This window comes from Streptomyces sp. NPDC048623, from assembly GCF_040650755.1.
Classification (GTDB): Bacteria; Actinomycetota; Actinomycetes; order Streptomycetales; family Streptomycetaceae; genus Streptomyces.
In genome coordinates this window covers 1-56,638 of the sequence record NZ_JBEZHV010000034.1, presented here as the reverse complement: position 1 = coordinate 56,638, position 56,638 = coordinate 1, and the positions used below count along the sequence as shown (strand labels likewise).

Annotated in this window: 47 protein-coding genes, 2 pseudogenes and 1 riboswitch; of the genes and pseudogenes, 15 read left to right on the top strand and 34 right to left on the bottom strand. The window is 71.8% G+C overall.

All coding sequences use genetic code 11. The annotated features are described in order from the left end of the window. Nucleotides 1-26 precede the first annotated feature (26 nt). From ispG to AB0C73_RS32985, 10 genes are all read right to left on the bottom strand, one after another. Complete coding sequence (gene ispG, locus AB0C73_RS33030) at nt 27-1,184, bottom strand: flavodoxin-dependent (E)-4-hydroxy-3-methylbut-2-enyl-diphosphate synthase (protein WP_362537092.1); 1,158 nt, start codon at nt 1,182-1,184, stop codon at nt 27-29. Nucleotides 1,185-1,326: 142 nt separating this feature from the next. After that, nucleotides 1,327-2,631, bottom strand: coding sequence for a site-2 protease family protein (locus AB0C73_RS33025; RefSeq protein WP_362537091.1), 1,305 nt, complete (start codon nt 2,629-2,631; stop codon nt 1,327-1,329). Further along, the gene (dxr, locus tag AB0C73_RS33020) at nt 2,628-3,878 is read right to left on the bottom strand and encodes a 1-deoxy-D-xylulose-5-phosphate reductoisomerase (RefSeq protein ID WP_362537090.1); all 1,251 of its coding nucleotides are present in this window, start codon (nt 3,876-3,878) and stop codon (nt 2,628-2,630) included. Before dxr ends, AB0C73_RS33025 begins: the two co-directional genes overlap by 4 nt. 46 nt (nt 3,879-3,924) lie before the next feature. Next, a complete protein-coding gene (aroA, locus tag AB0C73_RS33015; protein WP_362537089.1) occupies nt 3,925-5,172 on the bottom strand; it encodes a 3-phosphoshikimate 1-carboxyvinyltransferase in 1,248 nt (415 codons plus the stop codon). Nucleotides 5,173-5,334: 162 nt separating this feature from the next. Continuing rightward, nucleotides 5,335-7,272: an acyl-CoA dehydrogenase family protein gene (locus AB0C73_RS33010; RefSeq protein WP_362537088.1), complete on the bottom strand. Its 1,938-nt coding sequence runs from the start codon at nt 7,270-7,272 to the stop codon at nt 5,335-5,337. 155 nt (nt 7,273-7,427) lie between these two features. Beyond that, the gene (locus AB0C73_RS33005) at nt 7,428-8,873 is read right to left on the bottom strand and encodes an aldehyde dehydrogenase family protein (protein WP_362537087.1); all 1,446 of its coding nucleotides are present in this window, start codon (nt 8,871-8,873) and stop codon (nt 7,428-7,430) included. Between the two features lie 182 nt (nt 8,874-9,055). Next, entirely contained in the window at nt 9,056-10,369 is a 1,314-nt protein-coding gene (locus tag AB0C73_RS33000; protein WP_362537086.1) for a PQQ-binding-like beta-propeller repeat protein, read from the bottom strand. Nucleotides 10,370-10,429: 60 nt separating this feature from the next. Beyond that, nucleotides 10,430-11,401, bottom strand: coding sequence for an EamA family transporter (locus AB0C73_RS32995; RefSeq protein ID WP_362537085.1), 972 nt, complete (start codon nt 11,399-11,401; stop codon nt 10,430-10,432). Nucleotides 11,402-11,529: 128 nt separating this feature from the next. After that, entirely contained in the window at nt 11,530-13,140 is a 1,611-nt protein-coding gene (locus tag AB0C73_RS32990; protein WP_362537084.1) for a PucR family transcriptional regulator, read from the bottom strand. A 118-nt stretch (nt 13,141-13,258) separates the two neighbouring features. Further along, the gene (locus AB0C73_RS32985; protein WP_362537083.1) at nt 13,259-15,574 is read right to left on the bottom strand and encodes an ATP/GTP-binding protein; all 2,316 of its coding nucleotides are present in this window, start codon (nt 15,572-15,574) and stop codon (nt 13,259-13,261) included. A gap of 581 nt (nt 15,575-16,155) precedes the next feature. Between AB0C73_RS32985 and gabT the strand changes: the two genes are divergently transcribed. Both gabT and AB0C73_RS32975 read left to right on the top strand, forming a co-directional pair. Then, nucleotides 16,156-17,490 (top strand): 4-aminobutyrate--2-oxoglutarate transaminase, encoded by a 1,335-nt coding sequence (gene gabT / locus AB0C73_RS32980; protein WP_362537082.1) that lies wholly within the window; start codon nt 16,156-16,158, stop codon nt 17,488-17,490. A 169-nt stretch (nt 17,491-17,659) separates the two neighbouring features. Next, nucleotides 17,660-18,394, top strand: a complete 735-nt coding sequence (locus AB0C73_RS32975; RefSeq protein WP_362537081.1) for a phosphatase PAP2 family protein — start codon at nt 17,660-17,662, stop codon at nt 18,392-18,394. Here AB0C73_RS32975 and AB0C73_RS32970 read toward each other — a convergent pair. The 8 genes from AB0C73_RS32970 to AB0C73_RS32935 form a co-directional block, all read right to left on the bottom strand. After that, complete coding sequence (locus AB0C73_RS32970; RefSeq protein ID WP_362537080.1) at nt 18,360-20,174, bottom strand: glycoside hydrolase family 18 protein; 1,815 nt, start codon at nt 20,172-20,174, stop codon at nt 18,360-18,362. The two genes, AB0C73_RS32975 and AB0C73_RS32970, sit on opposite strands and share 35 nt — an antisense overlap. A gap of 122 nt (nt 20,175-20,296) precedes the next feature. Continuing rightward, nucleotides 20,297-20,725, bottom strand: coding sequence for a hypothetical protein (locus AB0C73_RS32965; protein ID WP_362537079.1), 429 nt, complete (start codon nt 20,723-20,725; stop codon nt 20,297-20,299). Nucleotides 20,726-20,985: 260 nt separating this feature from the next. Beyond that, a complete protein-coding gene (locus AB0C73_RS32960) occupies nt 20,986-22,404 on the bottom strand; it encodes an FAD-dependent oxidoreductase (RefSeq protein ID WP_362537078.1) in 1,419 nt (472 codons plus the stop codon). 84 nt (nt 22,405-22,488) lie between these two features. Beyond that, nucleotides 22,489-23,283 (bottom strand): ABC transporter permease, encoded by a 795-nt coding sequence (locus tag AB0C73_RS32955; RefSeq protein ID WP_362537077.1) that lies wholly within the window; start codon nt 23,281-23,283, stop codon nt 22,489-22,491. Next, the gene (locus AB0C73_RS32950) at nt 23,283-24,218 is read right to left on the bottom strand and encodes an ABC transporter permease (protein ID WP_362537076.1); all 936 of its coding nucleotides are present in this window, start codon (nt 24,216-24,218) and stop codon (nt 23,283-23,285) included. Before AB0C73_RS32950 ends, AB0C73_RS32955 begins: the two co-directional genes overlap by 1 nt. Beyond that, complete coding sequence (locus AB0C73_RS32945; protein ID WP_362537075.1) at nt 24,215-25,384, bottom strand: ABC transporter ATP-binding protein; 1,170 nt, start codon at nt 25,382-25,384, stop codon at nt 24,215-24,217. Before AB0C73_RS32945 ends, AB0C73_RS32950 begins: the two co-directional genes overlap by 4 nt. Nucleotides 25,385-25,427: 43 nt before the next feature. Further along, on the bottom strand, nt 25,428-26,675 hold the full coding sequence (locus tag AB0C73_RS32940) for a spermidine/putrescine ABC transporter substrate-binding protein (protein ID WP_362537074.1): 1,248 nt from the start codon (nt 26,673-26,675) through the stop codon (nt 25,428-25,430). Between the two features lie 77 nt (nt 26,676-26,752). Continuing rightward, nucleotides 26,753-28,270, bottom strand: coding sequence for a gamma-aminobutyraldehyde dehydrogenase (locus AB0C73_RS32935; RefSeq protein ID WP_362537073.1), 1,518 nt, complete (start codon nt 28,268-28,270; stop codon nt 26,753-26,755). A 176-nt stretch (nt 28,271-28,446) separates the two neighbouring features. On the opposite strand from AB0C73_RS32935, the gene AB0C73_RS32930 reads away from it, so the two are divergent. Then, nucleotides 28,447-29,001: an NADAR family protein gene (locus tag AB0C73_RS32930; protein WP_362537072.1), complete on the top strand. Its 555-nt coding sequence runs from the start codon at nt 28,447-28,449 to the stop codon at nt 28,999-29,001. 72 nt (nt 29,002-29,073) lie between these two features. Here AB0C73_RS32930 and AB0C73_RS32925 read toward each other — a convergent pair whose 3' ends face one another. Next, nucleotides 29,074-29,712: a DUF4190 domain-containing protein gene (locus tag AB0C73_RS32925; RefSeq protein ID WP_362537071.1), complete on the bottom strand. Its 639-nt coding sequence runs from the start codon at nt 29,710-29,712 to the stop codon at nt 29,074-29,076. An 81-nt stretch (nt 29,713-29,793) separates the two neighbouring features. Between AB0C73_RS32925 and AB0C73_RS32920 the strand changes: the two genes are divergently transcribed. The 3 genes and pseudogenes from AB0C73_RS32920 (at nt 29,794) to AB0C73_RS32910 (ending at nt 32,365) form a co-directional block, all read left to right on the top strand. Beyond that, entirely contained in the window at nt 29,794-30,819 is a 1,026-nt protein-coding gene (locus AB0C73_RS32920) for an adenosine deaminase (RefSeq protein WP_362537070.1), read from the top strand. A gap of 19 nt (nt 30,820-30,838) precedes the next feature. Continuing rightward, nucleotides 30,839-31,588, top strand: a complete 750-nt coding sequence (locus tag AB0C73_RS32915) for a glycerophosphodiester phosphodiesterase (protein WP_362537069.1) — start codon at nt 30,839-30,841, stop codon at nt 31,586-31,588. Continuing rightward, nucleotides 31,585-32,365 (top strand): annotated as a pseudogene (locus tag AB0C73_RS32910) (SAM-dependent methyltransferase). Before AB0C73_RS32915 ends, AB0C73_RS32910 begins: the two are co-directional and overlap by 4 nt. Nucleotides 32,366-32,412: 47 nt before the next feature. Here the strand turns inward: AB0C73_RS32910 and AB0C73_RS32905 are convergent. From AB0C73_RS32905 to AB0C73_RS32895, 3 genes are all read right to left on the bottom strand, one after another. Then, nucleotides 32,413-32,976, bottom strand: coding sequence for a hypothetical protein (locus AB0C73_RS32905; protein ID WP_362537068.1), 564 nt, complete (start codon nt 32,974-32,976; stop codon nt 32,413-32,415). 30 nt (nt 32,977-33,006) lie between these two features. Beyond that, nucleotides 33,007-33,567, bottom strand: a complete 561-nt coding sequence (locus tag AB0C73_RS32900) for an HXXEE domain-containing protein (protein ID WP_362537067.1) — start codon at nt 33,565-33,567, stop codon at nt 33,007-33,009. A gap of 112 nt (nt 33,568-33,679) precedes the next feature. Next, on the bottom strand, nt 33,680-35,116 hold the full coding sequence (locus tag AB0C73_RS32895; protein WP_362537066.1) for a gamma-aminobutyraldehyde dehydrogenase: 1,437 nt from the start codon (nt 35,114-35,116) through the stop codon (nt 33,680-33,682). Nucleotides 35,117-35,307: 191 nt separating this feature from the next. Here AB0C73_RS32895 and AB0C73_RS32890 point away from each other — a divergent pair, with 191 nt between their 5' ends. The 6 genes from AB0C73_RS32890 to AB0C73_RS32865 all read left to right on the top strand — a co-directional run bounded on the left by AB0C73_RS32890 (nt 35,308) and on the right by AB0C73_RS32865 (nt 41,743). Beyond that, entirely contained in the window at nt 35,308-35,820 is a 513-nt protein-coding gene (locus tag AB0C73_RS32890) for an Lrp/AsnC family transcriptional regulator (RefSeq protein WP_362537065.1), read from the top strand. After that, entirely contained in the window at nt 35,805-37,184 is a 1,380-nt protein-coding gene (locus AB0C73_RS32885) for an aspartate aminotransferase family protein (protein ID WP_362537064.1), read from the top strand. Before AB0C73_RS32890 ends, AB0C73_RS32885 begins: the two co-directional genes overlap by 16 nt. A 211-nt stretch (nt 37,185-37,395) precedes the next feature. Further along, on the top strand, nt 37,396-38,127 hold the full coding sequence (locus tag AB0C73_RS32880; protein ID WP_362537063.1) for an ATP-binding cassette domain-containing protein: 732 nt from the start codon (nt 37,396-37,398) through the stop codon (nt 38,125-38,127). Next, nucleotides 38,109-39,206, top strand: a complete 1,098-nt coding sequence (locus tag AB0C73_RS32875; RefSeq protein WP_362537062.1) for a hypothetical protein — start codon at nt 38,109-38,111, stop codon at nt 39,204-39,206. Before AB0C73_RS32880 ends, AB0C73_RS32875 begins: the two co-directional genes overlap by 19 nt. A gap of 327 nt (nt 39,207-39,533) precedes the next feature. Next, nucleotides 39,534-40,673, top strand: coding sequence for a Rossmann fold nucleotide-binding protein (locus AB0C73_RS32870; protein WP_362537061.1), 1,140 nt, complete (start codon nt 39,534-39,536; stop codon nt 40,671-40,673). Nucleotides 40,674-40,735: 62 nt separating this feature from the next. Beyond that, a complete protein-coding gene (locus AB0C73_RS32865; protein ID WP_362537060.1) occupies nt 40,736-41,743 on the top strand; it encodes a hypothetical protein in 1,008 nt (335 codons plus the stop codon). Here AB0C73_RS32865 and AB0C73_RS32860 read toward each other — a convergent pair. From AB0C73_RS32860 to rlmN, 4 genes are all read right to left on the bottom strand, one after another. Continuing rightward, nucleotides 41,740-42,768: an ABC transporter ATP-binding protein gene (locus AB0C73_RS32860; protein ID WP_362537059.1), complete on the bottom strand. Its 1,029-nt coding sequence runs from the start codon at nt 42,766-42,768 to the stop codon at nt 41,740-41,742. The genes AB0C73_RS32865 and AB0C73_RS32860 overlap by 4 nt on opposite strands. Continuing rightward, nucleotides 42,768-44,405, bottom strand: a complete 1,638-nt coding sequence (locus AB0C73_RS32855) for an iron ABC transporter permease (protein WP_362537058.1) — start codon at nt 44,403-44,405, stop codon at nt 42,768-42,770. Before AB0C73_RS32855 ends, AB0C73_RS32860 begins: the two co-directional genes overlap by 1 nt. Before the next feature lie 59 nt (nt 44,406-44,464). After that, on the bottom strand, nt 44,465-45,562 hold the full coding sequence (locus AB0C73_RS32850; protein ID WP_362537057.1) for a thiamine ABC transporter substrate-binding protein: 1,098 nt from the start codon (nt 45,560-45,562) through the stop codon (nt 44,465-44,467). Between the two features lie 82 nt (nt 45,563-45,644). After that, nucleotides 45,645-45,755, bottom strand: a riboswitch (TPP riboswitch). 29 nt (nt 45,756-45,784) lie between these two features. Next, nucleotides 45,785-46,891 (bottom strand): 23S rRNA (adenine(2503)-C(2))-methyltransferase RlmN, encoded by a 1,107-nt coding sequence (rlmN, locus tag AB0C73_RS32845; RefSeq protein WP_362537056.1) that lies wholly within the window; start codon nt 46,889-46,891, stop codon nt 45,785-45,787. 139 nt (nt 46,892-47,030) lie between these two features. On the opposite strand from rlmN, the gene AB0C73_RS32840 reads away from it, so the two are divergent. Further along, nucleotides 47,031-47,690 carry a hypothetical protein gene (locus tag AB0C73_RS32840; protein WP_362537055.1) on the top strand — a complete coding sequence of 220 codons (660 nt, stop codon included), beginning with the start codon at nt 47,031-47,033 and terminating at the stop codon, nt 47,688-47,690. A 102-nt stretch (nt 47,691-47,792) separates the two neighbouring features. On the opposite strand, the gene AB0C73_RS32835 is transcribed toward AB0C73_RS32840, so the two are convergent. From AB0C73_RS32835 to rpsB, 5 genes are all read right to left on the bottom strand, one after another. Next, the gene (locus AB0C73_RS32835; protein ID WP_362537054.1) at nt 47,793-48,974 is read right to left on the bottom strand and encodes a phosphatidate cytidylyltransferase; all 1,182 of its coding nucleotides are present in this window, start codon (nt 48,972-48,974) and stop codon (nt 47,793-47,795) included. Then, nucleotides 48,974-49,531, bottom strand: a complete 558-nt coding sequence (gene frr / locus AB0C73_RS32830) for a ribosome recycling factor (protein WP_362537053.1) — start codon at nt 49,529-49,531, stop codon at nt 48,974-48,976. The genes AB0C73_RS32835 and frr overlap by 1 nt, the downstream gene beginning before the upstream one ends. Nucleotides 49,532-49,666: 135 nt before the next feature. Next, complete coding sequence (gene pyrH, locus AB0C73_RS32825) at nt 49,667-50,431, bottom strand: UMP kinase (RefSeq protein WP_362537052.1); 765 nt, start codon at nt 50,429-50,431, stop codon at nt 49,667-49,669. A 158-nt stretch (nt 50,432-50,589) separates the two neighbouring features. Continuing rightward, the gene (gene tsf, locus AB0C73_RS32820; RefSeq protein WP_362537051.1) at nt 50,590-51,426 is read right to left on the bottom strand and encodes a translation elongation factor Ts; all 837 of its coding nucleotides are present in this window, start codon (nt 51,424-51,426) and stop codon (nt 50,590-50,592) included. Between the two features lie 110 nt (nt 51,427-51,536). Then, nucleotides 51,537-52,421, bottom strand: a complete 885-nt coding sequence (rpsB, locus tag AB0C73_RS32815; RefSeq protein ID WP_362537050.1) for a 30S ribosomal protein S2 — start codon at nt 52,419-52,421, stop codon at nt 51,537-51,539. Nucleotides 52,422-52,674: 253 nt separating this feature from the next. Here rpsB and AB0C73_RS32810 point away from each other — a divergent pair, with 253 nt between their 5' ends. After that, nucleotides 52,675-53,151 (top strand): M23 family metallopeptidase, encoded by a 477-nt coding sequence (locus AB0C73_RS32810; RefSeq protein ID WP_362537049.1) that lies wholly within the window; start codon nt 52,675-52,677, stop codon nt 53,149-53,151. A 52-nt stretch (nt 53,152-53,203) separates the two neighbouring features. On the opposite strand, the gene AB0C73_RS32805 is transcribed toward AB0C73_RS32810, so the two are convergent. The 3 genes and pseudogenes from AB0C73_RS32805 to AB0C73_RS32795 form a co-directional block, all read right to left on the bottom strand. Beyond that, nucleotides 53,204-53,764 carry a helix-turn-helix domain-containing protein gene (locus AB0C73_RS32805; RefSeq protein WP_362537096.1) on the bottom strand — a complete coding sequence of 187 codons (561 nt, stop codon included), beginning with the start codon at nt 53,762-53,764 and terminating at the stop codon, nt 53,204-53,206. 57 nt (nt 53,765-53,821) lie between these two features. Continuing rightward, a complete protein-coding gene (whiG, locus tag AB0C73_RS32800; RefSeq protein ID WP_362537048.1) occupies nt 53,822-54,658 on the bottom strand; it encodes an RNA polymerase sigma factor WhiG in 837 nt (278 codons plus the stop codon). 245 nt (nt 54,659-54,903) lie between these two features. Then, nucleotides 54,904-55,404: pseudogene (locus AB0C73_RS32795) on the bottom strand (DNA-processing protein DprA); the annotation flags it as partial. Nucleotides 55,405-55,569: 165 nt separating this feature from the next. Between AB0C73_RS32795 and AB0C73_RS32790 the strand changes: the two are divergent. After that, on the top strand, nt 55,570-56,571 hold the full coding sequence (locus AB0C73_RS32790; RefSeq protein WP_362537047.1) for a hypothetical protein: 1,002 nt from the start codon (nt 55,570-55,572) through the stop codon (nt 56,569-56,571). The last annotated feature ends 67 nt before the right edge of the window (nt 56,572-56,638 follow it).

Genomic DNA, 56,638 nt, shown 5'->3' with positions numbered 1-56,638 from the left:
ACCGGCAGGGGCCGCGGGGTGACTCGTTACCCCGCGACCGACACCGTCGGCTCGCCGCTCTCGACGCCGTCCTTCTCCATCTGCTCGGCGATCTTCATGGCCTCGTCGATGAGGGTCTCGACGATCTTCGACTCGGGGACGGTCTTGATGACCTCGCCCTTGACGAAGATCTGGCCCTTGCCGTTGCCGGAGGCGACGCCGAGGTCGGCCTCGCGGGCCTCGCCGGGGCCGTTGACGACGCAGCCCATGACGGCGACGCGGAGCGGCACCTCCATGCCCTCCAGGCCGGCGGTGACCTCCTCGGCGAGCTTGTAGACGTCGACCTGGGCGCGGCCGCAGGACGGGCAGGAGACGATCTCCAGGCGGCGCGGGCGCAGGCCGAGGGACTCCAGGATCTGGCTGCCGACCTTGATCTCCTCGACCGGCGGGGCGGAGAGGGAGACCCGGATGGTGTCGCCGATGCCCTCGGAGAGCAGGGCGCCGAAGGCGACGGCGGACTTGATGGTGCCCTGGAAGGCGGGGCCGGCCTCGGTGACGCCGAGGTGCAGCGGGTAGTCGCTCTGGGCGGCGAGCTGGCGGTAGGCGTTGACCATCACGACCGGGTCGTTGTGCTTGACCGAGATCTTGATGTCGTGGAAGCCGTGCTCCTCGAAGAGGGAGGCCTCCCAGAGGGCGGACTCGACGAGCGCCTCGGGGGTGGCCTTGCCGTACTTCTGGAGCAGGCGGCGGTCGAGGGAGCCGGCGTTGACGCCGATCCGGATCGGGGTGCCGGCCGCGGAGGCCGCCTGGGCGATCTCCTTGACCTTGTCGTCGAACTGCTTGATGTTGCCCGGGTTGACGCGGACCGCGGCGCAGCCGGCGTCGATGGCGGCGAAGACGTACTTCGGCTGGAAGTGGATGTCGGCGATGACCGGGATCTGCGACTTCTTCGCGATGGTGGCGAGCGCGTCGGCGTCGTCCTGGGTGGGGCAGGCCACGCGCACGATCTGGCAGCCGGCGGCGGTGAGCTCGGCGATCTGCTGGAGCGTGGCGCCGATGTCGCTGGTGCGGGTGGTGGTCATGGACTGCACCGACACCGGGGCGTCGCCGCCGACGGCCACGGATCCGACCTGGATCCGGCGGCTCTTGCGCCGTTCGGCGAGCTTGGTCGGAACGGACGGCATACCGAGAGAGATCGCGGTCATCAGCTGTACAACCCCAAGGTGTGGTTCATCGGGTTCATCGGGTTCAACGGACGCATCGGGCGCGCATCGCGCTCAGGCCTTCGAGATTACCGCCCCGGCGGCGGCCGGCCGGACACCGCAGGGGTGTCCGGCCGTGGGCGTACTACGTCAGCTTCACCGGGTTGACGATGTCGGCGACGAGGACGAGCAGGGTGAAGCAGACGAACACCCCGGCGACGACGTAGGCGGCCGGCATCAGCTTGGCCACGTCGAACGGGCCGGGGTCGGGCCGCTTGAAGATCCGCGCGGTGTGGCGGCGGATCGCCTCCCACAACGCGCCGGCGATGTGGCCGCCGTCGAGCGGGAGCAGCGGGAGCATGTTGAACAGGAACAGCGACACGTTGAACATGACGACGAGGTTGAGGAAGAAGACCAGCCTGGTCTGCGGCGGGGCCTCGATCGCCATCAGCTCGCCGCTGAGGCGGGCGGCGCCGACGACGCCCACGGGCGAGTCCTTGGCGCGTTCGCCGTCGCCGAAGGCGGCGTTCCACAGGGCGGGGATCTTGCCGGGCAGGGCGATGACGGACTCGACGCCGGCCTTCATCTGCTCGGTCATCCGGTCGGCGGACTGGCCGAAGGTGAGCGGCTGGACCTCGCTCTTGGAGGCGAAGCCGAGGTAGCCGGCGGGTTCGGTCTGCAGCGGCTGCAGGACCCGGCCGTCTGCGTCCTTCTTGTAGACGTCGTTCTGGATGAGCTTCGGTTGGAGGTCGACCCGCTGTCCGCCGCGCTCGACGGTCACCGTGGCGGGGCCGATGGTGGCGCGGATGCGGTCGGAGAGGGTGTTCCAGTCGGAGACGGGGGTGCCGTTGAAGGCGACGATCTTGTCGCCCTCCTTCAGGCCCGCGGCGAAGGCGGGCGACACCGGGTCGCCGGCCTGGCACTTCTCGCGCTTGGCGTCCGCGGCGATGACGCACTTCTGGACGCCGGCGACCTTGGTCGTCTGGGTCTCGTAGCCGATGGCCATGGCGCTGCCGAAGAACAGCACGACGGCGAGCACCAGGTTCATGAACGGCCCGGCGAACATGACGATGACGCGCTTCCACGGCTTGCGCGTGTAGAAGAGGCGGTCCTCGTCGCCGGGCTCCATCTCCTCGAAGGAGGCCTCGCGGGCGTCCTCGATCATGGAGCGCCAGGGGGAGGTGGAGCGGGCCTCGATGCGGCCGTCCTTGCCGGGCGGGAACATGCCGATCATCCGGATGTAGCCGCCGGCCGGGATGGCCTTGAAGCCGTACTCCGTCTCGCCCTTCTTCCTCGACCAGATGGTGGGGCCGAAGCCGACCATGTACTGCGGCACCCGGATGCCGAAGAGTTTGGCCGTGGAGAGGTGGCCCAGCTCGTGCCACGCGATGGAGACGAGGAGTCCCAGCGCGAACAGCACGATGCCGAGGACGGTCAGGAGTGTGGTCATGCGCGCGCCTCCGCGATTGCCTTCGCCGCGAGTTCCCGGGCCCGGGCGCGTGCCCAGGTCTCCGCTTCCAGGACGTCCGACACCGTGAGCGAGGTTCCCGTGGCGGGGGTGCCGTGCTCGGTGACGACTGCGGTGACCGTATCCATGATTCCGTTGAACGGCAGCCTTCCGGCGAGGAAGGCGTCCACGCACTCCTCGTTGGCGGCGTTGAAGACGGCGGGCGCGGTGCCGCCGAGGCCGCCGACGTGCCGGGCCAGGTTCACCGACGGGAAGGCCTCGTTGTCCAGCGGGAAGAACTCCCAGGTGGAGGCCTTGGACCAGTCGAAGGCGGGGGCCGCGTCGGGGACCCGCTCGGGCCAGCCGATGCCGACGGCGATGGGGCCGCGCATGTCGGGCGGGGTGGCCTGGGCGAGCGTGGAGCCGTCGGTGAACTCGACCATGGAGTGCACGTACGACTGCGGGTGGACGACGACCTCGATCCGGTCGAACGGGATGTCGTAGAGCAGATGGGCCTCGATGACCTCCAGGCCCTTGTTCACGAGGGTGCTGCTGTTGACCGTGATGACCGGGCCCATGGCCCAGGTCGGGTGGGCGAGCGCGTCCTCGCGGGTGACGCCTTCGAGGTCCGCGCGGGTCCGGCCGCGGAAGGGGCCGCCGGAGGCGGTGACGACCAGCTTGCGCACGTCGGCGCGGGTGCCGGCGGCGAGGGCCTGGAAGAGCGCGGCGTGCTCGGAGTCGACCGGGATGATCTGGCCGGGCTTGGCGAGCGCCTTCACCAGCGGGCCGCCGACGATCAGTGACTCCTTGTTGGCGAGCGCCAGGGTCCGGCCGGCCTCCAGGGCGGCCAGGGTGGGCGCGAGGCCGATGGAGCCGGTGATGCCGTTGAGCACGGTGTGGCAGGGCGAGGCGGCGAGCTCGGTGGCGGCGTCGGGGCCGGCCAGGATCTCGGGCAGCGGCTCGGACCCGTACAGCGCCTTCAGGGCCGTACGCAGCTCCTCGACGGCCTCGGTACGGGCGACCGCGACGGCCCGGACCCGCAGCCGGTGCGCCTGCTCGGCAAGCAGCCCGATCCGGCCGCCGGAGGCGGCGAGGGCGGTCACCCGGAACCGGTCGGGGTTGCGCAGGACCAGGTCGATGGCCTGGGTGCCGATGGACCCGGTGGAGCCGAGGACGACGATGTCCCGGCGTCCTTCCGACGCGTCGAAGGCGATGTGCGGGTCGGCGAGAGGAGAAGGGCGGTCGCTCATGCCCCCCATTCTTGCCGCAAAGACTGTGCGGGTTTCACAGGGCCGGTCACAGGGCCTGGGACAGACCCTGGGAGAAGCGGGCGAAAACGGGGTGGAAGTCCGGGAAGGTCTTCCGTACGCAGCCGGGGTCGTCGAACGTGATCCCGGGGGCGCGCAGGGCGGTGACCGCGAAGGACATCACGATGCGGTGGTCGCCGTGGGTGGCGATCTCCACGGGTCCGGCCGGGGTGCCGGGGCGGATCTCGATCCAGTCGGGGCCGGTGGCGACGTCGATGCCGAGCCGGCGCAGGTTCTCGGCGCAGGCGTCGAGCCGGTCGCACTCCTTGACCCGGGTGTTGGCGACGTCCTCGATGCGGACCGGCCCGTCGGCGAACGGCGCGAGGGCGGCGAGGGTGGGCATGGTGTCGGAGATGTCCCGCATGTTGACGGTGAGGCCGTGCAGGCGTCCGGTGGAGCGGACGGTGGTCCGGTCGTCCGCGATCTCGACCTCCGCGCCCATGCGGCGCAGCACGTCCACGAAGCCGAGGTCGCCCTGGAGGGCGCCGGTACCGAGCCCGGGGACCGTGACCTCGGCGCCGGGCACGAGGGCGGCCGCGGCGAAGAAGTACGAGGAGGTGGAGGCGTCGGGCTCGATGGCGTAGGGGGTGGCCCGGTACCCGGTCGGGGCGACCCGGTAGGTGCGGCCCTCCCGGGTGACCTCGGCGCCGAAGGCCCGCATCATCGCGAGCGTGATCTCGACGTACGGCTCCGAGACCAGGTCCGTGACGGTGATGTCCAGGCCCTCGGCGGTGAGCGGGCCGAGCATGAGCAGGGCGGTGAGGTACTGGGAGGACTGCCCGGCGTCGAGCCGGATCGCGCCGCCCTTGATGCCGCGGCCGGTGACGGTGAGGGGGTGGTGTCCCTCGCGCTCGCCGTGGCTCAGCTCGACTCCGAGCTCGCGCAGGGCGGTGGTGAGCGGGCCGAGCGGGCGGCGGCGCATCTGCGCGGAGGCGTCGAAGCGGAAGGTGCCGTGTCCGGCGGCGGCGAGGGTGGGCAGGAAGCGGGCGGTGGTGGCGCCGTCCCGGCAGTAGACGTCCGTCTCGTCGAGCGCCGGCCCGGCCGGCCGCCCCTCGATGTGCCAGGCCCCGGGCTCCTGCCGTACCGCATAGCCGAGGGCCTTCAGACCCTCGGCGAAGCCCTCGCTGTCGTCGGAGTGCAGCGGCCGGAGCAGCGTGGTGGTGCCCTCGGCCGCGGCGGCCAGGAACAGCGCGCGGGCGGTGACGGACTTGGAACCGGGGATCTCGATGACGGTCACGCGCGCCAGTCTGCCGCGCGGGGCGGCGGCCCGGGGACGGCGTCCGGAGGGTGGACGCGGCGGCCGCGCGCCCGGGGCCAGGCGATCGGAATTACTTGACCGGAGTCAAGTGATTCGGGGTCGGGTGACCTGGATCAGGCGATCGGGGTCAGGCGATCGGGGTCAGGTGATCTTCCGGTGCACGTTCTCCTTCGCCGACGGGCCGGGGGTGGTGTCCGCGATCCACGGACCGTCGCCGCTCGGGTCGAGGACGCCTTCCTCCAGCCACGTGTACGAGCCGGCCAGGACGCCGTCCACGACGTGGCGGTCCAGGTCGTCGGTGTTGGCCCACAGGCGCCCGAAGAGTTCGGCGATCCGCAGCCGGGCCTGGCGGCAGAACGCGTCGGCGAGCTGGTGCGCCTCGCGGCCGTGGGAGCCGGTGGTGCGGAGCAGTTCGGCGCGTACGCAGACCGCGCTCATGGCGAAGAGTTCGGCGCCGATGTCGACGATCCGGCCGAGGAAGGCCTGCTTGAGCTCCATCTTCCCCTGCCAGCGCGACATCGCGTAGAAGGTGGAGCGGGCGAGCTTGCGGGAGGTGCGCTCGATGTAGCGCAGGTGGGTGGCGAGCTCGCCGAACTCCCCGTACGCCCCGGGCAGTTGCCCCTGTCCGGCGACGAGCTTCGGCAGCCAGCGGGCGTAGAAGCCGCCGGCCCGGACGCCCGCCTTCGCCTTGTCGGCGAGGGCGGTGTCGGGGTCGATGAGCTCGCCGGCGACGGCGAGGTGGGCGTCGACGGCCTCGCGGGCGATCAGCAGATGCATGATCTCCGTCGAGCCCTCGAAGATCCGGTTGATCCGCAGGTCGCGCAGCACCTGCTCGGCGGGGACGGCCCGTTCGCCGCGGGCGGCGAGCGACTCGGCGGTCTCGTAGCCGCGCCCGCCACGGATCTGGACCAGCTCGTCGGCGATCCGCCAGGCCATCTCGGAGCCGTACAGCTTGGCGAGGGCGGCCTCGATGCGGATGTCGTTGCGGTCCTCGTCGGCCATCTGGGAGGCGAGGTCGACGACGGCCTCCAGGGCGAAGGCGGTGGCGGCGATGAAGGAGATCTTGGTGCCGACGGCCTCGTGCCGGGCGACCGGTTTGCCCCACTGCTCACGCTCGGCGGCCCACTCGCGGGCGATCTTCAGACACCACTTGCCGGCCCCGGCGCAGGCGGCGGGCAGCGAGAGCCGGCCGGTGTTGAGGGTGGTGAGCGCGATCTTCAGGCCGGCGCCCTCGGGTCCGATCCGGTTGGCGGCGGGGACCCGTACCCGGTGGAGGCGGGTGACACCGTTCTCCAGGCCGCGCAGGCCCATGAAGGCGTTGCGGTGCTCGACGGTGATGCCGGGCGCGTCGCCCTCGACGACGAAGGCGGTGATGCCGCCCCGGTGGCCCTCGGAGGCGGGCACCCGGGCCATGACGACGAGCAGGTCGGCGATCACGCCGTTGGTGGTCCACAGCTTCACGCCGTCCAGGACGTAGGTGTCCTCGCCGTCGCTGTCGTCCGGGACGGCGGTGGTGGCGAGCCGGGCCGGGTCGGAGCCGACGTCGGGCTCGGTGAGCAGGAAGGCGGAGATGTCGCTGCGGGCGAGGCGGGGCAGGAAGGCGTCCTTCTGCTCCTGGGTGCCGAACAGCTTCAGCGGCTGCGGCACACCGATCGACTGGTGTGCGGAGAGCAGCGCGCCGAGTGCCGGGCTGACCGAGCCGACCAGGGCGAGGGCGCGGTTGTAGTACAGCTGGGTGAGGCCGAGACCGCCGTACTTCGGGTCGATCTTCATGCCGAGCGCGCCGAGGGCCTTGAGGCCGCGGATGGTCTCATCGGGGATGCGGGCCTCGCGCTCGATGCGGGCGCCGTCGACCTGGGTCGCGCAGAAGGCGCGCAGCTTGGCGAGGAAGGCCTCGCCGCGCCGGACGTCCTCGTCGGCGGGCAGCGGGTGCGGGTGGATGAGGTCGAGCCGGAAGCGGCCGAGGAAGAGCTCCTTGGCGAAGCTGGGCTTGTGCCAGTCCTGCTGGCGGGCGGCCTCGGCGACCTGGCGGGCCTCGCGTTCGGTGACCTTGGGCTGCCGCTGTGCGGGTGCGGACATGGACGCCTCCTCGGGCTCCTGCGCCTCCTTGGGCTTCCTGTCCGTCGTACCCGATTTCGGCGGGTACGGAAAGGCAACTGGCCCGGACGGACGAAAAGGCGGCCCGAGCCCCCGCACAGTGGGCTCGGACCGCCTGGTCTCGTAGGACGTACGCCTTAGAGCGCGAGGCCCGTCAGGACGAGGACGCGCTCGTAGGTGTAGTCGTCCATGGCGAACTTGACGCCCTCGCGGCCGACGCCGGAGCGCTTGGCGCCGCCGTACGGCATCTGGTCGGCGCGGTACGACGGGACGTCGCCGACGACCACGCCGCCGACCTCCAGGGTGCGGTGGGCGCGGAAGGCGGCCTGGAGGTCGTGGGTGAAGACACCGGCCTGGAGGCCGTAGTCGGAGTCGTTGACCGCGGCGAAGGCCTCGGCCTCGCCGTCGACCTTGGCGACCGTCAGGACCGGGCCGAAGACCTCGGCGCGGGCCAGGGTGACGCCGGCCGGGAGCTCGGTGAGGACGGTCGGGGCGTACGAGGCGCCGTCCCGCTTGCCGCCGGCGAGCAGCTTCGCGCCGGCCGCGACGGCCTCGTCGACCCAGGACTCGATGCGCTGGGCGGCGTTCTCGTCGACCTGCGGGCCGACGTCGGTGGCGTCGTCCGCCGGGTCGCCGGTGACCTGGGCCTCGACGGCCGCGACGATCTTCGGCAGCAGACGGTCGTAGACGGAGGCGTCCACGATCACGCGCTGCACGGAGATGCAGGACTGGCCGCCCTGGTAGTTGGAGAAGGTGGCGATACGGGTCGCGGCCCAGTCCAGGTCGGCCTCGGAGGACCAGTCGGGCAGGACAACGGCGGCGGCGTTGCCGCCGAGCTCCAGGGTGCAGTGCTTGTGCGGCACGGACTCCTGGATGGCGTAGCCGACCTTGTCGGAGCCGGTGAAGGAGATGACCGGGAGGCGCTCGTCCTGGACGAGGGCGGGCATGCGGTCGTTCGGCACGGGCAGGACGGACCAGGAGCCGGCCGGCAGGTCGGTCTCGGCCAGGATCTCGCCCAGGATCAGGGAGGAGATCGGGGTGGCCGGGGCCGGCTTGAGGATGACCGGGGCGCCGACGGCGAGGGCCGGGGCGACCTTGTGGGCGCCGAGGTTCAGCGGGAAGTTGAACGGCGCGATGCCGAGCACGACGCCCTTGGGGATACGGCGGGTCAGCGCGAGCCGGCCCACGCCGCCGGCCTCGGTGTCGAGGCGCTGCGCCTCGCCGGCGTTCCAGCGGCGCGTCTCCTCGGCGGCGAAGCGGAACACGGACACGGCACGGCCGACCTCGCCGCGGGCCCACTTGATCGGCTTGCCGTTCTCGGCGGAGATCAGCTGGGCGATCTCCTCGGTGCGCTCGGCGAGCCGCTTCGACACGTGGTCGAGGGCGGCGGCCCGGACGTGCGCCGGGGTCGCGGCGAACTCGTCGACGACGGCGTGCGCGGCGGCGACGGCCTCCTCGACCTGGGCCTCGGTGGGCACGCTGACCTTGCCGACCAGACGTCCGTCGTACGAGTTCGTGACGTCGAAGGTGGCCTCGCCGGTGGCCTTGCGGCCGGCGAGCCAGAAGGCGTGGGTGGTCGTCATTGCGTCCCGGCCCTTTCCGTATGGGGTGGTGCGAGGGGTCGCCCTCGCGCTCTCGTGACACGTTAGGGCGAAGCGGGCGGAGAGGCGCTTGTCCGTGGTGGAGTGGTGTGGCGGATACTCCTGTCCGCTTTGGCCCAAGCGGGCCCGAGCGGGACGGGGGCGGCCGCCGTCGCCGGGTCCCGTCACCAGGTCCGGTACGCCGAGAAGGGCCGGCGGTTCCAGTCGTTGCCCCAGCGGGCGGCGATGTACAGGTCCTTGTACCGGTACAGGCCGGTGATCTTGTCGTTGCCGTCGTCCGTGTCGCGGTCGAAGGTGCGCTCGTCCACCGTCTCGCCGGTGGCGGAGTCGTAGACGTGCAGCCCGTCGAGGCCCCTACGCTCGCGGGTGAAGATCGTCACGCGTCCGCCGCCCACGTGCAGTGCCGTGACGCTCTGATTGGCATAGAGGCGGTCCGAGCTCCAGACTTCGTTCCCGCTCGCCAGGTCGTAGGCGACGACGCCGCCGGAAGCGGTGAAGAGCTTTCCGTCGGCGACGGCCGCCTCGACGCTCCTGACGTCGATCTGCCCCTGACGGCGGCCGTCCGGCCCGAAGGCGAACCAGGCGTGCACGCCGTGGTCCCCCGGCTCCTGGACCGTCAGCACCGTCGGTTCGGCGGACAGGAAGGACAGGAAGGAGTCCGGGGCGACGGGGCGCCGGGCGCCCAGCGGAACGGTCCATCGCACCCTGCCGTCGGCCGGGTCGAAGGCGGCCAGCTTCGCCTCGGTCGCGCAGCTCAGGGCGGCGAGCACCTGCCGGGACGCGACGGCCACCTCGCGCGGGAGGCAGCCCTTCGGCACGGCGGCCTTCCAGCGCGGGGCGCCGGTCCGCAGGTCGAAGGCGCGCAGCGCCTGGTCGCCGGGGAGCACGGGCCGCGTGCGCCGCTCCGGTTCGGTGTTCCACTCCTCGTCCTCGTCACGGAGCACGGCGAGACCGGCCCCGGTGGCGAGGACGTCGTCGGCGTACTTCGGGTCGGCGTTGCCCGGCCTGCGGCCGGTGCGCCACAGCTCGCGGCCGTCCTTCAGGTCGATCGCGACGACCGTGGCGCAGCCCTTGCCGCCCTCCATGAGGCCGATCAGCGCGACGGAGTCGGCGGCAGCGGTGCTGGTGGCGCAGATCTCGGCCCGGCCGGGCACGGCGTACTCCCAGCGCCGCTTCCCCGTCCCGGCGTCGAAGCCGGTGACGGCGTCGAAGCGGCTGCGGACGACGGTGCCGTCGACGAGCCAGGCGCGATTGCCGTACTCGGCGGCGGTCCGGTCGTACGGGGCGTCCCAGACGCGCTCCATCGAGTCGCCGGGCATACGGCCCAGCTCGGAGGCGACACAGGAGGAGAGCCCTCCGACGAGGGCGAGCCCGACGAGGATGACGACCAGGCAGCCGAGCACCCCCTGCCACTTGGCCGGCGGCGCCCCGCCGTCGCCCCCGTCGCCGTTCGTACGCCCCGCCATACCGATCCCCACCCCTGACTCCCCGGCCGCTCCCCTGCGGCCGCCGACGGCCCACAGCGTAGGCGTAGTTGATCAGCGGCGCCGCTCCGTCGAGACGATCAGACAGACGCCCGCCACGACGATCACCCCGCCGAGCACGATCGGCCAGGTCAGCGCCTCGTCCAGGATGAGCGCGCCGAGGGCGACGGCGACGACCGGGTTGACGTACGCGTACGTGGCGACGAGCGAGATCGGCGCGGTCTGGATGAGCCAGGCGTACGCGGTGAAGGCGACGAGCGAGCCGAAGACGACGAGGTAGGCCAGCGCGGCCCAGGAACGTCCGGACACCGCAGACGGGTCGAAGCCGTGCTGTTCGCCGCGCAGCAGACCGACGCCCAGGCACGCCAGGCCGCCGGCGATCATCTCGTACGCGCTGGCGGTGAAGGGGCTCGCCGGCATCGGGATCCGCCCCGCGGAGAACGAGCCGACCGCCCACGACAGCGCCCCGACGACCACGAGGGCGACCCCGCCGATCGCGACCTCGCCGCTGAGGCCGGGAAGGGTGAGCACCCCGAGCCCGGTGAGACCGAGCAGCACACCGGTGGTGCCGCCGAGGCTCGGCCGGTCGCCGGTGGCGGCCTTGAGCACCACCACCCAGGCGGGGACGACGGCGACGAGCAGCGCGGCGAGGCCGGACGGGATCGACGTCTCGGCGAGGACGACCAGGCCGTTGCCGCCGAGCAGCAGCAACAGGCCGACGACCGCCGCCGACGCGAGCTGCCGCCCGCTCACCCTCAGGGCCGCGGGCCCCTGCCGCCAGGCCACGACGCCCATGAGGATCACCCCGGCCGCCACGAACCGCATGCCCGCCGACAGGAACGGCGGCAGGGTCTCCACCACGACCCGGATCCCGAGGTACGTCGACCCCCACACCACGTACACGATCCCGAGGGCCATCCACACGGCGGCGGGGATGCGCCGGGCGGGGCCGGTGGTCCCGGTCGCGGGCTTTCGGGTGGGCGACTGGACGTCGGAGGCGGCCGGATCGGCGGCAGGGCTTGTCATGCGCAGGAGATTACGGAGCAAGGGCCTCCACGGCCAGGAATTCTGCCCGGCATCGGGCAGGATGGGTGGGATCCGGGGCCACAGCCCCGTCCTCCCCGTCCGCCCCGTCCTCCCCGTCCTCCCCGTCCTCAGCCCTTCGAGCGGGCCGCCCCCGTCGCCGGCGGCGGCGTGTCCCCCGTCGCCTTCAGCGCCAGCCACAGCTCCATGCGCACGTCCGGGTCGTCCAGCGACCGGCCCAGGATCTCCTCCACCCGGCGCATCCGGTAGCGCAGCGTGTGCCGGTGCACGCCCAGGTCCGCCGCGGCCGCGTCCCACTGGCCGTGGCGGGACAGCCAGGCGCGCAGCGAGGCGACGAGGTCGCCGCGGCCGGTGGCGTCGTGTTCGTACAGGGCGCGCAGGAGGCCGTCGGCGAAGGCGCGGACGGCGTCGTCGGCGAGCAGCGGGAGCACGGACCCGGACGCGAGTTCCTCGTGCTCGACCAGGGCCCGGCCGCGCCGCCGGGCCACCGACAGGGCCTGTTCGGCCTGCTTGTACGCGGCGGCCGCGGCGATCGGTCCGGTCGGCGCGGACAGGCCGACGACCAGGCCGGCCTCCTCGGCCTCCCGGCTCGCGTAGCCCTCGCACGCGGTGACCACCGCTCCCCCGTCCCCGGCGAGGACGACGAGCCGTTCCCCGCCCTCCGGCCCCTCGGGCACGGTCAGGACGGACTCGCCCGCGCGGGCGGCCGCGGTCTCCAGGGCCTCGGCGAACACCGCGAGCGGCGACTCGCCCTCCTTCGGCTCGCCGCCCGACGCCACCGCCGGTACGGGCTCGGCGATGAGCAGCCGGAAGGGGGCGTCGAGGAGCCCGCCGTACAGGTCGCCGGCGACACCGCGGGCGTGGTCCGGCTGCCCGGCGAGCAGCATCCGGAGCACCGCCGCGCCGAGCCGCTGCTCGGCGGCCTGGAGCGAGCGGGACCGCTCCGTCGTCAGGGTGAGCAGGGCGATCGCGGAGTGCACGGCATAGCGTTCGGCGGTGCCGAGCGGCGCTCCCGTGCCGACGGCGAGCGCTCCGCGCACCCGACGCCCGGTGCCGAGGGACTGCAGCTCGACCCGGTCGTCCGTGCCGCCGACGACGGCGCTGGCGGGCGCGGGCCGCTCCCGGAGGCGTTCCACGTCGGGGGTGAGCCGGGCGGCCCGGCGCGCCGCCCACTCGGGCGACACGGCGATCACGGTGCCTGAGGTGTCGTACAGCGCGGCCCAGCCGTCGACGTGCGCCGCGAGCCGGGCGACGACCGCGTCCGGGCCCTCGGCGAGCGCCGCCCGGGTCAGCTCGCGCTGCGCCTCGAAGCCGGCGGTCACGGCCCGGTACTGGTCGGCGGCGATGGCCGCGGACACGGCCTTGCTGATGGCCAGGAACGGGGTGCGGCGCGGCACTTCGAGCAGCGGCAGATGCTCCTCGCGGGCCGCGTCGAGCAGCGCGGAGGGGATGTCCTCGTAGTTGACGCCGACGGCGAAGCCGAGGCCGACGACCCCGGCGCCGAGCAGCCGCCGTACGTAGCGCCGCATCGCCTCGGGGTCCTCGGCGTCGAGCGTGAGCGCGGTGGTGAGCAGCAGCTCGCCGCCCTCCATGTACGGGACGGGGTCGGCGAGCTCGCTGACGTGCGCCCAGCGCACGGGGGTGTCGAGGCGGTCCTCACCGGCGCGGACGGTGAGTTTGAGCGCCGAGTGCTGGACGAGCGAGGCGAGGGTGGGCGGCATTGGGGACCGTCGGACCTTTGAGGTTCTGGGGAGGAAGCGCAGGCGGGGTGGGGAGGGCGCGCGCCGCCGGTGGGGGCGGCGTGCCCCCGATTCTGCCAGTACGCCCGGCCCCCTGCCGTCAGCTCCGCAGGTCCACGAGCAGCGGCGGGGTGTGCTCGCCGCGCACATGGGTGAGGGAGAGGACGGCGTGGCCGGGCGGCACCTCGTGCGCGAGCTCGGAGGCGGACCAGCGCTCGCGCTCCACCTCCCGTACCGTCACCGCCTCCGTGGTGACCGCCTTGCCCGTCATCAGCTTGCGCAGGGCGTGCAGGGCGCGGGTCATCGGCTGGTCGGCGAAGACGGTGTGGTGGGCGACCTCGGTGGTCTCGACCCGCTCGGTGCCCCAGGCCTCGGCGAAGGCCCGTCCGTCCCAGTTGGGGATGCCCGCGAGGGCCATCCGGCAGCCGACCGCGGCGAGCAGCGGCCCGTGCAGTTCGGCGGGGACCTCGGCGAGGGTACGGAGGGCGAGCACGACCCCGGCGTTCGCCGGGCGCAGCCGCTGGAGGCCCCGTACGGTCCCGGGGGTGAGCGCGCCGGCGGCGTCGTCGAGCACCAGGCAGGCGAAGTGGCCGCGGGGCGCCCGGTCCCGTACGACGGTCTGGAACTGGGCGAGCAGCAGCCGGTTGAGCAGCCGGGCGGCCTCCTCGTGGGCGCCGTCGGGCAGGCAGATCCGGACCCGTACGGGGTGCTGGGCGACGGCCCGGAGCGAGAACGGCCGGGGGGCACCGGCGCCGGAACCCTCACCCGTACCGCCGCCCGGGCCCTCTCCCGTACCGAAGAACTCGGCGAAGACGGGGCGGTCGAGCGCGGCGAGCCGGTCGGCGAGCACCGGGCCGAGGTCGGTGGCGGTGCCGACCTGCCGGATGCGCGAGTCGAGTTCGCGGCGCATGGCCTGGGCGCCGGACTCGGGCAGCAGGTCGTGGAGGGTGCGCAGGGTCTCCGGGCGGGCCTCCAGGAGTTCGCGCAGGACGGGGACGGTGGGGAAGCGGCCGTACGCGGCGCGGTAGGGGCCGACGAGCTGGGCGAGCACGGTGGCGGCGCGGCGGGTCTCCACGCCCGGCATGTCGCCGACGAGCCCCTCGGCGAGGAAGGCGGCGGCCTCGTCGGGGTCGGTGGATCCGGCGTACAGGTCGAGGTCGTGGGGCGAGGCGGGGTCGCCGAGCCGGATGACCACGTCGTAGGCCGCGTCGGGGCCGAGCGGGGTCCCGGCCGGGGCGACGGCGACGACGGAGGCGGCGCCGGCCAGGGCGTGGAGGGTGAGCGACTCGGTGACGGGAGCGACGAGGGCCCGGGTCTTGCCGGAGCCGGAGGGACCGACGGCGAGGAGCGAGGTGCCGAGCAGGCCGGGGTCGAGGGCGAGTCCGGCGCGGCGGTACGCGGCGGGTGTGCGCTCGGCGTCCGCGTACCGTCCGACCCGGACCTGGCCGAGGAACAGGTCGTGGTCGGCGGTGCGCCCGGGCAGGTCGCGCTCGCCGGAGGGGTGGGCGGCGGTGGCGGCCCCGTCGCGCAGCAGCTTCCCGACGAGCGCGGCGCGGCGCACCCGGTCCTGCTCGGTCTCCCGCCAGGCCCGGCGCACCCGGGCGACGTCGACGTCGTTCATGCGTCCCTCGGCGACCTCGGCGGCGAGCACGTCGGCGGCCCGCTCCTCCCCGGCCGCGCGCAGGGCGGGCCACCGCGAGGGCGGGGCGGCGGGGCCGGTGGGTGCGGTGGCCGGGGCCGCCGGGGCCTTGCGGGCACGCCGGGCGCGGAGGAAGCCGGTCCAGTCGCCGAGGCGGGCGAAGGGCCAGAGGACGAGGAGGGTGATGAGCGTGTAGAGGGTGTAGACGACGAAGGGGGAGGTGAAGACCTCGAAGCCGCCGGTGAGCAGGGCGATGAGCGCGAGCAGGGAACCCGCGACGGGCAGCGGTTCCCAGCCGAGTCCGAAGGCCTCGGGCCAGACCAGCGAGAGGGCGGCCAGGGCCGCCACGGCGGCGAGCAGGGCGCGCGGGGCGGGGCGGAGCCGGCGGAAGTAGTGCGCGGCGATCTTCCGCCAGGAACCGAGGAAGCCGAGGGCGACGACGAGGACACCGAGGAACACGCCGTCGACGACCACGAGCGCGGCCTGGCCGTGCCAGTCGACCCAGACGAGGCTGCCGGGCCAGTACCAGTCCGTGGGCGTCACGGCCCACACGAGCTGGGACTTGTACGGGAAGAGGCCCGAGCGCCAGGCGGACCAGACGAGCAGTCCGATGAGCACCGGGAGCAGCATGCCGAGGATGGTGACGGGCGCCAGCTTCTCGGGCGCCTCCGTGGGCGGCACGTGCCGGTACCGCCAGATCCCGAGCCCGGCCTGCGGCCGGGGCGCGTCCAGCCACGCGGCGACCCGGCTCACGGGCACGCCGGGTGCGGCGGACACGGGGGACGCGCCGGGCGCGCCGGGCGCGCGGGCGGGGCGCGGCGGTACGGCGGGCGGTCCGGCGGGCGGCGCGGGCGGTACGACGGGCGGGGGCCCCACCGGCGGCGGCGGGGTGCCCGGCCCGGCGGATACGCCGGACGGCTCAGGCGCCCGCTCCGGGGACGACCCGGCCCCGGACGGTCGCGGCGCCTGCGAAGGGCGCGGCGGCACTCCCGCCTCCGGCGGCGTCGACGGGCGGGGTACGCCGGCCCCCCGCGTGTCGCTCGGGTCGTACGTGCCGTCGGTCTCCATGAACCCCTGCCCCCTGACCAGCCAGGTCGCCGCAACTGTGCCACCGTCAATCTAGTGGGCCGGGGCCCGCCCGGAGGGGTTTCGACCGGCCGGGCGCCACGCATCGCCAGGGAGTACAAGAGGCGGCGGGGAAGGAGCCGTTCTGTCCATCACGGACAACGACACACCCCCCAACACTCCCGATCGGCGCATGCCTCCGCCCCTCCGCCGCGCCTAGCCTGCGGAGGAAACCCGCAAGTGCGTCCAGAACACCCCCCGGAACACCCCGGGAACACCCCCAGGAGCCCCGCATGAACGCTGTCCCGCAGGAGCGGCGCGTCGTCACCGCCATCCCCGGCCCGAAGTCGCAGGAGCTGCAGGCCCGCCGTCTCGGCGCGGTCGCCGCCGGTGTGGGCTCCACGCTGCCGGTGTTCACCAAGCGGGCCGGCGGCGGCATCATCGAGGACGTCGACGGCAACCTGCTGATCGACCTCGGTTCCGGCATCGCCGTGACCTCCGTCGGCGCCTCCGCCGAGGCCGTCGTGCGCCGCGCCTCCGCGCAGCTGCAGGACTTCACCCACACCTGTTTCATGGTGACGCCGTACGAGGGTTACGTGGAGGTCTGCGAGGCGCTGGCCGAGCTGACCCCGGGCGACCACGCCAAGAAGTCCGCGCTCTTCAACTCGGGCGCCGAGGCGGTCGAGAACGCGGTGAAGATCGCCCGTTCGTACACCAAGCGCCAGGCCGTCGTCGTCTTCGACCACGGCTACCACGGGCGTACGAACCTGACGATGGCGCTCACCGCCAAGAACATGCCGTACAAGCAGGGCTTCGGTCCGTTCGCGCCCGAGGTCTACCGCGTGCCGGTCGCCTACGGCTACCGCTGGCCCACCGGTGCCGAGAACTGCGGCCCCGAGGCCGCCGCCCAGGCGATCGACCAGATCACCAAGCAGATCGGCGCCGACAACGTCGCCGCGATCATCATCGAGCCGGTGCTCGGCGAGGGCGGCTTCATCGAGCCGGCCAAGGGCTTCCTGCCGGCGATCGTGAAGTTCGCCAACGACAACGGCATCGTCTTCGTCGCGGACGAGATCCAGGCGGGCTTCTGCCGCACCGGCCAGTGGTTCGCGTGCGAGGACGAGGGCATCGTCCCGGACCTCATCACCACCGCCAAGGGCATCGCGGGCGGTCTGCCGCTCGCCGCCGTGACGGGCCGTGCCGAGATCATGGACGCCGTGCACGGTGGCGGCCTCGGCGGCACCTACGGCGGCAACCCGGTCGCGTGCGCCGGTGCGCTCGGCGCCATCGAGACCATGAAGGAGCTCGACCTCAACGGCAAGGCCAAGCGCATCGAGGAGGTCATGAAGGGCCGCCTCACCACGATGCAGGAGAAGTTCCCGGTCATCGGTGACATCCGCGGCCGCGGCGCCATGATCGCGATCGAGCTGGTGAAGGACCCGGCGACGAAGGAGCCGCACGCCGAGGCCGCCGCCGCGCTCGCCAAGTACTGCCACAACGAGGGCGTCCTGGTCCTCACCTGCGGCACCTACGGCAACGTGCTGCGCTTCCTGCCGCCGCTGGTCATCGGCGAGGACCTGCTGAACGAGGGCCTGGACGTCATCGAGGCCGGGCTCGCCCAGATCTGAGGATCCGACGACCGGATCCGGTGACCGGGTCCGACGACCGGGTCCGACGACCGGATCTGACGTCCGAACAGCACCTTCTGACACCCTGTGTGAAGAAGCTGTGGGGGGCCGATGGCGGGATGGAGTTCCGGCTGTCGGTCCCCCAATTCGTGCCGTACGGTTTCTGCAGATGAGAGAAACACCCCGGGCGGAGCCTCCCCAGCCCCGCCCACACCGTGCCTTCGCGCACACCACTGGAGCCCTGGGCTCCGGAACTCCTCACGGATCGGATGGCCGCCCGCCCCACACCCCCCGGGGCGCGCGGCAGCCCGTCCCTGGCGACCGCCCCGGAACCACCCCCCCTGTTCCGGGGCTGTCGGCCGTCTTCTGGGCCCTTGTCACCCTCGCCGTCGTCACCTGGCAGGTCCTGGTCCACGGCCCCCTCGCCCGGCTCGACGAACGTCTCTCCCGCTCCCTCGTGGACTCCGTCCCGCGCGGCCTGAGCGAAGCCGCCTCCGACCTCGGCAGCATGCCGGTCGCCCTCCCGGTCCTCGCCGCCGCCCTGGCGTACGCCGCCTGGCGCGGCCGCCGCCTCGCGGCCCTGTACGCGGGCCTCGCGATGGCCGCCGTCCCCCTCCTGGTGGTCCCCCTGAAGGAGTGGACGGCCCGCCCCGGCCCTCTGGAACCCTGGGCCCACGGCTACTACCCCTCGGGCCACACGGCGACCGCGATGGTGGCGTACTTCGGCGCGGCCTTCCTGCTGTCCAGACGCCTGGTGCCCGTCGCCGCCGTGCTCACGGCGGTGACGGGCACCGGGCTGATCCTGCGGGGCTACCACTGGCCGCTGGACGTGCTGGCCAGTCTCTGCCTCGGGCTGCTGATCCTGCGGGTCAGCTCCAGTTGTACGCGTCGAAGTTGCGGCTGAACTCCCAGGTGTTGTAGCGGTCCCAGTTGATCGACCAGGTCATCAGGCCGCGCAGGGCGGGCCAGGTGCCGTGGGTCTGGTAGGTGCCGCAGTTGGTCTTCTTCGTGAGGCAGTCGAGGGCCTTGGTCACCTCGGACGGGGTGGTGTGGCCGTTGCCGGCCTGGGTGGAGGCGGGGAGGCCGATGGCGACCTGGTCGGGGCGGAGGGCCGGGAAGACGCGGTCCGTGTTGCCGGCCACCGGGAAGCCGGTGAGCAGCATGTCGGTCATGGCGATGTGGAAGTCGGCGCCGCCCATGGAGTGGTACTGGTTGTCGAGGCCCATGATGGAGCCCGAGTTGTAGTCCTGGACGTGCAGCAGGGTGAGGTCGTCGCGCAGGGCGTGGATGACCGGGAGGTAGGCGCCGGCGCGCGGGTCCTGGCCGCCCCAGGGGCCGGAGCCGTAGTACTGGTAGCCGAGCTGCACGAAGAAGGTCTCCGGGGCCATGGTGAGGACGAACGTCGAGCCGTACCTGGCCTTGAGGGTCTTGACCGCCGAGATCAGGTTGACGATGACCGGGCTGGTCGGGCTGCGGAAGTCGGTGTCGCCGGTCTGCAGCGAGAGCGAGTGGCCCTCGAAGTCGATGTCGAGGCCGTCGAGGCCGTACTCGTCGATGATCTTCGAGACGGAGGAGACGAAGGTGTCGCGGGCGGCGGTGGTGGAGAGCTGGACCTGGCCGTTCTGGCCGCCGATGGAGATGAGGACCTTCTTGCCGGCGGCCTGCTTGGCCTTGATGGCCGCCTTGAAGTCCGCGAGGGACTCCACGTTCGGGCACTCGGTCTGCGGGCAGAGGCTGAAGCGGATGTCGCCCGAGGTCACCGAGGTCGGCTCACCGAAGGCGAGGTTGATGACGTCCCAGGAGTCGGGGACGTCGGCCATCCGGGTGTAGCCGGAGCCGTTGGCGAAGCCGGCGTGGAGATAGCCGACGAGGGCGTGCGCCGGCAGCTGGCCGCCGCCGCCCCCTCCCCCTCCCCCGCCGCCGGAGGTCGTGGTCGCGGTCACGGCGGCGGACTTCGCCGACTCGCCGGCGCTGTTGGCGGCGGAGACCTGGAAGCTGTACGAGGTGCTCGGCGTGAGTCCGGTGACGGTGTACGAGGTGCCGGTCACGGTCGCGACGAGGGCGCCCCCTTGGTAGACCCTGTACGAGGTGGCGTTGGCGACGGCCGGCCAGCTCAGCGGTACCGAGGTGGAGGTGGGCGCGCCGGCCGTGAGGCCGGTGGGTGCGGCCGGTATCTGCACGGGGTCGCCGCCGGGGCCGAGCAGCGACAGGTCGTCGGCGCCGTACGCCCCGGTGCCGTACCAGCCGTGGGTGTAGATCGTGACCGAGGTCGTCGAGGCGCCGGTGGTGAAGGCGGTGGAGAGCTTCTGCCAGTCGGGGGCGGACTGGGTCCAGGTGGAGACGTCCGTGGTGCCGGTGCCGGAGGCGCCGAGGTAGACGTACGAGCCGCGCACCCAACCGCTCAGGGTGTACGTGGAGTTCGGTTTCACGGTGACGGTCTGGGAGCACTTGGCGTTGTCACTGCCGGCCGGGGTGGCCTGGAGGGCCTTCGTCCCGCTGTGCACGGGTGACGGGACGACGGCCCCGCTGCCGGCCGTACAGCTCCAGCCGTCCAGGCCGGATTCGAAGCCTCCGTTGCGGGCGAGTTCGGAGTCGGCGGCGTGGGCCAGGGGGGTCAGGGCCACGAGGCCGCCGGCGGCGAGGACGCCCGCCACGGCGAGGGAGAGAGGTCTGGTGCGGGCCACAACTGCCTCCGGGGGTGGGGGAATCGGGGAGAGCGCGCCACAGCATGGTCCAGACCAATCAAGTGGTCAAGACCTCTGACCGCGAGCACCTCCCCCGAGCACCCCCTCCCCCTCCTCGCCCTTCACCCCTCTCCCCGCGCCAGCTGGCCCGCGGCCTCGTGCATCGCCAGTTCGAGCAGGGTGGCGTCGGTGAGGGTGCCCGCCGCGTCCGGTGCCACCAGCCAGCGCACCCTGCCCGCCGTACGGCCCGGGTACGGGACGACGACCCAGGCGCCGTCACCGGCGCTGCGCACCCCGGTGCCCAGCCAGCGGGCGGCGGTGCCCGGCGGCACGAAGAAGCCCATCCGGGCGTCACCGAAGTCGGCCAGGACCGGGCCCGGCCGGTCCACGAGCCGGGTGAGCACGTCGAGCGTGGGGTAGCCGAGCTCGGACGGCAGGATGAGCACGTCCCAGCGGCGGCCGGCGGGCAGCAGCGCGACGCCGTGCGGGTTGCGCTCCCATTCGAAACGGCAGGCCTCGGGGTCCGGCGCCACCGAGGCCAGCCACTCCACGGCGGCCCTCGCCGCCGGCGCGGCCCCCGCGCCCGAACCGGCTCCCGTGCCCGAGCCCGTCCCCGTACCCGACCCCGAGCCCGACCCCGTACCCGACCCCGAGCCCGTCCCCCTACCCGTACCAGTCATCGCGAAAAGCCCTCTCCTCGTACGGACCCGCCGACTGCGGTGTCCACACGGAGAGAGGGCCCTCCCCCGCGCCTATGACGCGACTTCACCACCTACCGGATGTGACCTGCGTCACACACCTCGACACTCTGTCAGCTGTCGAAGCCCAGCCCCAGCCTGTCCATCGTCTTCAGCCACAGATTCCGCCGGCCCCCGTTCTCGTCCGCCCGCGCGAGCGACCACTTCGTGAGCCCGATGCCCGCCCACGCGATCGGCTCCGGCGGGAACGGCAGCGGCTTCGAGCGCACCATCGCCAGCTCGGTCCGCTCGGTCCGCTCCCCCGCGAGCAGGTCCAGCATCACGTCGGCGCCGAACCGGGTCGCGCCCACCCCGAGGCCCGTGTACCCGGCCGCGTACGCCACCTTGCCGTGGTGGGTGGTGCCGAAGAAGGCCGAGAAGCGCGAGCAGGTGTCGATCGCGCCGCCCCAGGCGTGGCTGAAGCGGAGGCCCTCCAGCTGCGGGAAGCAGGTGAAGAAGTGCTGGGCCAGCTTGAGATAGGTCTCCGGGCGGTTGTCCATCTCCGCCGCCACCCTCTTGCCGAAGCGGTAGACCGCGTCGTAACCGCCCCACAGGATCCGGTTGTCGGCCGTGATCCGGAAGTAGTGGAACTGGTTGGCGGAGTCGCCGAGGCCCTGCCGGTTCTTCCAGCCGACCGCCGCCAGCTGCTCGGCGCTCAGCGGCTCGGTCATCAGCGCGTAGTCGTACACCGGGACCGTGTAGTGCCGCAGCCGCTTGACCAGTGACGGGAAGACATTGGTGCCGAGGGCGACCCGGCGGGCCGCGACCCGCCCGTACGGGGTGCGTACGGCCATGCCGCCGCCGGCCGGCACGAGGTCGAGCCCCGGGGTGTTCTCGAAGATCCGCACCCCGAGGCCCAGACAGGCCTGCTTGAGGCCCCAGGCCAGCTTCGCGGGGTGCAGCATGGCGACCCCGCGCCGGTCCCACAGGCCGCCCTGGAAGGTCGGCGAGTCGACCTGGGCCCGCACCGCGTCGCGGTCCAGGAGCTCCATGCCGTCGGCGAGACCGAGCCGGTCGGCCTCCTCGTACCACGCGTGGAGCTCGTCCACCTGGTAGGCCTCGGTGGCGACGTCGATCTCGCCGCTGCGCTCGAAGTCGCAGTCCAGGGCGTAGCGGGCGACGGTCTCCTCAATGGCGTCGAGGTTCCGCTCGCCCATCCGCTCCAGCTTCGTGAACTCCTGCGGCCAGCGGGCGAGGCCGTTGCCGAAGCCGTGGGTGAGGGAGGCGGCGCAGAAGCCGCCGTTGCGGCCCGAGGCGGCCCAGCCCACCTCACGGCCTTCGATCAGCACCACGTCGCGGGAGGGATCGCGCTCCTTGGCGAGGAGCGCGGTCCACAGTCCGCTGTAGCCGCCGCCCACCACGAGCAGGTCGCACCGCTCGGAGCCGGTGAGGGCGGGCAGGGTTCCCGGCTTGCCGGGGTCTTCCAGCCAGAACGGGACGGGCTGGGCGTCGGAGAGAGATTGTGCAGCGAGACGCATGGCGACTGGGGCCATGGTTTCCAACTCCTTCGGTGCCTGACCGGCGTCCCGGCGGTCGGCCGCAGCGGGCCGCGGCGGGCCGCCGGTCAGGCGCTGATGTCAGGCTGTTGCGGTTTTCCTGCGCCGGTTCGCGACGAGCTGGCCGGCCACGACCACCAGTACCGCGATGACGAACATCGCCGTGCCGATGACGTTGATCTGAACGGGGGTTCCGCGCTGCGCCGAGCCCCACACGAACATGGGGAAGGTCACGGTGGAGCCCGCGTTGAAGTTGGTGATGATGAAGTCGTCGAACGACAGCGCGAAGGCGAGCAGCGCGCCGGCCGCGATGCCGGGCGCCGCGATCGGCAGCGTGACCCGCAGGAAGGTCTGCGCCGGGCCCGCGTAGAGGTCGCGCGCGGCCTCCTCCAGACGTGGGTCCATGGACATCACCCGCGCCTTGACGGCGGTCACGACGAACGACAGACAGAACATGATGTGGGCGATGAGGATGGTCCAGAAGCCCAGCTCCGCGCCCATGTTGAGGAACAGGGTGAGCAGCGAGGCGGCCATCACGACCTCGGGCATCGCCATCGGCAGGAAGATCAGCGAGTTGATCGCGCCGCGCGCCCGGAAGCGGTAGCGGACGAGCGCGAAGGCGATCATCGTGCCGAGGACGACCGCGCCGGCGGTGGCCCAGGCCGCGAGCTGCAGCGAGAGGGTCAGCGACTCGCACATGTCGGCGACCCCGCAGGGGTCCTTCCAGGCGTCGAGCGAGAACTGCTGCCACGCGTAGTTGAAGCGCCCGTTCGGCTTGTTGAACGAGAACACCATGACCACGACGTTGGGCAGGATCATGTACGCGAGCGTCAGCAGGCCCGCGATGACGACGAGGTTCTTACGCAGCCAGCGCATCAGACCAGGTCCTCCGTTCCCGCACGGCGGATGTAGACGGTGACCATGAGGAGCACGATCGCCATGAGAATGAAGGACAGGGCGGCGGCGGTCGGGTAGTCCAGGACGCGCAGGAACTGCGACTGGATGACGTTGCCGACCATCTTGGTGTCGGTGGAGCCGAGGAGTTCGGCGTTGACGTAGTCGCCGCTGGCCGGGATGAAGGTGAGCAGCGTGCCGGAGACGACGCCGGGCATCGACAGCGGGAAGGTCACCTTGCGGAAGGTGGTGGCCGGCGAGGCGTAGAGGTCCTGCGCGGCCTCGTGGAGGCGCCCGTCGATCCGCTCCAGGGAGGTGTAGAGCGGCAGGATCATGAAGGGCAGGAAGTTGTACGTGAGACCGCAGACCACGGCCATCGGGGTGGCGAGCACCCGGCTGCCCTCGGTCCAGCCGAGCCAGCCGGTCACGTCGAGGACGTGCAGCGTGTTGAGCAGGTCCACCACGACGCTGTCGTCCGCGAGGATCGTCTTCCAGGCCAGCGTGCGGATCAGGAAGCTGGTGAAGAACGGCGCGATGACGAGGACGAGCAGCAGGTTCCGCCACCGTCCGGCCTTGAAGGCGATGAGGTACGCGAGCGGGTAGCCGAGCAGCAGGCACAGCAGGGTCGCGGTGCCGGCGTACAGCAGCGAGCGCACGAACTGCGGCCAGTACTCCTGGAAGGCGTCCCAGTAGGTCTGGAAGTGCCAGGTGACCTCGAAGCCCTTCTCCAGGGAGCCGGTCTGCACCGAGGTGGAGGCCTGGTAGACCATCGGCAGCGCGAAGAAGACGAGCAGCCACACGATGCCGGGCAGCAGCAGCCAGTACGGCACGAGCCGCTTGCGGGTGGAGGGCTTGCGGACCACCGGCTCCTCGACCGGCGGCGCCCCCTCCTCCTTCGTCAGGGTGGTGGCGCTCATGCGGCGTCCTCCACCGTCTCCACGCCCGCGTCGATGTCCTGGGCCGCGTCGAGGCCGAAGGTGTGGGCCGGGTTCCAGTGCAGGACGACCTCGGCGCCGGGCACCAGGCGCGTGTCGCGCTCGATGTTCTGCTCGTACACCTGGAGCTCGGCGCCGGCCGGCGAGTTCACCACGTACTGGGTGGAGACACCGATGAACGAGGAGTCGGCGATCCGGCCGGTGACCCGGTTGCGCCCGTCCGCGATCTCGCCGGCGTCGTCGGCGTGGACGAGGGAGATCTTCTCGGGCCGTACGCCGACGAGCACCTTGCCGCCCACGCGCACGGCGGAGGTACAGCGCTCACCCGGCACCCGGAGCTTGCCGCCCCCCGCGGTGACCAGGACGTCGGAGCCGGTCTCGACGACCTCGGCCTCGATGAGGTTCGAGGTGCCGAGGAAGTTGGCGACGAAGGTGGTCTGCGGGTTCTCGTACAGGTCGGCGGGGGCGCCGAGCTGCTCGACCCGGCCCGCGTTCATCACCGCGACCTGGTCGGCCATCGTCATGGCCTCCTCCTGGTCGTGGGTGACGTGCACGAAGGTGATGCCGACCTCGGTCTGGATGCGCTTCAGCTCCAGCTGCATCTGGCGGCGCAGCTTGAGGTCGAGGGCGCCGAGCGGCTCGTCGAGGAGCAGCACCTGCGGGTGGTTGATCAGGGCGCGGGCGACGGCGACGCGCTGCTGCTGGCCGCCGGACAGCTGGTGCGGCTTGTGCTTGGCCTTGTCGCCGAGCTGGACGAGCTCCAGCATCTCGTCGACCTGCTTCCTGACCGACGTGATGCCGCGCCGGCGCAGGCCGAAGGCGATGTTCTCGAAGACGTCCATGTGCGGGAAGAGCGCGTAGGACTGGAAGACGGTGTTCACCGGGCGCTTGTACGGCGGGAGGTCGGTGACGTCCCGGTCGCCGAGGAAGACGGTGCCGGTGGTCGGGTCCTCCAGGCCGGCGATCATGCGCAGCGTGGTCGTCTTGCCGCAGCCGGACGCGCCGAGCAGGGCGAAGAAGGAGCCCTGCGGGATGGTCAGGTCGAGCGGGTGGACGGCGGTGAAGGAGCCGTACGACTTGCTGATGCCGGCCAGGCGGACGTCGCCGCCGCCGGTGTTCTTGCCAATCTGAGCAGTCTTGTCAGTCATGGATTGCGGTCCCGGGTTCGTGAAGGGGAGGGCGGACGGCCGGTCAGGCGCCGATGAGCTTGGCGAACTTCTCCTCGTACGCCGTCTCCTCGGCGCTGCTGAGCGAGCGGAAGGCGTGCGACTTCGCGGCCATCGCCTTGTCCGGGAGGATCAGGGTGTTGTTCGCCAGCTCCGGGTCGATCTTCGTGAGCTCGTCCTTCACACCGTCGACCGGGCACACGTAGTTGATGTACGCGGCGAGCTGGGCGGCCACCGGAAGCTCGTAGTAGTAGTCGATGAGCTTCTCGGCGTTGGTCTTGTGCCGGGCGTTCGCCGGGACCAGCAGGTTGTCGCTGGACGTGATGTAGCCGGCGGACGGGATCGCGTACTGGATGTCCGGGTTGTCGGCCTGGAGCTGGATGATGTCGCCGGCCCAGGCGAGACAGGCCGCCAGGTCGCCCTTGTCGAGGTCCGAGGTGTAGTCGTTGCCGGTGAAGCGGCGGATCTGCTTCTTGTCGACGCCCTTCTGGAGCCGCCCGATGGCCGCGTCGTAGTCGGCGTCCGTGAACGTCCCGGGGTCCTTGCCCATGTCGAGCAGGGTCATGCCCACCGAGTCGCGCATCTCCGTCAGGAAGCCGACCCGGCCCTTGAGCGCGGGGTCGTCGAGCAGCTGGGTGACCGAGTCGACCTTCTTGCCGCCGGTCGCCTTGGTGTTGTAGGCGATGACGGTGGAGATACCGGTCCACGGGTACGAGTGGGAGCGCCCCGGGTCCCAGTCGGGCCGGCGGAACTGCGACGACAGGTTGGCGTACGCGTTCGGCAGGTTGGTGGGGTCGAGCTTCTGCGCCCAGCCGAGCCGGATGATCCGCGCGGCCAGCCAGTCGGTCACGCAGATCAGGTCGCGGCCGGTGTCCTGGCCGGCCGCGAGCTGCGGCTTGATCTTGCCGAAGAACTCGACGTTGTCGTTGATGTCCTCGGTGTACTTGACCTTGATCCCGGTCCGTTTGGCGAACGCCTCCAGCGTGGGGCGGGACTTCTCGTCCTCGCTGACGTCCATGTACTCGGTCCAGTTGGAGAAGGCGACGGTCTTCTCCTTGGCCGAGACGTCGATGGAGGCGGGCCCCTGGCCCTCCCGCTTGGCCGGCGGGATGCCGCAGCCGCTGAGAGCCGCGAAACCGCCGACGGTGAGCGCGCCGACACCGCCGGCGCGCAGCATCGAGCGCCGGCTGAGTGCGCCCCGGCCGCTCGTCAGTGTGCGCCGTATGGCCGCCGTCTGCGCGGCCGACAGGCTGTCGGACTGGTACTGCTCCATGCGCTGTGCCCTTCCGGATGGGTGTGGGTGTGCCGCTGGTCGGACGGCGGGAGCCATGCGGCGGTAGCCGCAGGTCGTTACGGTCGGTCCCCGAAGATCGTGCGGTGCCAGTCCTTGGCCGCCACCGCCGTGTTGTCGTACATCACGTGCTTCACCTGCGTGTACTCCTCGAAGGAGTACGCCGACATGTCCTTTCCGAAGCCCGAGGCCTTGTAGCCGCCGTGGGGCATCTCGCTGATGATCGGGATGTGGTCGTTGACCCAGACGCAGCCTGCCTTGATCTCGCGGGTGGCCCGGTTCGCCCGGTAGACGTCGCGGCTCCAGGCGGAGGCGGCGAGGCCGTAGGGGGTGTCGTTGGCGAGCCGGATGCCCTCGTCGTCGCCGTCGAAGGGCAGGACCACCAGGACCGGCCCGAAGATCTCCGACTGCACGACCTCGCTGTCCTGCGGGGCGCCGGTGATCAGGGTGGGTCGGTAGTATGCGCCACTCTTCAGCTCGCCACCAGGGGCTTCGCCGCCGGTGACGACGGTCGCGTACGCGCGGGCGCGCTCCACGAAGCCGGCGACGCGGTCGCGCTGGGCGTGGCTGACGAGCGGCCCGAGGTCGGTGGCCGGGTCGAAGGGGTCGCCGAGGCGGACCGTCTCCATCAGCTCGGCGACCCGGGCGACGAAGGCGTCGAACAGCGGCCGCTGGACGTACGCGCGCGTGGCGGCTGTGCAGTCCTGCCCGCTGTTGATGAGGGAGGCGGCGACGGCGCCGTGCGCGGCGGCCTCCAGATCGGCGTCGTCGAAGACCACGAACGGGGCCTTGCCGCCCAGCTCCAGGTGGAGCCGCTTCACGGTGGCGGTGGCGATCTCCGCGACCCGCCTGCCGACGCCGGTGGAGCCGGTGAACGAGGTCATGGCCACGTCCGGGTGCCCGACCAGGTGCTCGCCGGCGACCCGTCCGGCGCCGTTGACGATGTTGATCACGCCGTCCGGGATGCCGGCCTCGGTCGCCGCCTGCGCGAACATCAGCGAGGTCAGCGGCGTCAGCTCGGCCGGCTTCAGGACGATCGTGTTGCCCGCGGCGACGGCCGGCAGGATCTTCCAGGCGGCCATCTGCAGCGGATAGTTCCACGGTGCGATGGACCCGACGACGCCGATCGCCTCGCGCCGTACGTACGAGGTGTGGTCGCCGGAGTACTCGCCCGCCGACTGCCCCTGGAGGTGCCGGGCGGCGCCCGCGAAGAAGGCGGTGTTGTCGACGGTGCCCGGCACGTCGAACTCGCGGGCCAGCTTGATCGGCTTGCCGCACTGGAGGGATTCGACCTGCGCGAACTCCTCGGCCCGCTCGGCGAGCACCCCGGCGAAGCGGTGCAGCGCGTCCGAGCGCTCGCCGGGCGTCGCGCCCGCCCAGCCCGGGAAGGCCTCCCGGGCGGCGGCGACGGCCGCGTCCACGTCCTCGGCCGAGGCGAGGGTGTACGTGTGGACGCGCTCGCCCGTCGCCGGATCGACGACGCTGTGGTCCCGCTCCGAGGTTCCGGGGCGCAGCCGCCCCGCGATGTACTGCGCGCCGTCCGCGAAGCGGTCCGACACCTGGAAGCGGTTGCCCATGACGCTCTCCGTTGTTCCAGCTCGAGTTGAGTGCCGATCCTGGCAGAGGGCACCCGGTCCAACAAGTGATTCCGTTGTTGCCTTTTGGTTACGCGACGGAATCGGCAGATCAGTGTGTCGAGGACAGCGGGAAATTGCCGTACGGAGTGTCAGTGGCGACTGAAACAGTGGCGTGCATGAGCGATGCGATGGATCTCGAACGCCTGAAAGAGCAGGTCAGAAGCGGCCACCGGATGAAGTGGCTGCACTTCTGGGGGCACCGCCCGCACCCGTCGGGGCGTCTGTCGGCGAGTTGTCTCAGCCAGTGGTGGCCGGCACCCTTCGTGGTGGACGGCGTGCGCTACGCGACCGCCGAGCACTGGATGATGGCCGGCAAGGCGCGGCTGTTCGAGGACCCCGAGGCGGAGCGGGCGGCCCTGACGGCGGCCTCGCCGGCCCAGGCGAAGAAGGCTGGCCGGCTGGTGCGCGGCTTCGACGAGGAGGTCTGGCGGCGTGAGCGCTTCGGTCTCGTGGTGGAGGGCAGCGTCCACAAGTTCGCCTCGTCGGAGCCCCTGCGGGCCTTCCTGCTCGGCACCGGCACCCGGGTCCTGGTCGAGGCCAGCCCGGTGGACCGGATCTGGGGCATCGGTCTGGCCGCGGACGACCCGCGCGCGATGGACCCGGAGCGGTGGCGCGGCGAGAACCTGCTGGGCTTCGCGCTGATGGCGGCGCGCGAGCGGCTGCGCGGATGACGTGAGCGGCTGCGCCGCGAAAGCCGAGAAGGGGGCCGCGCGAGCGGCCCCCTCCTCAGCGGCTGATACGTCCTAGCCGCGGACGTCGACGACCAGGCTCGTGTCCCACGGGTCCGTGGTGCTGTCGTAGGGGTCCTTCGCGTCCTGGGCGATGGCCCAGATGATGAAGCCGAGGAAGACGGCACTGATCACGGTGCCGATGGCGCCGAGCACGATGCCCGCGATCGCCATGCCCCGGTTGGTGGCCTCCCCCCGGTTGGCCTTCTTGAGGCCGATGACGCCGAAGATCAGCGCCAGGATGCCCAGGATCGAGCCGAGCCCGTAGGCGCAGAAGCCGGCGACGGCGATGATGCCGAGCACCATCGCGGCGGTGCCGAGCCCGTTGGACGGCTGCTGGCCCCAGCCCGGCTGCCCGCTGTAGCCGGCTCCGTAACCGGGGTACGGGGACGGGGCGGGCACGGGCGACGCGGGCGGGTAGCCGTACCCGGGCGTCCCGGCCGCGGGCGTGGGCATCGCGGACGGCACGGACGGCGTGGTCGGGTAACCGAAGCCGCCCCCGGGCGCGGCGGGCGGCGGCGGCAGCTCGGCACCCGGCATCGACATCATGGTGGGCTGGTCGTGCACGGTCGGCGGCGTGGGCTTGCTCAGTTCGACGCCGTCCTGGTTCGGCGGCGCCCACGGGTCCACCGGCTGGTCGTTGTTCTCGGACATGGGCCTCCCCCATCGTGGTCACGCCATGCTACGGCCTACGCCGAAAGGGGGACGGGTCAGCCTCCGGCCTACGATGACCGGATGACCGACCTTCACGCCTTCATCGCGGGGCTGCCCAAGGCCGAGCTGCATGTGCACCACGTCGGCTCCGCCTCGCCCCGCATCGTCGCCGAGCTGGCGGCCCGGCACCCGGACTCCAAGGTTCCGACGGACCCGGACGCGCTCGCCGACTACTTCACCTTCACCGACTTCGCGCACTTCATCGAGGTCTACCTCTCCGTCGTGGACCTGGTCCGCACCCCGGAGGACGTCCGGCTCCTGACGTACGAGGTGGCCCGGGACATGGCCCGGCAGAACATCCGCTACGCGGAGCTGACGGTCACCCCGTACAGCTCGACCCGCCGCGGCATCGAGGAGCACGCCTTCATGGCGGCGATCGAGGACGCGCGGCTCGCGGCCGAGAAGGAGCTCGGCGTGGTGCTGCGCTGGTGCTTCGACATCCCGGGCGAGGCGGGTCTGGAGGCGGCGGAGGAGACGGCACGGCTCGCCGTGGAGCTGCACCCGGCGGGCCTGGTGTCGTTCGGTCTGGGCGGCCCCGAGATCGGTGTGCCGCGGCCGCAGTTCAAGCCGTACTTCGACCGCGCGCGGGCGGCCGGTCTGCGGTCCGTGCCGCACGCGGGCGAGACCACCGGCCCGGAGACGGTCTGGGACGCGATCAACGAGCTGGGCGCCGAGCGCATCGGCCACGGCACCAGCTCCGTGCAGGACCCGGAGCTCCTCAAGTACCTGGCGGAGCACCGGATCGCCCTGGAGGTGTGCCCGACGTCGAACATCGCGACCCGCGCGGTGGAGCGCCTGGAGGACCACCCCGTCAAGCAGATGGTGGAGGCCGGCGCCCTCGTCACGATCAACAGCGACGACCCGCCGATGTTCGGCTCCGACCTCAACAACGAGTACGCGGTGGCGGCCCGGCTGCTCGGCCTGGACGAGCGCGGTCTCGCGGCGCTCGCGAAGAACGCGGTCGAGGCATCCTTCCTCGACGAGGCCGGCAAGGCGCGGCTGACGGAGGAGATCGACACGTACACGGAGCGCTGGCTGTCGGCCTGAGGCCCGGGAGAATGGGGCCATGAACCCCGTCACCCCCGTCACCCAGGACGCGGCCGCCGCACCGGACAACGCCGCTCCGGCCGCGCCCGTCACCGTCGTCGGTCACCGCGGCGACCCCTACCGCGTCCGCGAGAACACCGTCCCCTCGATCGTCTCGGCGTTCGAGCGGGGCGCGGACGTGGTGGAGGTCGATGTACGGCTCACCGGGGACGGCGTCCCGGTCCTGCTGCACGACGACACCCTGAAGCGCCTGTGGGGCATCGACCGGGCCCTTGACGCGCTGACCCTCGACGAGCTGCGGGAGGTCACCGGGGACGGGGTGCCGACGCTGCGCGAGGCGCTGCTCGCCGCGGGCGGGCACCGGCTGATGCTCGACCTGCCGGGCGGCGACGAGGACTCCGTACGGAAGATCGTCGGCGTGGTGCGCGAGTGCGGGGCGGGCGAGCGCGTCTACTACTGCGCGGGCGGCACGGCCATGCTGCGGGTGCGGGCCGCCGACCCGGCCGCCGAGATCGCCCTGACCTGGAACACGCTCGCCCCGCCGCGCCCGGTGCTGCTCGACGTGGTGCGCCCGGCCTGGCTCAACTACCGCTTCGGTCTGGTGAGTCGGGCCCTCGTGGACCGGGTGCACCGGGACGGGCTGCGGGTGTCGGTGTGGACGCCCGACACGAAGCGGAGCATGCGTAAGCTGATCGCGCACGGGGTCGATTCGATCACCACGAACCGGGTCGACGCGCTGGCCTCCGTACTGCGAAAGGGCCGTGGATGAACGACAGGATCCGCACCGACATCGCACACAACGCGCGCGTGTGGAACTACTGGCTCGGCGGCAAGGACAACTACCCGGTGGACCGGGCGGTCGGCGACCAGGTGACCTCGTTCCACCCCGGCATCGGCGCGGTGGCCCGCGCGGACCGCGCGTTCCTGGGCCGGGCGGTCACACATCTGACCGCCGAGGCCGGCATCCGCCAGTTCCTGGACATCGGCACCGGCCTGCCGACCGCCGACAACACCCACGAGGTCGCCCAGCGCCTCGCGCCGGAGTCCCGGATCGTCTACGTCGACAACGACCCCATCGTCCTCACCCACGCCCGCGCGCTGCTCACCGGCACGCCCGAGGGCGCCACCGAGTACGTGGACGCGGACGCCCGGGACCCGCGGCGGATCCTCGCGGCCGCCACCGGCACGCTCGACCTCTCGCGGCCGGTCGCGGTCCTGCTCCTGGGCATCCTCAACTTCGTCCTCGATCTGGACGAGGCCCGCTCGATCGTACGGACCCTCATGGACGCGGTGCCGTCCGGGAGTCATCTGGTCGTCACACATCCGACGTACGACCCCGAGGTCGGCGGCGAGGCGAACGTGGCGGCGATGGAGTTTCTGGAACGCCCACGCGACCCCGCCGATCACCGCCCGCAGCCGGACCGAGTTCGCCTCCTTCCTCGACGGACTCGACATCCTGGAGCCGGGCATCGTGTCCTGCGCCCGCTGGCGCGCGCCGGAGGCGGCGGACGTCGCGCAGTACGGCGCGGTGGCGCGCAAGCCGTGACGCCGAGGGCCGGCGCCGGCAGTGCCGGCAGCCGGCGCTCGGCCGCCTCATGCCGGCGACGTCCGGCCGGCCGCCGGAGCGGGGGCCGGCGTGCCCTCCGCCGCCTCCAGGGCTTCGAGGCGCTTGATCAGGCGGCGTACGGCGAGCAGCGGCAGGATGCCGAAGACCCCGAAGGACATGTCGATCACCGACCACCAGAAGGGGATGTCGCGGACCGGCCCGCAGATCAGGGCGAGCGGGATGATGCCGACGCAGGCGATCATGCCGAACTCGATGACCCAGATGTTGCGGACCGGGTCGCGGTAGGGCCCGTAGAAGGCGACGGCGATGACGAGGTGCGCGAAGGCCAGCCAGTCGGTGCCGTAGAGGAGGTACGGGGCCCGGGCGTCGGCGGCCTCGATCCCGGTCCGCACCCTGGCGATCCACTCGGCGAGGCCGGGGAAGGTGTCGGCCAGCGGGGCGGCCCAGGTGTCCAGGGCCCCGTCCACCAGGCGGAGTTCGGTGACCAGCGGGAACGCGGTGGCCCCGCTGAGCACCAGACAGACGATGAAGACGACCAGCCAGACGCGGATGCGCTTGAGGAGGGCTCTGGGCCCGTTCGTGTCGCTCATGGAGGCAGCGTACGCCTCTCATGAACGTGTTCAAAAACGGGGTCGTGATGACCTGGCCCTCCTCGTGACGCGGCGCGCCACCGCGTGCGAGACGGCGGTCGCGCCGCCCGCGAGCGCGAGCCCGGTCAGCACGTCCCGGCCCCGGTTGGGCCGCAGCACCCCGGCGCGGCGCAGCCGGCCGCGCGCCCACAGACTGAAGGGGATGACGAGCAGCGGCGAGGTGACCGAGCCGGGGGTCACCCCGCGGACGGCGGCGGCCTGTGCGAGGTGCACCAGGCCGTGCAGGCCGAATCCGTTCAACGCGCCCTGGTAGAAGGCGGACCGGCCGCCGCTGCGGTGCCCCGCGACGGCGGCCGAGCCGACGATGGCGGCCATCACCCCGACGGCGGCCCGGAATTCACGGTCGTCGACCGAGCCCAGGGCCTTCCACACCGCCTCGGGCACGCCGGGAAACCGTTCCCTGAGCCCCGGCAGGTTCTCACGCATCCACCGCGGCCCGTACAGCACCTCCTCGGTGTCGTGCAGCGCCCAGGCGGCGAACAGCCCGTAGGTGACGAGTGAGTTGATCCCGTTGTTCCCCGTATCGGTCATACGGACGGCATATCACGCCGTGCCACGGATGCGGCCCCGGCACCCTGTCGACCGAGTCGATCAGGGCGCCGGGGCCGCGGAGAGCCGGACCGGAGAGCCGGACGGGGAAGGGTCAGCCGAGCGAGGTCATCACGTGCTTGATGCGCGTGTAGTCCTCGAAGCCGTACGCCGAGAGGTCCTTGCCGTAGCCGGACTTCTTGAAGCCGCCGTGCGGCATCTCCGCGACCAGCGGGATGTGGGTGTTGATCCACACGCAGCCGAAGTCGAGGGACTTGGACATGCGCATGGCGCGGGCGTGGTCCTTCGTCCAGACCGAGGAGGCCAGGGCGTACTCGACGCCGTTGGCGAACTCGAGGGCCTGGGCCTCGTCGGTGAAGGACTGGACGGTGATGACGGGGCCGAAGACCTCGTTCTGGATGATCTCGTCGTCCTGCTTGAGGCCGGAGACGACGGTGGGGGCGTAGAAGTAGCCCTTGTCGCCGACCCGGCGGCCGCCCGCCTCGACCTTGGCGTGCGCCGGGAGGCGGTCGATGAAGCCGCTGACCTGCTTGAGCTGGTTCTCGTTGTTCAGCGGGCCGTACAGCACGTCCTCGTCGTCCGGCTGGCCGGTCTTCGTCGCGGCCGCGACCTTGGCGAGCGCGGTGACGAACTCGTCGTGGATGGACTCGTGGACGAGCACGCGGGTGGCGGCGGTGCAGTCCTGGCCGGCGTTGAAGTAGCCCGCCACCGCGATGTCCTCGGCGGCCTTGGCGATGTCGGCGTCCTCGAAGACGACGACCGGGGCCTTGCCGCCCAGCTCCAGGTGGACGCGCTTGACGTCCTTGGACGCCGACTCGGCGACCTGCATGCCGGCCCGGACGGAGCCGGTGATGGAGGCCATCGCCGGGGTCGGGTGCTCGACCATCGCGCGGCCGGTGTCACGGTCGCCGCAGATGACGTTGAAGACGCCCTTGGGGACGATCTGGCCGATGATCTCGGCCATCAGGACCGTCGACGCCGGGGTGGTGTCGGAGGGCTTGAGGACGACCGTGTTGCCCGCGGCGAGGGCCGGGGCGAACTTCCACACGGCCATCATCATCGGGTAGTTCCACGGGGCGACCTGGGCGCAGACGCCGACCGGCTCGCGGCGGATGATCGAGGTCATGCCCTCCATGTACTCGCCGGCCGAGCGGCCCTCGAGCATCCGGGCGGCACCCGCGAAGAAGCGGATCTGGTCCACCATCGGCGGGATCTCCTCGCTCGCGGTGAGACCGGCCGGCTTGCCGGTGTTCTCGACCTCGGCGGCGATCAGGTCCTCGGCGCGCTCCTCGAAGGCGTCCGCGATCTTCAGGAGGACCTTCTGGCGCTCGGCGGGCGTGGTGTCGCGCCAGGCGGGGAAGGCGGCCGCGGCGGCCTCCATGGCGGCGTCGACGTCGGCCTGGCCCGACAGCGGGGAGGTGGCGTACACCTCACCGGTGGCCGGGTTGATCACGTCGATCGTGCGGCCGTCGGCCGCGTCCCGGAACTCCCCGTTGATGTAGTTGCGCAGCCGGCGCAGCTCGGTGGTCACTTGCCACCCCTCCTGTCACGTTCTGTCTCCGCACTCCGTCGTGCGGCGTCCCGAAAGGCGAGACACCCCAGCCTAGTCGGTCCACTGACGCTTTCAACAGGCCCGACCCTCGCCAACTTCGGATTCAGTGAGATCCAAACCCCAGAACAACGAATTTCATCGCTCCGGGGTTGCCAGACCGACGAGGTTCGGTGCACAGTGAAGTCGTGGCCAGTCGAAACACAGACTCCAGCTCCAGAACCGGAACCGGTTCGTCCCCGACGATCGATGCCGTCTCCCTGGCGATCATCGAACAGCTCCAGCAGGACGGGCGGCGTCCCTACGCCGCCATCGGCAAGGCCGTCGGCCTGTCCGAGGCCGCCGTGCGGCAGCGCGTCCAGAAGCTGCTCGACCAGGGCGTCATGCAGATCGTCGCCGTCACCGACCCGCTCACCGTGGGATTCCGGCGCCAGGCGATGGTCGGCATCAACGTCGAGGGTGACCTGGATCCGGTCGCGGACGCCCTGACGGCCATGGCCGAATGCGAGTACGTGGTGATGACCGCGGGCTCCTTCGACCTCATGGTCGAGGTCGTCTGCGAGGACGACGACCACCTCCTGGATGTGATCAACAAGCGCATCCGCACCCTCCCCGGGGTGCGCTCCACCGAGAGCTTCGTCTACCTGAAGCTCAAGAAGCAGACCTATATGTGGGGAACCCGATAGCCGTGAGCAAGGACCTCTCCAAGACCGCCTACGACCACCTGTGGATGCACTTCACCCGCATGTCGTCGTACGAGAACAACCCCGTCCCCACCATCGTCCGCGGTGAGGGCACGTACATCTGGGACGACAAGGGCAGGAAGTACCTCGACGGCCTCGCCGGCCTGTTCGTGGTGCAGGCCGGTCACGGCCGCAAGGAGCTCGCCGAGACGGCCCGCAAGCAGGCCGAGGAGCTCGCCTTCTTCCCGGTGTGGTCCTACGCCCACCCGAAGGCCGTCGAGCTCGCCGAGCGTCTCGCGAACGAGGCCCCGGGCGACCTCAACAAGGTCTTCTTCACCACCGGCGGCGGCGAGGCCGTCGAGACCGCCTGGAAGCTCGCCAAGCAGTACTTCAAGCTGGTCGGCAAGCCCACCAAGTACAAGGTCATCTCGCGTGCGGTCGCCTACCACGGCACCCCGCAGGGCGCCCTCTCCATCACCGGTCTGCCCGGTCTGAAGGCCCCCTTCGAGCCGCTGGTGCCCGGCGCCCACAAGGTCCCGAACACCAACATCTACCGCGCCCCGATCTTCGGCGACGACCCGGAGGCCTTCGGCCGCTGGGCCGCCGACCAGATCGAGCAGCAGATCCTCTTCGAGGGCCCCGACACCGTCGCCGCCGTCTTCCTGGAGCCGGTGCAGAACGCCGGCGGCTGCTTCCCGCCGCCGCCCGGGTACTTCAAGCGGGTCCGCGAGATCTGCGACCAGTACGACGTGCTGCTCGTCTCCGACGAGGTCATCTGCGCCTTCGGCCGCCTCGGCACCACCTTCGCCTGCGACAAGTTCGGCTACGTGCCGGACATGATCACCTGCGCGAAGGGCATGACCTCCGGCTACTCCCCGATCGGCGCCTGCATCGTCTCCGACCGCCTGGCCGAGCCGTTCTACAAGGGTGACAACACCTTCCTGCACGGCTACACCTTCGGCGGCCACCCGGTGTCCGCCGCCGTCGGCCTCGCCAACCTCGACATCTTCGAGAAGGAGAAGCTGAACCAGCACGTCCTCGACAACGAGGGCAACTTCCTGAAGACGCTGCAGAAGCTGCACGACCTGCCGATCGTCGGCGACGTGCGCGGCAACGGCTTCTTCTACGGCATCGAGCTCGTCAAGGACAAGGCCACCAAGGAGTCCTTCAACGAGGAGGAGACCGAGCGCGTCCTGTACGGCTTCCTCTCCAAGGCGCTCTTCGACAACGGCCTGTACTGCCGTGCCGACGACCGCGGCGACCCGGTCATCCAGCTGGCTCCGCCGCTGATCTCGGACCAGTCCACGTTCGACGAGATCGAGCAGATCCTCCGCGCCACCCTCACCGAGGCGTGGACGAAGCTGTAGGGATCCCTCAGCATCACACCGCCCTCACGGTGTGACCCCGGCCCGGACGGGCCGCCATCCGAGTGAATGGCGGCCCGCCCGGGCCGCGTGCTGTCCGTACAACCGGATCCGAATCCTTACGGTGCCGAGTGACCCACGTGACCCACAGGCCCGTCTCCTCGTTCCCCCGTACGGGGGAACCGAGAACAGATCCGACATCGAGGTGTACGCGATGGTGGCCCCACCGGACAACGACGTGCTCTGGGCACGCTCCCTGCGCTGTGCCCTGGGCGGCTCCGACGTGCTGACCGGAGTCTCGGTCGGCGCGCGCGAGGGCGAGATCCTCGCCGTCACCGGACCCCGCGGCAGCGGCAAGACCACCCTGCTGCGCTGCCTGTCCGGCCAGACCGTGGCCCAGGAGGGCGAGGTCTGGTTCAACAGCACCCCTGTCCACACCATGAACCGCGCACAGCGCGAACGGCTGCGCCGCGAGCGCTTCGGCTGGATCGACCCCGAGCCCGGGCTCGTCCCCGAACTCACCGCCTGGGAGAACACCGCCCTGCCGCTGCTGCTGCGCGGCGTCTCCCACCGGGCCGCCAGGACCGCCGCGACCGAGTGGCTGGAGCGCCTCGACATCGGCACCGCCGCCCGCAAGCGCCCGCAGGCCCTCACCCGCTCGGAGTGCCAGCGCATCGCCATCGCCCGCGCCCTGGTCACCACCCCGTCGGTGCTCTTCGCCGACGAGCCGACCGCGGCCCTGCACCGCGCCGACGGCGCGCAGGTCCTGCGCACCCTCACCGCCGCGGCCCGCTCGCACGGCATCACGGTGCTGCTCGCGAGCGGCGACCCCGAGGTCGCCGCCCTCGCCGACCGCACGGTCGCCCTGCTCGACGGACGCCGCGTGGGCTCCGTACCGCCGGCCACCGGGGCGGAGGGCGTCACCGCGTGCTCGCTCTCCGTCTAGCCCGCGGGACCCATCCCGTCGTCCAGCTGCGGCGCCTGTGCGTCGCCGCGGCGGCCGCCGGGGTGGGTTTCCTGCTCCTGTGCGCCCTCGGCTACGCCGTGGGCCATCCCCAGGACTCCTCCGAGGCCGTGCTGCGGCTGCTGTGGTGCGGGCTGCCGCTGGCCGCGACGGTGCAGTTCGCGGTCGCGGTGGCCCGCACCGACCCCAGCATCCGGCCGCGGCCCGGCCTGTCCGCGATCGGCCTCGGCCCGGCCCGGCTCACGGTGATCGCGGCGACCTCCACCGCCGTCGCGTGCACCCTCGGCTCGGCCGTCGCGCTGCTGTTCTACCTGCATCTGCGCGGCGACATCACCGGCCTGCCCTTCGACGGCGCCGCCGCCGACCTGCTCGCCGCCGACCAGCCCCTCCCGCTGGCCGCCGCCCTCACCCTTCTGGCCCTCGTCCCGGTCGCGGGCGCGACGGCGGCCGGCCTCGCGCTGCGCCCGCGCAGGACGGAGGCGGAGGCGGAGGCGCCGGCCGAGCGGTCCGCGACCGCGGGCCTGCCCTGGGGCGTGGCCCTGCTCGCCGTGGGCCTCGCCGTCGAGACGTACGGGGCGCGCGGCGACGGCGGCGGGGTCCTGGCCGGCTGGGTGCTCACCGCGATCGGCCTGGCGATGGCCGGGCCCGGCCTCACCCACGGCTGCGGCCGGCTGCTCCAGATGGTCCGCCCCGGGGCCGTACGCCTGCTCGCCGGCCGTGTCCTGATGGACGAGGCCCGCCGCATCGGGCGCCCACTGGGCGTGGTGTGCGCGGTCGGCTCCGGCGCGGTCGCCGGCTACGCGCTGTACGGCGGCGCGCTCGGCCCGCTGTCCTGGCTCGGCGTGACCGTGGTCGTCGCCTGCACCACGGCGACGCTGCTCTCGGCGGCCCTGGAGTCGAAGCAGGCCCGCACCCACACCACCGAGGCCCTGCTCCGCCTCGGCGCCCCACCGACGGTGCTGCGCACCACCGCGCTGCTGCGGGCGGGCGTACTGCTCGCGGTGTTCGTGCCGCTCACCTGGGCGGTGGGCGCGCTGGCGGCCGTACCGCTGCGGGGCTGAGCCCCTCTGCGGGGCCTGGCGCGCCGGGCGCCGCGCGGGGACGGAGTCGGCGGCCGAGCAGGCCTGGTGCGGGCCGACCCAGCGGGCGAGCAGGCGATGAGCAGGAGCCGACTGCGGGGCGCGCGGGCTGGGCGGGCCGGGGCCGGACAGGTCGCGGCGGGGGTCTCCCCCGCGCCCGCCCGGGCCGGGGGGGGGGAGGAAGCCGCGCGGGCGTACACCTCCTGGCCTTCGCCGGTGGTGCCCCACCCGGGCCACGCTCCGAGGCGTCGCGGGCCCCGGCCGCGACCCGGAAAGGCCCAGGCGGCCGCCCCGGCCTATCGTGGGCGCATGACCCAGCCCCTGGGGAGGCCGGCCCGGCCGCGCGGCCACGAGCGGGAGATCCACTCCCTCGACGAGTTCGACGCGGCGCTCGGCGCGCACGGCTCGCTCCGCGGGCACCGGATCCAGTCCCTGGACCTCACCGACCGCACCTTCGCGCTGCTCGCCGCGTCCACCGCCGACGCGGTGTTCCTGGGCTGCGCGATGGCGCCGGAGGCGGCGGCGAAGGTGCGGGCCGACGGGGCGCTGGTCTTCCCGCCCGTGCCGGACCTGCCGTTCGACCCGTACCGGGCCCGGCTCTACTCCCCCGGCGAGCTGTACGAGGGGATCGGGGAGCGGCGGTACGAGCAGACGCCGGACGCCCGCTCGTACGCCTGGTTCCGGCGGACCCGCGGGGACGGCGACATCTTCTCCTCGATGCTGCGCTCGCTCCACGACGACGCGATCTCGGACGCCCTCGACGAGGAGCTCGCCGGGGCCCGGGTGGTCGGCGTGATGGGCGGCCACGCGATGGGCCGGGGCGGCGCGGCGTACGCGGGCGCGGCCCGGCTCGGCCGCTCGCTCACCCGGGCGGGCCTGACCGTGGCGACGGGCGGCGGCCCGGGCGCCATGGAGGCGGCCAACCTCGGCGCCTACCTGGCGCCGCTGCCCGACGCGGTCCTCGACGAGGCCCTGGAACTCCTCGCGAAGGCCCCGTCCTTCACCCCGTCGGTCACCGACTGGGCGCGCGCCGCCTTCGAGGTACGGGCCCGGTGGCCGCGCGGCGGCGACTCGGCCGGCATCCCGACCTGGTTCTACGGCCACGAGCCGCCGAACGCCTTCGCGTCCCGGATCGGCAAGTACTTCGCCAACGCCACCCGCGAGGACGGCCTGCTCGCCCGCTCCACGGCGGGCGTGGTCTTCCTGCCGGGCGCGGCCGGCACCGTCCAGGAGATCTTCGACAACGCGACCCCGAACTACTACGCCTCCCCCGGCGCCCCCACCCCGATGGTCCTGGTCAACCGCGCCCACTGGACCGAGCACCTCCCGACCTGGCCCCTGCTCACGGCCCTCGCGGCCCAGCGCCCGATGGCAGCCCGGATCGCCCTGGTCGACTCGATCGACGAGGCGCCGGAGGCGCTGGAACGGCTGGCGGGCGCGGTCGCGTAACCGGTCGGGCCCAGGCGGAATTCGGTTGGCGGGCGCGTGGCCGGCGGGAAAAATCCCGGGCGATGCATGTGTTCGTGTGCGCCGGGTGCGGCGCGGAGCTGACGGCGCCGCTGGCGCGGGTCCCGCTTCCGGCGGAAGCCCATCTCTCGTACGGCCACGGCCCGATGCCACCGCTGATGGAGCCAGGCACGTACGCCGTGGATCCGGAGCCGTCGGGGCCGCCGTTCCGGCCCTGGGAGAAGATCGGGGAGGCGGAGGCGGCGGCTCGCGGGCTGTTCGCGCCGGTCTATCCGCTGTCCTTCGGGGCCCGGGACCGGATCGTCGTCGCACCGGGCGACGTCCGTGGCACGGTGCTGATCCCCGAGCACTCCGGTGACTCCTGTCTGGGCATGTGCGCCGGGGAGCTGCCGAACATGGCGTGCGCGGGGTGCGGGCTGCTCGTGGCCTCGCGCGTGGACGACTGCGGCCTGTGGCAGGCGGTGTGGATCGAGCCGGACGCGGTACGGCGGGTACCCACCGGACTCCCCGTCCCTGCCCGGGAGTTCGAGCAGCTGCCGCCGCTCGATCCGGCCGGCGGCTGGAGTGACGTGTGGCAGGCCGCGACCGGTGCCGCCTTGGCCCGTGTACTCGTCGCCTCGGGCGGCACCTCGCTCGCACTCCCCGACGGCCTGCTCACCGAGGTGTTCGGCCCGGCGCTCGACCTCCTGCTCCCGGCCGGGGGGCCGACGAAGACCGTGGGCCTGGCCGGCCCCGGGATGCCTGACCACGGCCTGGACATCGCCCTCGTACCGTACGACCAAGAGACGTGCGGGCCCTGGCGGCCGCCGGGCGGCACCGTGCCCGTACCGCTGCCCGACGGCGTGTGGGCGTATCTCGCCCTGCCCGGCGAGACCTGGCCGCTCCCCGCGTCGGGCACTCTGCCGGACGGCGTGCTCCGCGACGACTACCCGCTGCCGGACCACCCCTGGTACGTCTTCCGGCCCGACCACCGGGCCTTCCGCGCCACCCTGGCCCGCTGCCCCGAGGTCCGGCAGCCATGGCTGCGGGCGCTGTACGACCGCGGCTTCTAGACCAGGCCCTCGTCCAGGACCACCACGTCCTCCGCCCGGAATTCCACGTCCACCTCCGCGCCCTCCTCCGGCGCGTCCCGCAGCGTGAACTCCGCCTCCAGGGGCGGGCCTTCGGACGGGCGGAGGGTGACAGCCACGTGGTCGCCGCGGAAGGTGCGGGAGGCCACCTGGCAGGTGAGGCCCTCGCCGGGGGCGGTGAGGCGGACGCCGGTGGGGCGGACCAGCAGGAGCCGCTCGCCCTGGGGGGAGCCGTCCGGGACGGGGATCTTGCCCCAGGGGGTGTCCGCGGCGGCGGCGCTCACCGTGGCCGGGGCGACGTTGTCGAAGCCGAGGAAACGGGCGACGAACTCGGACGCGGGGCGCCGCCACACCTCGACCGGCGGGCCGGACTGGGCGATCCGGCCGTCGTTCATGACGACGACCCGGTCGGCGAGCGCGAACGCCTCGCCCTGGTCGTGGGTGACGGCGAGCACCGTCGTGCCCAACCGCCCGAAGAGCGCGCGGAGTTCGACGACCAGCCGTTCCCGAAGGCCCCGGTCGAGCTGCCCGAGCGGTTCGTCCAGCATGAGCAGCCGGGGCCGCGGCGCCAGCGCGCGGGCGAGCGCGACGCGCTGCTGCTCGCCGCCGGAGAGCGCGGACACGGCCCGCCGCCCGGCGCCGGGGAGGCCGACGAGGTCGAGCAACTCCTCGACCCGCGCGCCCTGTTCGCTCCTCGGCACGCCCCGCATGCGCAGCCCGAACGCCACGTTCCCGGCCACGTCCCGCTGCGGGAACAGCTGATGGTCCTGGAACATCAGGCCGACCCCGCGCCGGTGCACCGGCACCCCCGCCTGGTCGGCGCCGCCGAGCAGCACCCGGCCCTCGGCGAGCGGCTGGAGTCCCGCGACCACCCGCAGCAGCGTCGACTTGCCGCTGCCGCTGGGCCCCAGGACGCACACGATCTCGTGCTCGGCGACCGCCAGGTCCACCCCGTCGAGCACGGCCCGGTCCCCGAAGCGTACGGTCGCGCCGGTCAGCGAAAGCATCAGAACTCCCCCGAGGTCCGGTCGGAGCGCAGCCGTTCCAGGAGCAGCAGGGACACCGCGCACACCACCATCAGAATCGTCGAAAGGGCCATCGCCTGCCCGTAGTTGAGCTCGCCGGGCCTGCCCAGGAGCCGCGCCACGGCGACCGGCAGGGTCGGGTTGTCGGGCCGCGCGATGAACACGGTCGCCCCGAACTCGCCGAGCGACACCGCGAACGCGAACCCCGCGGCGATCAGCAGCGCCCGCCGCACCAGCGGCAGGTCGACCTCCCGCCACGCTCGCCACGGCGACGCCCCGAGCACCGCCGCCGCCTCCCGCAGCCGTTCGTCGACGGCCCGCAGCACCGGCAGCATGATCCGCACCACGAACGGCACCCCGACGAGGGCCTGCGCGAGCGGTACGAGGATCCAGCTCGCCCGCAGGTCGAGCGGCGGCTCGTCGAGCGTGATGAGGAACCCGAAGCCGACGGTCACGGCGGACACCCCGAGCGGCAGCATCAGCAGCGCGTCGAAGCCGCGCACCAGCCGTCCGACGCCCCGTCCCACGCCCCGTCCCGCCCGCCGGGTGAGCGCCGCCGCGGCGAGCCCGCCGATGGCGACGGCGATGCCGGTCGCGGCCAGCGCGTACTGGAGCGAGTTCACGATCGTGTCGGTCAGCGGGACGAGGAAGGTGCCGCCCTCGTCGACGTGCCCGAGCGCCCGGTAGTAGTCGAGGCCGTAGCCGTCGGAGGTGGCGAGCGAGCGTTCCACGAGCACGGCGAGCGGCGCGAGGATCAGCAGCGCGACGGACAGCAGCACCCCGCCGAGCAGCGCCCACTGCCCGGGGCCGTGCGGCCGGCGCGCGGTGCGCTCCGCCGGGACCAGGCGCAGCGCCGTCTCCCGGCGCCGTACCACGCGCGCGTGCACCGCGAGGACCGTGCCGACGGCGACGAACTGCACCATGGTGAGCACGGCGGCCGTGGACAGCTGCAGCCGGTCGGCGGTCTGCCGGTAGATCTCGGTCTCCAGGGTGGAGTACGCGGGGCCGCCGAGGATCTGCACGATGCCGAAGGAGCTCGCGGTGAACAGGAACACCATGAGCGCGGCGGCGGCCACCGACGGCATGAGCGTGGGCAGCGTGACCGTCCGCCAGGCCCGCCACCGGGACGCGCCGAGGACCCGCGCGGCCTCCTCCTGGCGCGGGTCGAGCTGCGACCAGAGGCCGCCGACGGTGCGGACGACGACCGCGTAGTTGAAGAAGACATGGGCGAGGAGGATCGCCCAGACGCCGGTGTCGAGCCGCAGCCCCCACCAGTCGTCGAGCAGCCCGCGCCGCCCGACGAGCGCCAGGAACGCCGTGCCCACCATCACCGTCGGCAGCACGAACGGCACCGTCACCACGGCCCGCAGCACCTGCTTGCCGGGGAAGTCGAACCGGGCGAAGGCATACGCGCCGGGCAGCGCGACGAGCAGGGTCAGCGCCGTCGACGCGAGCGCCTGCCACAGCGTGAACCACAGGACGTCGAGGATCTCCGGCCGGGCGAGGGTCTCGCCGAACCGGCCGAACTCCCACCGCCCGTCCGGCCTGAGCCCGCGCTCCACGATGGAGGCGACGGGCCAGGCGAAGAACACCGCGAAGAACGCGACGGGCAGCAGCATGAGACCCAGCCGCGTCGCGCTCCCCGCCGCGCTCCCCCGGAGCGTACGGCTGACGCGGACTACTTCACGACGAGCGAGGTCCACTGCTGGATCCACTGGTCACGATTGTCGGCGATCTTCTTCGGCGCCATCGTCTCCGGCTTGTCGATCACCACACCGTGCTTGGTGAACAACTCCGGCAGCGTCGCGTCATTGGCCACCGGGTTGACGAACATCTTCAGCGGCATGTCGTCCTGGAACTTCTTCGAGATGAGGAAGTCGATCAGCTTCTTGCCGCCCTCGGGGTTCTTCGCCCCGTTCAGCAGGCCCGCGAACTCGATCTGCCGGAAGCAGGTGCCCGTGGACACACCGGTCGGCGCGACCTTCGGCTGCGGCTCCGCGTACAGCACCTCGACCGGCGGGGAGGAGGCGTACGAGACGACGAGCGGGCGGTCGGCCTTCGCCTTCTTGCCGCCGGCCGAGCCGGAGAACTCCTGGTCGTAGGCGAGCTCCCAGCTGTCGACGGTCTTCACGCCGTTGGCCTTGAGCTTCTTCCAGTAGTCCTGCCAGCCGTCGTCGCCGTACTTCGCGGCCGTGCCGAGGAGGAAGCCGAGCCCCGGGGAGGACCGCTCCGGGTTCTCCACCACGAGCAGGTCCTTGTACTCCGGCTTCAGCAGGTCGTCGAAGGTCTGCGGCGGCGCCAGCTTCTTGTCGGCGAAGTACTGCTTGTCGTAGTTGACGCAGATGTCGCCGGAGTCGACCGGCGTGACCCGGTGCTGCTCCTTGTCGAGCTGCACCGCCGCCGGGATCCGGTCCAGGCCCTGTGCCTCGTACGAGGTGAAGATGCCGTTGTCGAGGGCGCGGGACAGCAGCGTGTTGTCCACGCCGAAGAAGACATCGCCCTGCGGGGAGCCCTTGGTCAGGATCTCCTTGTTGACGGCCTCGCCGGCGTCGCCGCTCTTGAGGATCTTGACCGTGAGGCCGGTCTGCCTGGTGAACTCCGCGAGCACCTCCTTGGAGGCGTCGAAGGAGTCGTGGCTGACGAGGGTGACGGTCTTGGGCATCGGCTGGTCGGTCTTGCCGCCCGCTTCCCGTACGTCGTCCGTGCCGCACGCGGCGAGGGTCGCGACGCCGAGCGCCGCGACGAGAGCGGCGGCTGCCGCCTTCTTGGTGTTCACGTGAATGTCCTCCTGGGTGTGACCAGGAAGAGACGCGGCCCTGCCCGCGCCGGGCGGACCGGGCGTGGGCAGGGCGCAACAGCTCGAGTTACGTCCGAACTCCCTACCCAGAATGACCTGGGCGAGGTTCAGAGGGTCTGCGGTCCTACGGTGACCGCACTCTCAGCGCTGTGGCGCTCCCCTGTCGGAATATGAAGATGTGTTCGAGGTCAGACTACAAGGTCAGCGTTCGGCGGCGGCCAGCTGTCCACAGGCGCCGTCGATCTCCTGACCGCGGGTGTCACGGACGGTGACCGGCACGCCGTGGCGGGCGATCGCCTCGACGAAGGCCTTCTCGTCCTCGGGGCGGGACGCCGTCCACTTGGACCCGGGCGTCGGGTTCAGCGGGATGAGGTTGACGTGCACCCGCTTGCCCTTGAGGAGGCGGCCGAGGAGGTCGCCCCGCCACGCCTGGTCGTTGATGTCGCGGATCAGCGCGTACTCGATGGAGATGCGGCGGCCCGACTTCTCCGCGTACTCCCACGCCGCGTCGAGCACCTCCCGCACCTTCCAGCGGGTGTTCACCGGCACGAGCGTGTCGCGCAGCTCGTCGTCCGGCGCGTGCAGCGACACCGCGAGCCGGCACTTGAAGCCCTCGTCGGCGAACCGCCGCATCGCCGGCACCAGGCCGACGGTCGACACGGTGATCCCGCGCTGCGACAGGCCGAGCCCGTCCGGCTCCGGGTCGGTGAGGCGGCGGATGGCGCCGACCACGCGCTTGTAGTTGGCGAGCGGCTCGCCCATTCCCATGAACACGATGTTCGACAGGCGCGCCGGGCCTCCCGGCACCTCGCCGTCGCGCAGCGCGCGCATCCCGTCGACGATCTGGTGCACGATCTCCGCCGTCGACAGGTTCCGGTCGAGACCGGCCTGCCCCGTCGCGCAGAACGGGCAGTTCATGCCGCAGCCGGCCTGCGAGGAGATGCACATGGTCACCCGGTCCGGGTAGCGCATCAGCACCGACTCCACGAGCGTGCCGTCGTGCAGCCGCCACAGCGTCTTACGGGTGGTGTCGTCGTCGCACGAGATGTGCCGCACCACCGACATCAGATCGGGCAGCAGCTCCCCCGCGAGCTTCTCGCGCGACGCGGCGGGGATGTCGGTCCACTCCGCCGGGTCGTGCGCGTAGCGCGCGAAGTAGTGCGTGGACAGCTGCTTGGCGCGAAACGGCTTCTCGCCGATCGCGGCGACCGCCTCCTTGCGCTCGGCGGGCGACAGGTCGGCGAGGTGCCGCGGGGGCTGCTTGGCTCCGCGCGGGGCGACGAAAGTGAGTTCTCCGGGCTTGGGCATGGTGGTACCAGTGTCGCAGACGGATTCCCGGCGGCGACCGGACGCGAGTTGTTGATCAACGACCCGTGAGGTTAAGTGATCATGCCAAGTGTCCGGTCGTGTCGCGGCCGGACCGTGATCGGGTGGTCGGAGGAGTTCGGTGAAGGCTGTTGTACGGGGGGCCGCCGTCGCGGCCGTGCTGGCACTCACGGGGGCGGCGTGCGGGGAGGGGAACTCGACGGCGGGAAGCGCGGGCGCGGGAGGCACGGCGGCGGGGAGCACCGCGGCGGCGAGCACCGGGGCGTCTCCCGCCTCGATCGACGCGACGGGTCTGTTCTCCGCCCTCCCGGTCGAGTCCGGCGTGGGTGACATCTTCGTCGGCGACGACGCCGCGGTGATACAGGACGGCGAGGCGCTCGCCGAGTGCTCGAAGGAGACGGAGTCGTCCTGCGCCGGGATCCAGGCCGCGGGGAAGAAGGAGATGGAGGCACGCGGGTCGGACGAGACGCGCCTGGAATTCACCCTCTTCACCTTCGCCACGACGGACCAGGCCGCCGGGGCGATGAAGGATCTGGCGGAGCAGCGGCGGAAGCGGAGCGCGGAGAACGGCACCCCGCCCCAGCCGCTCACCATCGACTCCGGGGCCGACGAGACCGAGGCGATGCGGGACGGCGACCGCTGCCACATCATCATGCGCATCGGCACGGTCGTGTCCCACGTCTATACCAACGGCGCGCAGGACGAGAACGTGGAGCACGCGGTGAAGGTCCAGGTCGCCCGGGTGAAGTCCGTCGCGGCAGGGATCAATCCGGACCGCTGACACCCGGAGGACGGACCGGGGAACCGACCGGAGGACGGAAAGGGCCCGTGGCCCGCACCAGACGTGCGGGCCACGGGCCCTTCGTACGAGAGCGTGGGTCAGTCAGCTGCCGACGAACAGCACGAGCAGCAGCCACACCACCGGCGCCGTGGGCAGCAGCGAGTCGAGCCGGTCCATGATGCCGCCGTGGCCCGGGAGCAGCGTGCCCATGTCCTTGATGCCGAGGTCGCGCTTGATCATCGACTCGCCCAGGTCGCCGAGGGTCGCGCTCGCCGCGACCGCCAGGCCGAGCAGCAGCCCCTGCCACCAGGTGCCGTCGTCGATCATGAACTGCATGCACAGCGCGCCCGCCGCCATCGCGAACGCCACCGCGCCGAGCAGCCCCTCCCGGGTCTTCCCGGGGCTGATCCGCGGTGCCAGCTTGTGCTTGCCGAACCGCCAGCCCACCGCGTACGCGCCGGTGTCGCTGACCACCGTGAGCAGCAGGAACGTCAGCACCCGCTGCGGCCCGTCGTCCGCGGTCAGCAGCAGCGCCACGAACGTGGCCAGGAACGGCACGTAGAACGCGGCGAACACACCCGCCGTGACGTCCTTCAGATAGCCCTCGGGCGGCTCCGTCATCCGCCACACGAGAACGGCGAGCGCCGTGAGCGCCATCGCCACCCACGCGCCCTCCGGCCCGCGCACATATCCGGCGACGACCATCGCCGCGCCGCCGACCGCGAGCGGCACCAGCGGCGCCTTGATGGCCTTGCGCTCCTGCAGGCGCGAGGTCAGCTCCCACAGCCCGACCACCACGGCCACCGCTATCACGCCGATGAACGCCGGCTTCCAGATGAACAGCGACGCGATGATCACCGCGCCGAGTCCCAGGCCGACCCCTATCGCCGCGCCCAGGTCACGGCCCGCGCTCTTCTTCTGCCGCGGCTGCTGCCGGGGCGAAGGAGCGGGCGCGGGCGAGGAGGGGCTGGACATGGGCTCCTGCGAATACTCGTGCGGCGGATGCTCGTACCGAGGATGCCGGTACTCGGGGTGCTCGTACTGCGAGTGCTCGTGCTGCGGGTGCTCGTGCGGCGTCTCGTCACGGAACAGGGGACCGCTCGGCAGAGCGGCCCCCCGGTCGTGATCGTCCTGGTTGTCGCCGGCGGGAACGTCGGACACGATGGGCATGGGCCGAGTCTGCGCCGCCTGCCGCCATTCGTGAGCGGGACCCGCCGGGGCAGGCCCCTGGTCGGGTCCTCCGAAGCCGGATCCGGCCGGGGACCTCCAGGATGAGTCGTTCATCAGACCTCGAGAAGCTCGGCTTCCTTGTGCTTGAGCAGCTCGTCGACCTGCGCCACGTACTTCGCGGTGAGGTCGTCGAGCTCCTTCTCCGCGCGGCGGCCCTCGTCCTCGCCGACCTCGCCGTCCTTGACGGCCTTGTCGATCGAGTCCTTGGCCTTGCGGCGCACCGAGCGGATCGAGACCTTCGAGTCCTCGGCCTTGCCCTTGGCGACCTTGATGTAGTCCTTGCGGCGCTCCTCGGTCAGCTCGGGGAACACCACACGGATGATGTTGCCGTCGTTGCTCGGGTTGACGCCGAGGTCCGAGTCACGGATCGCCTGCTCGATGTTGCGCAGCGCGCTCTTGTCGAACGGGGTCACCACGGCCATGCGCGGCTCCGGCACCGAGAACGACGCCAGCTGATTGATCGGGGTGATGGCACCGTAGTAGTCCGCCACGATCTTGTTGAACATCGCCGGGTGCGCACGGCCGGTGCGGATCGCGGCGAAGTCCTCCTTGGCGACCACGACGGCCTTCTCCATCTTCTCCTCGGCCTCGAGGAGGGTCTCTTCGATCACCACTTGCTCCTGCGTGTCGTCGCGTTGTGTCCTGCACGGTGTACGACCGGCAGGGCTCTGTCCATCCACCTCGCGGGGACCGTCCCCCTCACGGAGGCCGTCCGTCCCCGCCGCGGGGCGGGTTCCCGGTTCGGGTCAGGCCCGGGTGCCCTGGTCGCTCACGAGCGTGCCGATCTTCTCACCCTTCACCGCGCGCGCGATATTGCCCTCGGCGAGCAGTTCGAAGACGAGGATCGGCAGGTTGTTGTCACGGCACAGGGTGATGGCGGTGGCGTCGGCGACCTTCAGGTCGCGGGAGATCACCTCGCCGTACTCCAGGGCGTCGAACTTCACCGCGTCCGGGTTGCGCTTCGGGTCGGAGTCGTAGACCCCGTCGACACCGTTCTTGCCCATCAGCAGGGCCTCGGCGTCGATCTCCAGGGCGCGCTGGGCGGCGGTGGTGTCGGTGGAGAAGTACGGCATGCCCATGCCGGCGCCGAAGATGACCACGCGGCCCTTCTCCAGGTGCCGTACGGCGCGCAGCGGAATGTACGGCTCGGCGACCTGCCCCATGGTGATGGCGGTCTGCACGCGCGAGTCGATGCCCTCCTTCTCCAGGAAGTCCTGGAGGGCGAGGCAGTTCATCACGGTGCCGAGCATGCCCATGTAGTCGGAGCGGGCCCGGTCCATGCCGCGCTGCTGGAGTTCGGCGCCGCGGAAGAAGTTGCCGCCGCCGATCACGATGGCGATCTGGGCGCCGTCGCGGACGACCGCGGCGATCTCGCGCGCGATGGCGTGCACGACATCCGGGTCGACCCCGAGGCCGGTGCCTCCGGAGAAAGCCTCGCCGGACAGCTTCAGCATGAAGCGGCCGGCCTTTTTGCCGTTGTTGTCGTCGCCCTGTGCGGCGCCCTGATTCATGGAGATCTCCTCGTGCACATACGAAGAAGGCCATTGCCCTGGGGTCCTTGCGGTTTCCCGTACGGCAATGGCCTCCTCGTCAGATCTGCGGCCGTCCGGCGCGAACGCGGGCGGCTGCCTCAGACCCTACCGGGGTCCGGTGTCCGTTGCGTACGGACTCAGATGCCGACCTTGATGCGGGTGAAGCGCTTCAGGGTGACACCGGCCTCGTCCAGAACCTTCTGGACGGTCTTCTTGTTGTCCAGCGCGTAGGGCTGGCCGAGCAGCGTGGCGTCCTTGAAGAAGCCGTTCACGCGACCCTCGACGATCTTGGCGATCGCGGCCTCGGGCTTGCCCTCGGCGCGGGTGGTCTCCTCGGCGATGCGACGCTCGGACTCGACGACCTCGGCCGGGACCTCGTCCTTGTCGAGGTACTTCGGGGCGAACGCGGCGATGTGCTGCGCGATACCCTTCGCGACCTCGGCGTTCTCCTTGTCGAACTCGACGAGGACACCGATCTGCGGCGGCAGGTCGGGCATCGTGCGGTGCATGTACGCGGAGACGAAGCCGTCGGCGTACTGCGCGAAGCGGTCGAGGACGATCTTCTCGCCGAGGTTGGCGTTGGCCTCGTCGACGTACGCCTGGACGGTCTTGCCGGCCTCGATCTCGGAGGCGAGCAGGGCCTCGATGTCGGCCGGGGAGGTGGCGGCGACGTGGGCGGCCAGCGCGTTGGCGACGGCCATGAACTTCTCGCCCTTGGCGACGAAGTCCGTCTCGCACTTCAGCTCGACCAGGACACCGGAGGTGTTGTCGTCGGCGATGATGGAGACCACGGCGCCGTTCTCGGCGGAGCGGCCCTCACGCTTGGCGACACCCTTCTGGCCCTTGATGCGCAGGGCCTCGACGGCCTTGTCGACGTCGCCGTCGGCCTCGTCCAGGGCCTTCTTGCAGTCCATCATGCCGGCGCCGGTGAGCTCGCGGAGCTTCTTGACGTCAGCGGCGGTGTAGTTCGCCATGAGTCTGTTTCTCTCTCGAAGTCTGAAAGATCGGGCGGGTCACGGGTGGACGGCGGGGGCTTCGTGGGCCCCCGCCGTCGTCACCCGCGAGTCCTGAGGGACCGGAAGGGTCAGGCCTGCTCGGCGTCCGCGGCCGGAGCCTCGGCGGGGGCCTCGGCAGCGGCCTCGGCCGGCTTCTCGGCCTCGGCGGCGGCCGGAGCGGCCTCGTCAGCCTTCTTCTCACCCTCGAGCAGGTCGCGCTCCCACTCGGCGAGCGGCTCGCCCGCGGCCTTCTCGCCCGGCTTCTGGTCGCCGGTCGCGGCGCCGGAACGGGCGATGAGGCCCTCGGCGACGGCGTCGGCGATCACGCGGGTGAGCAGGGTGACGGAGCGGATCGCGTCGTCGTTGCCCGGGATCTTGTAGTCGACCTCGTCGGGGTCGCAGTTGGTGTCGAGGATCGCGACGACCGGGATGTGGAGCTTGCGCGCCTCACCGACGGCGATGTGCTCCTTCTTGGTGTCGACGATCCAGACGGCGCTCGGCACCTTCTGCATCTCGCGGATACCACCGAGGGTCTTCTCCAGCTTGGCCTTCTCGCGGGAGAGGACCAGGAGCTCCTTCTTGGTGAGGCCGGAGGCGGCCACGTCCTCGAAGTCGATCTGCTCGAGCTCCTTGAGGCGCTGCAGACGCTTGTAGACGGTCGAGAAGTTGGTGAGCATGCCGCCCAGCCAGCGCTGGTTCACGTACGGCATGCCGACGCGGGTCGCCTGCTCGGCGATGGCCTCCTGGGCCTGCTTCTTCGTACCGACGAACATGATGGAGCCGCCGTGCGCGACGGTCTCCTTGACGAACTCGTAGGCGCGGTCGATGTACGACAGCGACTGGAGCAGGTCGATGATGTAGATGCCGTTGCGCTCGGTGAAGATGAAGCGCTTCATCTTCGGGTTCCAGCGACGGGTCTGGTGACCGAAGTGGACGCCGCTCTCCAGCAGCTCCCGCATCGTGACGACGGCCATGGCCATCTCCTTGGTTTCTCGGTTGTGTTCCTGACGCCCCGGCGCGCCGTGCCACGAGGGACCGAAAGGCGCTGCCACCCGTCACGAGGGACTGGTGGCGGGGCGTGCGAAGTCGACCCGGTGACCCGGGTCGCCATGGAAAGTGTACGGGACCCGGGGAGCGCCGGGTGACGCCGTTGTCCACAACCCGGCGGTTGTCCACAGATTCCGCCGATGCCGGTCATGGGGTCGGTGGCCCGGGCAACCTGCCGTCATGCATCAGATTCCGATGACCCTGCTCACCCTGCTGACCCTTCTCACGACGGTGTGGCCGGTCGGCCCGCCCCGCCCCGCCATCCTGCGCGGCTGGGAGCCCCCACCGGGCCCGTACGCCGCCGGGCACCGCGGCGTCGACCTCGCCGCCCCACCGGGCACCCCGGTCCGCGCCCCGGCCGCCGGCACCGTCACCTTCGCCGGCCCGGTCGGCGGCCAGGGCGTCCTGGTCCTCACCCTCCCGGACACGGGCGACCCACCCCTGCGCACGACCTACGTCCCGGTGGACCCCCTGGTCCCCGCCGGCACCACGGTCCGCCAGGGCGACCTCCTGGCCCACGTCACCGACGGCACCCACTGCCCCCGCACCTGCCTCCACTGGGGCCTCCTACGCGGCGACACCTATCTGAACCCGCTGAGACTGCTGGGCGGAGGGCCGTCCCGGCTGCTGCCGGTGTGGGGGCGCGCGCCGGAGTGAGCGACTTCTGAGGCCGGGAGGGGAGGAGGGAGGGGGAGGGCCCAGGAAAGGGTCAGGCGCCGCGGATGGCGCCGAGGGCCATGGACACCGCCGCGTTCGCGATTGTCGTCGGGTCCTCGGCCGCGCCGAGTTCGGTGCGGCGGACCGCGGCGTCGACGATGCCCTGGAGGAGCATGGCTTCGAGGCGGGGCTCGGGGCGGGAGAGGGCGGTGAGGGCGGCGACGATCATGGTGATCAGGCCGCCATGGGCGGCGCGGATCTTCTCGCGGGCGCCCGCGTCGAGCTCGCTCGCGGAGATGGCGACGACAGCGCGGTGGCGGCGGTCGCCGACCAGGGCGAGCTGGGTGCGGACGTACGCCTCGATCTTGCCCTCGGCGGTGCCGGCGGCGGCCATGGCCGCTTCGACCTCGGCGGCCCAGACAGGGAAGTCGACCGCGCAGAGTTCCTCGACCACGGCGGCGCGGGAGCGGAAGTACTCGTAGACCGAGGAGCGGGCCAGGCCCGTGCGCTCGGCGAGGGCGGGGAAGGTCAGCGCCTCCGTTCCGCCTTCGGACAGCAGGGAGCGCGCCGCGTCCAGCAGGGCGGCGCGCTGCATCGTCCGGTGCTCGGCCACGGAGGCCGCTCGAATCCTTGGCACGGCTCCACTGTACGGCGGCGGGGCGGGGTGGTGTCAGCGGCCCACGTCGGCCAGTTTGGCGCGGAGCTGGAGGACGGACTTGGTGTGGATCTGGCTGACACGGCTCTCGGTGACGCCGAGGACGTGCCCGATCTCGGCGAGGGTGAGGCCCTCGTAGTAGTAGAGCGTGACGACGGTCTTCTCGCGTTCGGGAAGGGTGTTGATGGCGCGGGCGAGGAGCCGGCGCAGTTCGCGGTCCTCCGCGACCTCGACGGGGTTGTCGGCGGCGGTGTCCTCAAGCGTGTCCATGAGGGAGAGGCGGTCGCCGCCTTCGCCGCCGACGTGCAGGAGTTCTTCGAGGGCGACGACGTTGGCCAGGGACAACTGGCTGAAGACGGAGTGGAGTTCTTCGAGGGTGACGCCCATCTCCTCGGCGACCTCGGGTTCGCTGGGGGTGCGGCGCAGCTGCGCTTCGAGGGTGGCGTAGGCGCGTTCGACGTTGCGGGCCTTCTGGCGGACGGAGCGGGGGATCCAGTCGAGGGCGCGGAGTTCGTCGATCATGGCGCCGCGGATGCGGGTGATGGCGTAGGTCTCGAACTTGATGGCCCGCTCGACGTCGAACTTCTCGATGGCGTCGATGAGTCCGAAGACTCCGGAGGAGACGAAGTCGGCCTGTTCGACGTTGGAGGGGAGGCCGACGCTGACGCGGCCGGCGACGTATTTGACGAGGGGCGAGTAGTGCAGGATCAGCTGTTCCCGCAGGCGTTCGTCGCCGGTGTCCTTGTAGGAGCGCCACAGTTCGTCGAGTGAGGTCGGCGCGGGCGGTCGCACGGCGCCCCGGGCTGCTGGGGGCACCGCAGCGCGGTCAGACCCGGAGGTGTGCTGGGGCATGCGTCGCCTTGAGCCGTTCTGCTGTCGGGTGCGAAGGGGTCGTTCCGGTCGTCGGGCGGTGGATTCTCGTGAGCGTAGCGTGAGTGGGCCGTCGCGGTGCGCGAACGGCGGTGGATCGCGCCGGTGCGGGTGGCTGCCGTCGCCCACACCTTCGAACGGGGGCAGGGGCACGGGTCGGCCCCTCGGGTGCGGCCGAGTGAACTCGATTGCTCATCTCCTTCACCTTTTCACCCGAATGCTCCGGGTCAAGGACCGCCATGCCGGGTGTTCGGCGGTTCTGTCGGCCTGTTCGTCAACCGCCAGTCGTCCTGATGCCGCTCGACGAACCCGAGGGAGTGGAGTTCGTACAGCTTGGCGAGGGCGTGGTCGGGGTGGGTGCCGGCGCGGGCGGCGATGTCGGCGAGGGGTGCGGGGTGGTGGCCGGGGAGGGCTTCGAGGATGCGGGCGGTGTCGGGGGCGAGGAGGTCGCGGGGCAGTACGGGGCCGCGGCGGGGTGGGGCGAGCTGTCCGATGTCGCCGACGAGTTCGAGGATTTCGGCGGCGTCGGTGACGAGGGTGGCCTCGCCGCGGAGGAGTTCGTGGACTCCGGCGGAGAGGCCGCTGGTGACGGGTCCGGGGACGCCCATGGTGTGGCGGCCGAGGCGGGCGGCGGCGCGGGCGGTGACGAGGGAGCCGCTGCGGTATTCGGCTTCGACGACGACGGTGCCGCGGGTGAGGGCGGCGATGACGCGGTTGCGGAGGACGAAGCTTCTCTGCACTAAGTCAAGTCAGCCAACTACGGCGGTGCAGAGGGCGGATGGCCTGGGTGCCAGCTGAGGTCAAAACTCACTGCGATCGTTCGTGCAGCGGACATAGCCTGACTCAGTTGCCGAGCAGTGACGAACCTCCGGCATGATCCCGAAGGGCACCAGATGAGCGAGTCCAGCCTCTTCCCCTCACTCACGGCTTGGATGGGTGGCACCGCTGCCACCCATCCTCTGCGGACGCTGTTCGACGCTGCTGAAGAGAGCGATCACCCCACCAGCTTCCGCCGGTCGATCCTGCAGGCGTTCGACGACATCATCGGGACACTGGAGGCGGCCCAGCCACTGCATCTCGGACAGCCGAAAGGAGACTTCGTCAGGGCCAAGGTGGACGACGATCTCATGATCGTCCGTGCCGAGCTCGTGGCCGGCGCGAAGCTTGCCCGCGCTGGGATTCCCTTCGATTTCGGCACTCGGGGTGGGCGCCCCGAGCCTGACCTGCTCCTGCGGGAAGCGAACCTGGGCATCGAGGTGAAGGCTCGCCGCCTCAACGGCTTGCAGGACCTGGAGCACGAGCTGACAGCCGCCCTCGACGAGGCCGGGCTCCCCGCGATAGTCCATCTCGTCTGCCGCGAGCGGCCCCTTGAGATAAAGAAGGACGTGCGCGAGGCGATCGTCGAGGAGACGGTCAACCGTGTTCGGAACGGAGCATGGGGGGCGACGGTCACCCAGTTGGAGCGGTCCTGGTCGGCCACTCCGCAGCTGGACCTCACCGTCCGCGTGTTCGAGGCTCCCGCCGAGGCCGGATCGTCCGTCGTTGTGGAGGACGGCTTCGAGCTGTCCGGACACCTCCAGGACGTCGAGGCTCAAGTGGTCGCCGTGCTGAGCGATCCGCAGAAGATCAAGCAGGCTGAGGCCAAACCGACGATTCTCCTGGTCGACACCGCCCGCACCGGCCTGTCGTGGATGAGGCAGCCGCAGTACTGGGCTTCCCGCCTCGCCAGCTTGCTGCCGGACACGGCTCCCTTCGTCGGAGTCGGAATCATGCTCCAGACGCTGGATAGCGCGGACGTGCCAATCTCCTTCGCTCTGCGAGGAAACGCTGCGGCGGACGATCTGGACGCCGCCAAGAAGCTGGCGATCGACCTCGGAATGACACTGACCGAGTAAGGAATTTGGGATTGGCGGACGCCGTCCCCGGGGTACCCCGGCCACCCGGTCGGCGCGCCCAATTAAA

What these genes read in the sequence shown, in the direction of transcription:
- ispG (WP_362537092.1), bottom strand. Translation starts at nt 1,184, where the DNA reads ATGACCGCGATCTCTCTCGGTATGCCGTCCGTTCCGACCAAGCTCGCC.
- AB0C73_RS33025 (WP_362537091.1), bottom strand. Translation starts at nt 2,631, where the DNA reads ATGACCACACTCCTGACCGTCCTCGGCATCGTGCTGTTCGCGCTGGGA.
- dxr (WP_362537090.1), bottom strand. Translation starts at nt 3,878, where the DNA reads ATGAGCGACCGCCCTTCTCCTCTCGCCGACCCGCACATCGCCTTCGAC.
- AB0C73_RS33010 (WP_362537088.1), bottom strand. Translation starts at nt 7,272, where the DNA reads ATGTCCGCACCCGCACAGCGGCAGCCCAAGGTCACCGAACGCGAGGCC.
- AB0C73_RS33005 (WP_362537087.1), bottom strand. Translation starts at nt 8,873, where the DNA reads ATGACGACCACCCACGCCTTCTGGCTCGCCGGCCGCAAGGCCACCGGC.
- AB0C73_RS32995 (WP_362537085.1), bottom strand. Translation starts at nt 11,401, where the DNA reads ATGACAAGCCCTGCCGCCGATCCGGCCGCCTCCGACGTCCAGTCGCCC.
- AB0C73_RS32990 (WP_362537084.1), bottom strand. Translation starts at nt 13,140, where the DNA reads ATGCCGCCCACCCTCGCCTCGCTCGTCCAGCACTCGGCGCTCAAACTC.
- gabT (WP_362537082.1), top strand. Translation starts at nt 16,156, where the DNA reads ATGAACGCTGTCCCGCAGGAGCGGCGCGTCGTCACCGCCATCCCCGGC.
- AB0C73_RS32975 (WP_362537081.1), top strand. Translation starts at nt 17,660, where the DNA reads ATGAGAGAAACACCCCGGGCGGAGCCTCCCCAGCCCCGCCCACACCGT.
- AB0C73_RS32960 (WP_362537078.1), bottom strand. Translation starts at nt 22,404, where the DNA reads ATGGCCCCAGTCGCCATGCGTCTCGCTGCACAATCTCTCTCCGACGCC.
- AB0C73_RS32955 (WP_362537077.1), bottom strand. Translation starts at nt 23,283, where the DNA reads ATGCGCTGGCTGCGTAAGAACCTCGTCGTCATCGCGGGCCTGCTGACG.
- AB0C73_RS32950 (WP_362537076.1), bottom strand. Translation starts at nt 24,218, where the DNA reads ATGAGCGCCACCACCCTGACGAAGGAGGAGGGGGCGCCGCCGGTCGAG.
- AB0C73_RS32945 (WP_362537075.1), bottom strand. Translation starts at nt 25,384, where the DNA reads ATGACTGACAAGACTGCTCAGATTGGCAAGAACACCGGCGGCGGCGAC.
- AB0C73_RS32940 (WP_362537074.1), bottom strand. Translation starts at nt 26,675, where the DNA reads ATGGAGCAGTACCAGTCCGACAGCCTGTCGGCCGCGCAGACGGCGGCC.
- AB0C73_RS32935 (WP_362537073.1), bottom strand. Translation starts at nt 28,270, where the DNA reads ATGGGCAACCGCTTCCAGGTGTCGGACCGCTTCGCGGACGGCGCGCAG.
- AB0C73_RS32930 (WP_362537072.1), top strand. Translation starts at nt 28,447, where the DNA reads ATGAGCGATGCGATGGATCTCGAACGCCTGAAAGAGCAGGTCAGAAGC.
- AB0C73_RS32925 (WP_362537071.1), bottom strand. Translation starts at nt 29,712, where the DNA reads ATGTCCGAGAACAACGACCAGCCGGTGGACCCGTGGGCGCCGCCGAAC.
- AB0C73_RS32920 (WP_362537070.1), top strand. Translation starts at nt 29,794, where the DNA reads ATGACCGACCTTCACGCCTTCATCGCGGGGCTGCCCAAGGCCGAGCTG.
- AB0C73_RS32915 (WP_362537069.1), top strand. Translation starts at nt 30,839, where the DNA reads ATGAACCCCGTCACCCCCGTCACCCAGGACGCGGCCGCCGCACCGGAC.
- AB0C73_RS32905 (WP_362537068.1), bottom strand. Translation starts at nt 32,976, where the DNA reads ATGAGCGACACGAACGGGCCCAGAGCCCTCCTCAAGCGCATCCGCGTC.
- AB0C73_RS32900 (WP_362537067.1), bottom strand. Translation starts at nt 33,567, where the DNA reads ATGACCGATACGGGGAACAACGGGATCAACTCACTCGTCACCTACGGG.
- AB0C73_RS32880 (WP_362537063.1), top strand. Translation starts at nt 37,396, where the DNA reads ATGGTGGCCCCACCGGACAACGACGTGCTCTGGGCACGCTCCCTGCGC.
- AB0C73_RS32870 (WP_362537061.1), top strand. Translation starts at nt 39,534, where the DNA reads ATGACCCAGCCCCTGGGGAGGCCGGCCCGGCCGCGCGGCCACGAGCGG.
- AB0C73_RS32865 (WP_362537060.1), top strand. Translation starts at nt 40,736, where the DNA reads ATGCATGTGTTCGTGTGCGCCGGGTGCGGCGCGGAGCTGACGGCGCCG.
- AB0C73_RS32860 (WP_362537059.1), bottom strand. Translation starts at nt 42,768, where the DNA reads ATGCTTTCGCTGACCGGCGCGACCGTACGCTTCGGGGACCGGGCCGTG.
- AB0C73_RS32855 (WP_362537058.1), bottom strand. Translation starts at nt 44,405, where the DNA reads ATGCTGCTGCCCGTCGCGTTCTTCGCGGTGTTCTTCGCCTGGCCCGTC.
- rlmN (WP_362537056.1), bottom strand. Translation starts at nt 46,891, where the DNA reads ATGCCCAAGCCCGGAGAACTCACTTTCGTCGCCCCGCGCGGAGCCAAG.
- AB0C73_RS32835 (WP_362537054.1), bottom strand. Translation starts at nt 48,974, where the DNA reads ATGAACGACTCATCCTGGAGGTCCCCGGCCGGATCCGGCTTCGGAGGA.
- pyrH (WP_362537052.1), bottom strand. Translation starts at nt 50,431, where the DNA reads ATGAATCAGGGCGCCGCACAGGGCGACGACAACAACGGCAAAAAGGCC.
- tsf (WP_362537051.1), bottom strand. Translation starts at nt 51,426, where the DNA reads ATGGCGAACTACACCGCCGCTGACGTCAAGAAGCTCCGCGAGCTCACC.
- rpsB (WP_362537050.1), bottom strand. Translation starts at nt 52,421, where the DNA reads ATGGCCGTCGTCACGATGCGGGAGCTGCTGGAGAGCGGCGTCCACTTC.
- AB0C73_RS32810 (WP_362537049.1), top strand. Translation starts at nt 52,675, where the DNA reads ATGCATCAGATTCCGATGACCCTGCTCACCCTGCTGACCCTTCTCACG.
- whiG (WP_362537048.1), bottom strand. Translation starts at nt 54,658, where the DNA reads ATGCCCCAGCACACCTCCGGGTCTGACCGCGCTGCGGTGCCCCCAGCA.
- AB0C73_RS32790 (WP_362537047.1), top strand. Translation starts at nt 55,570, where the DNA reads ATGAGCGAGTCCAGCCTCTTCCCCTCACTCACGGCTTGGATGGGTGGC.